Genomic DNA, 57,671 nt, shown 5'->3' on the forward strand with positions numbered 1-57,671 from the left:
CTCACATCGGCCTCTTTAAGGTTTGCTCTCGTGCATATTTCAACGCAACGCTCAGGCCACCGCCATAGTACAATGTTACTTCACAAACATGAAAGCAGCGCTACATTATGTATATCGGTATTCCGGATACAAAATTAAATATTAACTTTCAATTAATATACTCCCATATCAAATAAAACAAAAAAAGCCCGTCTTATACGCTGTTACGTACAAGAAAGGCTTCTTGGTTACGCCAATAAACATGAGTACAAGGTCTTATTTTCCGAATACAAGTGTCGTATTGGAGGAACCTGCATACTTGGTGACGAACTCACGCGCGTAGCTGGCACTCTCTACCTGATAACTGTAATTGGAGCTTGGTCTCCAATTCGTTTTAGGAGAAGTCGGACTATTCAGCGCTGGTGTACTACCGCTATCCGTGAACTCCCCTTTTCCTTTGTCATCCAGGATGCCACCCTTTTCAGCGCCAGCACCAAAGTAGTTGTTTTCGGAATAAATCCGTGCTTTTTCACCAATTGTGATGGCCTGATTAAAGTTGTTTGCATAGTTGTTTTTGAGATGGAAGTAACCATATCTTAAAAGCCCAGGACCACGTACATATAAATTTTCGAAGTAATTATTGGACATCGTCACATGAGGTACGCCATTGTAACTGCTGTTACCATCATTCGGATGACCGAGGATGACGCCATACTTATGGTTCGCAAATTTGGAATTGCTAATCGTAATATAGTCGGCGCGATCACCAATATACAGAAGTTTGTCCAGATCACTACCGCCAGAGCTGTAGCTGTGACCAGCAAACGTCACATGATCAATCCAGTAATTGGAGCCTGAAGTGATATACATCTGGATATCATCATTGGCATTAATATTGGAAGCGTGTTCAAAAGTCAGATTCTGAAAAATCACATTGCTTGAACTGCTTGTGGATCTGAAATGAATATTCGTTAATGTATGTTTGCCAAAGGAACCTACAAGTGTCTTGTTCGCTCCGAATTCAACCTTTTGCAGCGTGGAGGAAGAAATATTCTGTTCAACGACGACAATTTTGGCTGTAGAGCCCGCCATATGTGTTCTCAGGTCATTGAGATTACTAACGTAAACTACCTGACCGTTCTTGCCACCTGTCGTAGCTGCCTTGGATACACCATTTTCATTCTTGGCACTGCCTGCAAAACCAGTCAACCCATTCGTACCTGTGTTTGGATAACTAGCCGCACCATATGTAGACGGGGCTGTGGAGACAGTTAGCAACAATAGAGTTACAGCGAGTAAAAGCATCGAAAATTTCTTCAAAATTTCACCATCCTTTATAATATTATCCTCAAAGACAACTCGATTATATCGTGTAACTCTGGCTGTGACAACACAAAAATTGCAAAAAGACAACAATATTATCTTTTTCGCAACAGCAGATCAGATATAGTGAAAAAACGTAAAACCAGCCATTCGTTCACACAAAATAGAGCCGCTAATTAGCGGCTCTATTAACGAATACTATGTGATACAACTAGGAACCGATCCGCCCTCGGATCAGATCCTAAAGCCTCTGACGAAAAACCATTCGCTTGCGAATAATAATATGTCACGACTTCTGATAGCTGCGGCGGAACGCGCCAGGTGTAAGTCGTTCCAGCTTCTTGAAGATGGCTCCATAATAGCTGGTCGATTCGAAACCGACTTGACGAGCAATATCCTCCATACCCCGTTGCACATTATCGAGCAGCAGTTCCTTACTCTTGTTGACTCTTACCTGATTAACATAACTGATGGGACGAATACCTGTCGTTTTCTTAAACAAATGACAGAAATATTCTGGTGTGACACAGATCAATCCAGCCAGCGTTGGCAAAGTGATCTCTTCAGCATAATGCTGTTCAATATAGTCCAGAACCGGTTTTAATCGCTCATACTGCTGCCCGACCGTATCGCTGCCCTCAACAGATACGCGTTGAATAATCTCTGTCAATAAGGTATAGAGAATGGCGGAGCAGGCGTAATTGCTTAATGTCTGCTCTTGTGGCGTTAAGGCAGCTTGCAGCAACTCCCGCATTCGGGATAGAAGGTATTCAGGTTGTGCAAGCGTGTATACGCATGTATCGACAATGCCCACGGTTTCAAATAAGTTTGCTGACCCGTTGCCATCGAAAATGATCCAGTCGACTTCCCAACTGTCGGATAGCGCATAGTATTCGTGCTTCTGTCCAGGGAATAACAGCATGCCCATACCTGGCTTGACGATATGTTCCGTTTCACTGAGCTTGAGCATACCCACACCGCTGCGACATTGTATCCACTGATAATCCTCAATGCCTTGGTCTCGGCGGATATGCTCCTGTTCATGATGCAGGCCGATGCCAAGTAAATAAAAAGGGAGCAGCTTGTCTCGGGCAGATAACACCGGAAAATTACGATTGGGATGAGGCATACGACTAACTCTCCTGATCTTAATATTGTTATATCATATTAATTATTTAAGATATTCACTCGAATTAATATAACATATAATCGCAATATATTGATAAATAAAGGAGATCACAGGATGACAATTAAGATCGGAATTGATTATTATCCAGAGCAATGGACCCCGGAGTTATGGGAGAAAGATGCCATACTTATGCAACAGACAGGGGTTGCAGTTGTGCGAATGGCGGAGTTCGCCTGGAGCCGAATCGAACCGACTGAGGGTAATTATCAGTTTGAATGGCTGGATGCGGCTATAGAAGTATTCGCTTCGCGTGGTATGGAAATTGTGTTATGCACTCCCACCAATACCCCGCCAAACTGGATGACAACCCGTTATCCGGATGTGCTGCCCATGGATGAACAACGCCACATCATTCGGCCAGGTGTGCGTGGACATCGCTGCAACAACAGCCCTTCCTTGAGAATGCTGGGCTCCAAATTTGTGGAAGCGATATCACAGCGCTATGGTAAGCATCCCGCCGTCATAGGCTGGCAAATAGATAACGAGATGCACTACCAGGAATGCCATTGTGATACATGTAATCGTTCGTTTGTTGCTTGGCTGCAAAAGCGTTATTCCAATCTGGAGGAGTTGAACCGGGAGTGGGGTACGGTCGTCTGGAGTGGTGAGTACAGTAGCTGGGCTGAGGTAACAACACCACTCGGACCCAGCAAACCGATGAATCCTTCCTATCTTCTGGAGTACAAGCGATTTTGTTCTGACAGCGTAGGCTATCTGCTGGGATGGCAGCTTGAGATTTTACGCCGTAACTGTCCAGGCCAATTTGTGACGCATAACATGTGGCAATATCCGAATAGCCTGGACTATTATGATATGCACAACGAATTGGACTTCGTCTCTGTCGATTATTATCCGAATGAGCTGTATCGCGATTATGGCGATCGGTTTCCGAGAAACGGAGCGCTTACGCTGGACTTGGTTCGTGGCATCAAACGCCGGAATTTCTGGGTAATGGAACAGCTCAGCGGAGCGCAGGGCGCCTGGATGCCGATTCAGCGCACCCCGTATCCTGGACTGATCCGAGCTCGCTCCTGGCAGACAATCGCCCGCGGTGCGGATATGGTCGTGCATTTCCGCTGGCGGAGTGCTACCGTGGGAGCGGAACAGTTCTGGCATGGACTGATCGACCACAGCAATGTTCCTGGACGCAGGTTCAGGGAGTTCGCGGAGCTTACTCGCGAGGTGAACCAGTTAGGAGAAATGCTGGCCGACTCGACCATTGTTACCCAAGTTGCGATTCTGCATTCGCATGATCAGCACACGGCGCTTTCCCTTCAGCCGCAGGCGGAAGGGGGAATGCACTATATAGACAACTTGTCCTCTATGCATAATGCATTTCTGAAAATGGGCATCGGTACAGACGTTATCAACTGGACTGAGGAGCTCGATGGGTACAAGCTGGTCATTGTCCCTTCCCTCTTCCTGTTAAGCGAAGAAGTAGCACAGCGGCTGGAGCGATTCGCAACCAAGGGTGGTACGGTTGTCCTCACAAATCGGACTGGCGTGAAGAACATGAGGAATGTATGTGAGATGCTGCCTCTGCCGGGGCTACTGGGTGAAGCGGCGGGTGTTGTCGTAAGTGAATATGATGCCATCGGCAACAGTGAGCATCGGATACGGAACGCGGAGGGCAAGACTTTCGCTGCGAAGCAATGGTGTGATCTACTGGAACTGCGAGGTGCAGAGCCGATCGCCTGGTATGACAACGACTTTTACGAGGGTGTACCGGCGGTTACTGTCAATAAGTTTGGTGAAGGTGAAGTGTATTATGTCGGCACTTGGCCGGAGCCATCGTATTTCTATAAGTTGTTTGAAGGCATATTGAAGGAAAAGGATTTGGCGCCCAAAATCCAGTTGCCGGAAGGTGTCGAGCTGTCGATTCGAACGAAGGGGGAGCAAAACTTCCTGTTTCTGATCAATTTGACGAATGAGCAACGAGAGATTACGCTGGACGTTCCTTATCGCAGCTTGTTGACCAACGAGAGGTTGGATCAAAAGTTGATTCTTCCAGCTCTGGGAGTAGATATTTTAACTGTATAAGATCAGCAGCTTTTCTTATTTAAGAAGGGATATCTCACAAGGCTTACGACCTTGAGGGACATCCCTTCTCTGCTTTCATCTTATTTGATTTTGATTTCCAGTTCATCCTTCTTGGCTTCTTGTAAATCATCATAGACCTTATCTGGTTTACCACGAAGTTTTAATACCATCGATTCCGGATTGTCCAGCAGATTGCTGCTGAAAGTATACATCATTCCGTCTTCCGTTCCACTCCCAAATATCGTAGATAAGTTGGTCTGCTTCCCGCCTTTAGAGGTAGTTACAATCTCGATAGGCTGAACGACCTCACTGATCAACAACTTCGTTTTGTAATCGATCTCTTGATCCGGCTCATAAACAAGCCTGACCCGAGTAACAAGCGGTGATAATTCCACTTCTGACAACATAACTTCATAACGCCCAACGGTAAACGTACGATTAACGTTGAGGATTTCCGTTTTGGGGATAGAGAATTTAGGATTCAGCGCAAAAGAAAGATTCATTTTTTTGGAATATTGATACTTCCGTTCCTCTTCCCCGTTTTCTGAATATTCCACCACATCTGGAACAACGGAAGAAAGCTGGAACTGAAGATTCACTTGCTCAGGCAGCGGTTTATTTCGATTACGCTCAATTGTTTTCCGGCCATAAATGGTATGTTTATCATTCGAGAAATGCCCCCCTCCTATATTTCCGTTATCAAGGACATAACCTGTTCTTGCATCCGTCATCTTGGTATTGACTATCGAATAAATCTCTTGCGAAGCATCCGTTCTGGCGGTATACAATACGGTTATCCTGTTCTCATCAGCCATAACCGCGTTCACGGTAAACTGATATATTCCTGATGTAACCGTCCGATCCACGAGTTGCACATAACCATTATTGAGCGTTGAAGTAATCGTGGCACGGTCCATATCCGAAGTTAACAGGTCACGGAAGGGCTCAAGTACTCCCCAATGGATTACAGGCTCAGAATATGTTGCCGGTTGTCGCCCATAGTTTCCAAGCGGGCCCATAAGAAACCAACCCGTAGCCAGGGCTGTGACCAGCATTGCCGTGATCCATTTGATACGAACGGTCCTACCTGATTGTCTTGTTCTAGCCATCGCGAGACCGCGTTGAATTGCCGCAGTCGTGTCCGCCGGATTCCAGTGCTGTTTCTCTCTTTTCACCTGATATGCATCTGCAAGAAGTGCTTTCTCCTCCGGGTTAGTGGTCATGCCAATCCCTCCTGTTCTTCATCAACTTGCGCAACTGCTGGAGTCCCTTGTGCTGCCAGGTCTTGATCGTACCTTCTGGTTTGCCAAGGATCGAGGCAATATCCGTCAGTGTCATGTCGTTATAATATTTCAGCACTATTACATGGCGATATTTTGGTTTCACCTTTTGCAAAAGAGATTCCATAGCGATTCGATTATCATCAACGCTAATCATCCAAGATGCCGGAATGCTGTCCTCCAGATTCTCCTTGGCCAGAGGTGTCGCCCGCTTGCGGCGCCTCTGTTCATCGATGCAGATATAGATCAGAATCCGAATGATCCACGACTTGAACGCCTTCTCATTATTCAGCGTACGACGTTTGATCCAAGCCCGGCACGTCATCTCCTGCACAGCTTCCAGCGCATCTTGCCGATTACGCAGGTAACTGTAGGCGATGGAAATGAGCGTATCTTGATGTTCCATAATGGATTGCACAAATGCCGTCTCGTCTTCGGTCTGTACATATATCCTCTGGTTCATCTCTGCTTTTGTTTCCACCCCGCATCCCTCCTTCTCTCTCTTTCTGTGGTATAAGACGGGTGAGTGAAGCAAACGGTTTTTAATATTTGTTCATCAAAAAAGCTCCGCCATCATTATGAGGGAGCTTGATTACATAACAATTCGGCCGCCGGTATACTGAATTACGTACACGAATGAACAATCCAAGATCAACTAACTTACAAATTGCCGGTGACTTCGATCCCGTCGGCCAATTGCAGATGGTTTTTCACCCAAGCTGTAAACTGATTCAAAAAGTTCCGTAATTCAGGCTCTGCAACCACCTGTTGATCCAGCTCTGATAAAATCCCCACCCACACATCCTTCGTAATCGGATTCTCCCAGCAGGAATCAAGAGCCTTCATCTCTTCTCCAGTTCGCGGGTCAATTAAGGGAAATGTGCGATCCAATGCAGGACGAATATAGTCAAAGTCTTCATTATATATGAACAGCATGTCTTCCATCTCTACTTCAACCGATTCTTCTATGTATAAAGCGGATAAAACAAAACCCACATTCCGCTGTGGACCTTGATACTGATATATGAGCGCAGGAATTGTTCTCTTTGATTTTTTAGCCATATATGTTCCTCCTGTTTCAGGCAAATCTTCTACCGATCAGAGTTCAAACCAGATTAAACCACCATCAGCCTGGCTGGTTTCTCGCTCCATCTGATCCATCCAGCTCCGTACCTCTTCACCCCAGATATGAAACAAACAGTAGATATACGAATCCCCATCCACAATCTCTTCTAACCCGGAAGCCTCTTCTATCCACACTTCAAGGGCTCTAGGCCAGGAAGGATCTTCACGTTTCAATACAAAGCCGTTGGCTTGCTGTTCCAAACTATACACTTCGGTAAATTTTAATGAACTTGCCAAACGCTTCACAACTTCAGGTAAAATCGCAGGCTCCGTTGTTCTGATCCCATATTCCCAGCCCATATGTACAACCTCCTCCTTCAGACTTCGTTCGCTCCAGATTGTTGCTTTTGTTCGTGGATTTGATAGATTGAATGATCCAACCATAATTCGTACCAGTCCAGAAAATGTAGTCGATTCGTATTGCCCCAATACTGATCAGGATATATTCCATTGCGGTTGGCCCGGTCATCAACCCATATTTCTCCGTAGCAGGCTCCCTTAACAATCAGATTCATGGATATGCCACAACCAAAATCACTGATGCGCAGCATGCCTGCCGACCATTTTGGATCAAGATATTCATGTTCCAACGCTTCCCATTCCTCTTCTTCCTTGCTGTCTTCGAACCAGTCATAGTTCCAGTTCCATGATTCTGTGAATTGAAAAGGGTCCGAGATTGCATTCAGCTCATCATCATAACCAAGCACAGCGTATACGCCGTCATCCGGGTTTTCCAGACCATAATAAGGTCCTGCACCACCCGTTCCCATATGAAGAAGCCATGCCTTATACTCCTCCGGCAACTCAATTCGCCATTTCTGTTCAAATTGCGTGATATCCTCCTGCGTCCACACAGGCTCCATTTCATATTCATGGTTTTCTGCGCCAAACAGGTCCAGATCCGGGTCCAGACTTCGGAGAGTGATCAACTTTTCACGCATCCGCTCCAGTTGTACAGTGTACATAATCTACCTTTCCTCCCTTCGCTACTCTATTACGTTTGTTCCACGGCGTACCCGCGTTGCTGTAACTCATCCAGTGCTGCTGCAACATCTCGCTCAGGACACAACTGCTTAATCAGGCTGGCGGTCACTGGTTTTTCTTCATATATTTCAGCTACGGCTTCCAACGGAAGATCCTGCAAGTCATAGTACCCTTTGGCCCAGTCAACGTAATCTTCCATGTTCTTCTCCAAATATCCCAGTAAAAATTCTGCGCCACCTCTGGCATCCACTTCGTCTTCCTCGGTCATCGCCAGCTGAATCCAGTTACCAACCTTCCATGACAAGTCGTTCCCTTCCTGCCATAGGCAAAAGGTCACATCTTCCATATCCAATGTTTCCTCATGATCTCGCAGAACAGTCATCAAGGCATCTGGTACTTCATCGTACATGCCCGGGTAGATCTCACCATCCTCACGAGCATGCGGGCTTAAAGGTGACTCATGATCAAATCCTTTGATCAACGTGCCTGAGTTCGTAAACAAGACATGCAGATGATCACCTGCGCCGTTATTGATGTTTCCCCATGCCACACCTGGCTGAAGTTTATCTTCATAATGATGAACGCGTAGCCATTCTTCCTCCGAAAAGATGATATCCAAAGCAGCGAGTATTCTCATTCGTTTACGCAGTGCATCTGCATTCATCATCGTTATCTCGTTCCAATCCTGCATATCAATCCCTCCTGTTCGTATATGTACACTATATCCGGATTAATTCATCCAGCGTGTTATTTCCCTGAATACTTGGTGTCATGACAATGGTGATCCGACTGGCTTCTCTGGAGACGATACACGCATAATTTCCCGGCTTTAACTGAAACAGAACCCCTTCACACGTCTCATCCGGCTCCAATTCACCCCCAGTGACATCATCAGCCGCTCCCAGATAGACGTGCCCAGACGGAACTTGCAGATGATACACCTTTTCCCGTTCCGCTCCGTGATCTGGATCTGAATCCTCCTCTACATCCTCCAAGCTCCATTCCACCTCATACACTCCATCCGCACCCAGATTCAAGAACAGACAATGACCTGCATTCACCTCAGCCAGCTCATCCACTGGAATGGACCACCAGTCCGAAGTATCCTCAAGCCGATGTTTTAACGCTGCCAGATCATACAGGCACAATGTTGCCGTATCTGTAACCATTTGAAATGTTCCTCTCATATTCACCCGTCCCTTCTGCCTGATCCAGGTCTGACCTCAGAAATATATTCCATCATTATATCAAGCCTGATACACGTGTAAAAGGAACCCATGGACCATCTCTGCTTGCGCAACTCTTCATTTCTCGCTCCAAATGGTCGATATAAGCATAACTGACTTTTTTTGAACCTGATGGAGGAAGCCAAGCCATGTCAATTAACAATAGAAAAGAACCCTTTCGCTACACATTGAAGGAACCGATCCACTTTGAGATCTATATTCTCAGCATCAACGGGGTTAACGCACCAGCCAAACCCATTCAGGCCGAACTCTGCGATATCAGTCGATCCGGCTGTCAGCTGTCATTTCCGCTGTCCCTTCCTGTAGAGAATAACGATATTCGGATTGGAATGAATATGCTGCTCTTTGAAGACCCTCTATATATGGAAGGCACTCTCCGCTGGGGTCGAGAAAAAAATACCTCATGGCATTATGGTGTTCAACTCGAAATGCAGGATGGGAACCAGGACCGTCTTTCCCGAGAGATGCGAATGCTTGCAGGACAAGGTAAAATCATCGTGAAATAGTGAACTAGCCATATAACCTGATAACAAAAAGAACAACAAAAAAACAGCCCAATCAAATTGGACTGTCGCAAGATGAAACTCTTTAAGCTGCTTTACTAACTGTCACTGGTTGTTCCATTTTGGACCAGTTCACGGTTTTTTCGAGAACGAGTGAGACCAATACCCCAATGACTAGACCGTTGCTTATGATTGGAATAAGATACATGGGCAAGGTTTGAAAGGCCTCAGCAGGAATATTCATGACCGCAACTCCCGTGAGGACCGGCAGCGCTACACGATAGATCGTTTTAGAATTAAACGTCGTACCTTCAAGCGTTCTAAGTGCCGTGCCGAACATCTGAAGATAAGCCACGAACAGAACAGCACTGCCGACGCTTGGTGGTATTTGTGCAAAAAATGCTGTTACTGAAGGTGTAAGACCTATCACACATAATATCCCCGCTCCAATAATCAAGGCAGCACGACGCAGAATGCGAGTACTCTCCAGGAACCCGATCGATGATGCAAATAAACCAAAGGGCAGCACACCTACACAGGCTGACAACATCGTGAACAGACCCGTTAGTGCATAGGAATGCCTATACTGACGGCTTGTTGTTTCTGTCCGGTATAGTTTCTCAACTGTGCTTAATGTGGTGATCGAATTCGTCATGTTCACCAGCCCTACGAAGAAAGCAGTAATGACAATGCCCGGTTCCCATCTGGGTGCTCCCCATGGAAACAGCGTTAGGCCTGTTGTTGTCTGATTCGGCTGTCCGCTATGCTGTCCAGGGAACAATAGACTATACGCGATCCAGCCTGCCACAATCCCAATCAAGATTGCGTAGTTCCCCAGTTTCCCCCTGCCCTTCAATTGAATCCATGCCACCAAAAATGCAATGACAACGGACAATGCGGCAACAGGCAGATCAAAGCGGCCAAACTCCGTATATCCAATCATACCTTTGAAAAAATTCATGGTTAATTGAATCGTCATTAGGAACAACATGGCACTCTTCACCATAGGTGTGAACAGCTTTTGCAGCACTTGCGCTGCTCCCAGCCAACCCAGAATCACCATCGTTAGTCCCGCTAATAGAAAACCTGCAGCCAACCCACCGCCAATACGCTCCAGACTCATACCGGCCGATGAAGCAGATACCGTCAAACTTAGGGTCAATCCCCACCATAACCCTGACGGACCATCCATAATCGCATATCGATGACCAAATACGGCTTGAAGAATACACACTGCTCCGGTAAGGATAAATGCGTGCTGCATGGAGGCAGCGATCGCATCCGGGGACAGATGAAAATTATGTCCAATCGATAACGGAACAACAACGGTATTGGTAAACAGGAAGAAAAACCACTGTATGCCCGCCAAAATCAGTGAAGATACGTCCTTCATATTCTTTTGTGAAAACTGCTCTAGATGTCTGTTCATTCGTTAGGAATATCCTTTCACTGTTCTGTATCATAAATGTATAAGTCGCTTCAGACTTGGGTTAATAATCGTTCCATTTCGGTATATTGATTCTTGCGCGCATGTGCAAGCGGTGTAATCCCGTCCCGATCCGCGATCTTTGGATCTGCACCATATTGCAAAAGCAAGGCAACAATCTGTTGGTGACGCGGCCCACCATCTCCCAAAATGACCGCTTCCAGCAAGGCTGTCCACCCCAGGTTGTTGATATGGTTCACATCCACATCACTGCGTGTCAGCAGAAGCTCCACAATGTCCACATGGCCCCGATCCGCTGCTGGGATAAGGGCTGTGCCGCCAAAACGATTTGTTAACCTCGTATCTGCACCTGCTGTAATCGCCAATTCAACCATGTCATACATACCCTCAGCACTCGCGTATAACAGCAGGTTGTCCAATCGTGCATCCCGAAGATTAATGTCGGCTCCGGCGTCCACTAACATCCTTGCCGTGTCTATCTTGTTACCGTGCACCGCAGCCAGCAGAGGTGTCCGCCCCAATGCATCACGTTCGTTCAACCGGCTACCCTGTTGTGTAATAAATCGAATGACCTCATCGGTATGGCCCGCTTGAGCAGCATCATGTATTGTTCTAACCACGTTGTTTTATCCTCCAATTCAAGGTCTTTCTCATACAGTAATATTCATATAGAAACCAAACCCTGTTAGTCAGGTATGCAAATCTAATGTATGGTAACATAAGATCGTAGTATATTAAAAATACATGTTTTGTTGCCTTTCCATACGAATTACATATACATTGCAGGCGAAGGAGAACAACCACTTGGATATCAAACAATGTCGCTATTTCATTGCCATTGCTGAGGAGAAACAGATTACAGCCGCAGCCCGAAGACTTCACATGGCTCAGCCACCCTTAAGTCAGCAGCTTAAGTTAATGGAGGAAGAACTTGGCGTAGTCTTGTTTGAACGCAAAGGGCGTATGATGGAACTAACGCAAGCGGGTCGCAGCTTCTATGATTATGCGGTTACCTTGACCAAATATATGGAGGAAGCTGTAATGGAGATGCAAAGTTTCCGTCACGGCATAAGGGGCAAACTCGCCATCGGCATCAATACCATATCGGATCGCCTGATCCCGCAAGCACTGCAACAGTTTCGCACCACCCACCCAAAGGTTACCTATAAAATTCAACAAAATGAATCTGCGCAATTATGCCGATTGCTGGAAGATGGCAAAATCGAACTCGCTTGTGTACGCATGCCTGTCCAGACTGAACGTTATGAGGTGCTGCATCTGCCACAGGAGCCCCTTTTCTATATTTCTTCAACACCGCTGGATAGCCCAACGGAGATGGGACCAGGAGCGGAGATGGGGACTTATTTTGAGCAGCTTACAGGAATCCCTCTACTGCTTCCAAGTACAGAAGGACTTGGTATGTTCGAGCTAATTTTGGACAAGTTCCGGGAGCATCAGGTTACCCCCTCCATCATGGGTGAGTGCTCAGACATTAATATGTTGCTGGAACTGGTCCGACTCGGCTTCGCCAGTTCCATCGTGCCTCACACGGTACTACAGCTATATCACGAGCACCCATTCCACGTATATCGCATCCAGGATCAGCATTCAACGGTTGGCTCGGCGCTGGTCTGGCTACAGAACCGTTATTTGTCCAAGCCTGCACAACACTTTATAAAATTGGTTCAGGATATGATTCCTGTGGTGTAGAACTTGATAAGAAAAAAAGCAGCAGCTTTACCGGAATGTAATCCGGTAAAGCTGCTGCTTCATTTTTATGGTTAAGCTTTAGCTGTGAACAACAAGTCTTTTTCTTTGATCGTAGTGCGACCAGCAGACTCGATGGACTCATACTGATGCATGTTTGTAATAATGACTGGTGTAATCGTTGTGTAACCGGCTTTTTCGATCTGTTCCCGGTCGAACTCCATCAGTACATCACCTACGGCAACCTTCGCACCTGCTTGAACTTTAGGAGAGAAGAATTGACCTTTCAGCTTCACGGTATCAATTCCGATATGAATCAACATCTCTGCGCCTGTATCACTTACCAGACCAATAGCATGTCCGCTCTTCGATAACGAGAACACAGTACCGTTAATTGGAGAAACCACACGTCCTTCAGATGGTTGAATCGCAAATCCTTTACCCATAATCTCTTCAGAGAACGCAGGGTCCGGCACTTCGCTCAGCGGTTTAACTTCACCTGTGATTGGGCTGAAGATTTGCTCATCTTGTGCTTTTGCTTCTTCAGTTACAACAGCAGAAGTTGTTGTTGCTGCTGGTGCAGGCTCTGCTGCTGGTGCTACCGGTTGGGATTCACTTTCTTCCTGGAAGCCCAAGATATACGTAATGATTGCCGCAACTACGATGGCAATCAAACCGCCGGCCAACGCATAGAGCAATGTGCTAATTGCCGGACTGATAAATGCTGCCACACTCGGCAGACCTGCAAGTCCTGTAATAACGTACGATTTAACATTGAAGATACCCATGAACCCACCGGCAACCGCTCCCCCGATAAGGGCTGCAATAAACGGTTTTTTGAACTTCATGTTGATACCGTACATCGCTGGTTCTGTAATCCCCATGATAGCTGTAAGACCTGTGGAATAAGCAAGGGATTTAGTTTTGCCATTTCTCGATCTAAGACCTACACCAAATGCCGCGCCACCTTGAGCCAAGTTAGCTGCAAACATCAATGGAATGATAAAGTCGTAACCCAGTGTTGTCATTGAACCAACAACGATTGGCAGCAACGCATAGTGCATACCTGTAATGATTAGCAGTGACATCGTACCACCAATCAGAATACTTGCGAAGATGGACATGTTATCGAACAACCATGAAATACCACCGGACAAACCATTACCAAGAACTGTACCCAATGGACCTACTGTCATCAATGTCAGTGGAACCATAATTAACAGTGTTACTGTTGGAACAACCAAGAGTTTAAGTGAAGCATGTGTTACACGATCAACGGCTTTCTCTACATAAGAAGCAATCCAGATGGCGAGAATGATCGGAATTACTGTGGAGGAATACGTTGCGGCAATGACTTTAATGCCTGCGAATGTCGAATCCCCTTCCGCAAGTAACGCGGTAATCGTTGGATGCATAATACCCGCGGCGAGTGCTGCCCCAATGTACATATTGCTACCCAGTTTACGTGCAGCACTGATCGCCAGAATGATTGGCAGGAAGTAGAATGCACCGTCACCGATTGCTGACAAAATAATGTAGGTCGAGCTGGTATCGGACAACCATCCCAGTGCTACCAGGATAGCCACGATCCCTTTGATCATACCAGCACCTGTAATCGCTGGCAGAATCGGCGTAAATATACCTGAAATGAAATCGAATAACGCACTTACCGGATTTCTCTTTTTCTTCTCCCCAGTTGAAGCGCTTGAGGTTGCATTATCTGCGTTTGGTGATTTGGACATGTTGCCAACAAGTGCGTTATACACGATAGGCACATCGTTACCGATGATAACCTGGAACTGTCCACCATTCTCCATAACGCCCATAACGCCTGGTGTATTTTTCAGCGTCGCTTTGTCCGCTTTTTGGTTGTCATTCAGGTTAAATCTGAGTCTTGTCATACAGTGTGTGACTTGATCGATATTCTCTTCGCCACCAACAAGCTTCAAAATATCCTTGGACAATTGTTGTTTATCCATTGTGTTTTGCTCCTTTTATGTGTAATGAAGGTTAAAAAAAAACCTAAACACTGAATAATGACAAAGCAGAAAAGCTTATCATTATTCAACGTTTAGGTTTTGCCTTTTTAGCAGTAACAATCCCAACTTTATTCAATTGTTTGTTCATTTCTGACAATTCGTTCAATATGAATGGTCAGATACAGTATTTCTTCCTTGGACAACACCCGATTATAGATCTTACGCGTATAGTCACTGATCCTTACTGCACATGCATGTGCCTCCGGATACTGCTTGCTCACCAAGTCATGAAGCGGATTATCTACTTCTTTATCTTCAATCGCCGTTCCTTGCAACACACGTTGGGCAAAGAACTTCAGATGAGTTAAAAATCGATAATAACTCAATGAATCTTCATCAAGTTCAATCACAAAGCTACGTCTTACGATGTTAAGTATGTCCTTAACGATGTTCGTAATACTGATCGTTTCCCTCATCTCACCGTTCATCTGGGCATTAACCAGATGCATTGCAATGAATGCGCATTCGTCTTCGGGTAGCAGGACACCTAATGTTTCCTCAATAATCTGTAGCGCCTTGAGTCCAATGGCATATTCCTTCCGGTACATGCGCTTGATCTCCCAGAACAATGCGTTACGGATCTGCAATCCTTGACGATGTCGATCAATGGCAAAATGAATATGATCCGTCAGTGAAATGTAGATGCTCTCATGCAGCTTCTCACCTAACACCGTCTCGGCATAACGGATAATCTCATCCGAGCACTCGACATATTCAACCGGGATATCAGACAGAAGTGTTTTAAGTTTCTGTGATACTTCCTTACTTTCAAGCGAGAATATTTTTTCGACGAGACTCTCGTCAATCGATTCACCAGTATGCTTTTTGAAGGCAATTCCACGTCCCATAACGACCAGTTCGTTTCCTCCCGGATCAATTACGGTAACTACGTTGTTGTTCAGCACCTTCTCAATTTTCATTTCTTCACATCACCTTGCACCGTCAAAGTAGTAAAAGGCAAAACCAAAGCAGGTCACGAAATATGCCCCGCTTCTGGTTTTGCCTGATTGAACAGTAACAATCCAGTATTCATTAGCCTTAGGCCCATCTTACCATATAATTATCCATATGACAATGTTTTTGTGAAAGCGGTTAATGTGCGTTAATGTGACATCAGAAGGTGCTTGCACAACTATGCTTATAGAACTAGTATTTACTCGTTGTTGTTCTTAAGACTTGCGCCATTTGTACCAATAACTTCCTTGTACCAATGGAATGATTTTTTCTTGTAACGATCCAATGTTCCTGATCCGTCATTGTTGCGGTCTACATAGATGAAACCATAACGTTTCTTCATCTCTGCTGTTGAAGCACTTACCAGGTCAATACAGCCCCATGACGTATAACCCATCACTTCTACGCCATCCTCAAGAGCTTCGCCAACCTGTACCAGATGGTCATTCAAGTATTGAATACGGTAATCATCGTTCACCGTTTTATTGCCATTTTCGTCGGTAATCAGCTCATCAACTGCACCCAGACCATTTTCGACAATAAACAATGGTTTTTGATAACGGTCCCAGTATTTGTTCAAGGTTACGCGCAGTCCTTGCGGATCGATCTGCCAGCCCCACTCACTCGCTTTCAGATAAGGGTTTTGCACACCTGCGAACAGGTTTCCTTTGCCTTCGATACGTTTCTCGGGATCACCAGTCTCACAGATACTTACATAATAACTGAACGAGATAAAGTCTACGGTATGCTTCAGAATTTCAGCATCGCCATCTTCAAACTTGATATTGATATTATTTGCTTTGAAATAACGATTAATGTATTTCGGATAATAACCACGTGCATGGATATCAGCAAAGATATCATTGCGCTGTTCCGCATGCATCGCTGCAACCACATCATCCGGGTTCGGAGTCAACGGATAGGTAGGCATGCTCAGTACCATACAGCCGATTTTGGCTTCAGGCATAATTTCATGACCCAGTTTTACAGCTAACGCACTGGCTACCAATTCATGATGGATCGCTTGGTACAGATCCTGTTTGGACAGTTCTGCTTTTGGCGTATAGATGCCGCCGCTCATGAATGGTTCCTCCAGGATGGAGTTAATCTCATTGAATGTCAGCCAATATTTTACTTTGCCTTTGAAACGGTTAAACAGCACTGTTACATAACGCTCGTAGAACTCGATCATTTTACGGTTAACCCAGCCATCATACGTTTTGGACAAATGCAGCGGTGTCTCATAGTGAGAGATCGTTACGAGTGGTTCAATGCCATATTTGTGGCACTCATCGAACAGGTCATCATAGAATTGCAGACCTTTCTCGTTTGGCTCCAGTTCATCACCTTTTGGGAAGATACGGGACCAAGCGATAGATGTACGGAATACTTTGAAGCCCATTTCAGCAAACAATTTAACATCCTCTTTGTAGCGGTTGTAGAAATCGATACCGATCAGTTTCAGGTTATCTTCTGTAGGTGCTTCCGTTCTAGGCGTTGTAATCCCGTGTGGCATTACATCTTGAACAGACAGACCTTTGCCATCTGTATTATAAGCTCCTTCAAGTTGGTTGGCTGCTACAGCGCCGCCCCATAGGAAGTCTTTCGGAAATGGTGTTGTCATGTCAATCATTCCTCTCTAATTAACGGTGTTTTCATTCTTTGTATAAATGCAATACTCTATCCTTTGCCAACAGGAAAAAGCGGACAATCTCCAACTAAAAGGGCCACCGGGAACATTAGGTTCCTTGATGCCAACTTTCGTGTTAGGTTTTGCCCGCTTTTTATGCGGTAACAATCCTGGGAACGAGAGAACTACAGTTGCTCACCATTGCTGGAGATTACGTTTTTGTACCAGTCAAATGAATCCTTTTTGGAACGTTTGAGTGTTCCGTTACCTTCGTCATCCAGATCCACGTAGATGAAACCATAACGTTTGGACATTTCGGAAGTGGACATGCTCACAAGGTCAATCGGGCCCCATGCTGTAAATCCAATCAGATCGACGCCATCTTTGATGGCTTCTTTCATTTGTTCAATGTGTTTTTTCAGGTAATCCACACGATAGGAGTCATGGATCGAACCATCTTCTTCAACACGGTCATATGCACCCAGACCATTTTCTACGATGAACAATGGTTTCTGATAACGGTCCCAGAAGTTGTTCAAGGTTACGCGCAGACCGATCGGATCGATCTCCCAGCCCCAGTCGGATGCTTCCAGATAAGGGTTTTTCACGCCGCCAGTCAGGTTACCCGATGTTTCTTCCTTGTCTGCGGATGCAGATTTGGTTACGGACATGTAGTAGCTGAAGGAGATGAAATCAACGGTATTGTTCAGCAAGATCTCGTCATCGCCTGCTTCTTTTTGGATCACGATGTCGTTTTCTTCAAAATAACGAGCCATGTAGTTCGGGTACTTACCACGAGCATGCATGTCCGTGAAGAAGAGGTTGATCTGATTCTCGTGTTGAGCCAGACGAACATCTACCGGATTACATGTTGCTGCATAAGTTTCCATACGAGCAAGCATACAACCCACTTGGGAACCAGGGATAATTTCGTGTGCAAGCTTCGTTACCAATGCACTTGCTACAAATTGGTGATGCAGCGCTTGATAAGTGGTTTGCAGCTTGTTGTCCACTTTATCGATCAGAATGCCGCCGCCAGTGTACGGGCTGAACAGCATGACGTTAATTTCATTAAACGTCAGCCAGTATTTCACTTTATTTTTATAACGGTTGAACACCGTTTCTGCATACCGAACATAGTGCTGGATTACTTCACGGCCAGCCCAGCCGTTATATTTTTGCGTCAAGCCAAGCGGTGTCTCATAGTGAGACAATGTAACGAGCGGCTCGATGCCATATTTCAACAATTCGTCGAATACTTCATCATAGAATTTCAAGCCTGCTTCATTTGGCTCTTGATCATAACCGTTCGGGAAAATACGTGCCCAGTGAATGGACAAACGGAATACTTTGAAGCCCATTTCAGCGAACAATGCAATATCTTCTCTAAAGTGATGGTAGAAATCGATACCAAAACGTTTCGGGAAACGTTCTTCGATTTTGCCGGAGAGGATCTCTTCAATTCGGGAAGAGGAGATTTCCATGGCATGTCCGCCTGTACGCTTCTCTTTAGGAACATGAGCGATCATGTCCGCTGTGGAGAGGCCTTTGCCGTCCTTATCGAATGCACCCTCCAATTGATTGGCAGCTGTAGCGCCACCCCATAGGAAGTTTTCGGGGAATCCTTTTTTTGCCGTGGTCATGAATAACAACCTCTTTTCGAAATTTATTTTGGTTTTTCCAGGTAAAAAACTGTAATTTAGAGCAGAAAACAAGAAAAACCTAAACTCAAGGTAAAATAGCACCAAAAAAAGGAGCTTTCATTTCACCATCAGTTTAGGTTTTGCCTGTCTTCACAGTTACAATCCATCAAAAGATGTTATTGCATATTCTGTTGTGTTTGCTCTTGTAATGTAAGCGTAACATATCTATTTTGCAAAATCAACTTCACTGGATCATGTGATCGCTCGCACACTCTCACCATCGAAAAAATTAACGTGGCATACGCATAATCGCTGCCCTTAATGCCTGAGCTCCCTCCTCCGTTTCCAGGTAAACAGCGGGACTTTGGTCCCCTAAAGCCGGGATATCTTTCGCCATCCATTCAAAAGCGTACTCCCCCATTTCACACAAAAGCACCCGACTTATATCCGCCGGAATCCCTTGTAATCGCGCTCGTTCTACCCACGCGGGGTCCATCTTTTGTCCAAGTTCTTCGAACAATTTGGAAAATGAGTCCCAGCTTGCCTGATTAAACTCCTTTAAATAGATACCTTTCATACTCATGTAATTTCACTCCCCATATCGCCATTTGTAACCCTGTGGTCCTATCTGACACAATTCATCCTTAAGCCGCTTGAATCCGTTTCTGTAACAGGTAGACTTAATTTTAAATGTTTTTCGGGGGAAAGAACAGTCAAGGAGGATTAAATAATGACTCAGGAAGAAAACATATCCGGTTGGGATGCGATTGATCAATCCATGCGTGAATTGTATGGGGAACAAGAGCCAAAACACTACGGCACTGCCCTTCCATATATGCTCGGAGGTCCCGATCCACTCGATGGCATTAGCGTTTATGAGGTGAACACACCTATGCCTCACTGGCATTTTGTTACCTACGGTTTCTCTGAATTATATGAAAAAGAGATGCAGGATGCATCCAAAAGCGGGTATGGATTTGAAATCACATTTCGTCTTACACGTACTGAAGCAGAGACTGAACCGCCAGCCTGGGCGCTGAATCTGTTACAGAATGTAGGACGATACGTGTTTAACAGCGGAAATATCTTTCAGCCAGGAGATTACATGGACGCCAATGGCCCCATCTGTCTGGAATCCGATACTTTGCTGACAGCTCTCTCGTTTATTGAAGACCCGGATCTACACGCGATCTCTACGCCTAATGGTTCAGTGCAATTTATTCAGATGGTTGGCATTACAGGTCGGGAACTGGAAATGATTCAAAGCTGGAATGCTCGTGGTTTCCTGTCTGCCTCCTCCATGTTCATGCCCAAATATGTGACGGATCTGATGAGAAATTCGTACGCAGATATCCCTTCGGTTATACAAGCGGTTGAGCATGGAATAGAACAGGACGGGTCCAGCACAGCGTTTTTATTCATACAACAACTGGCTTGGGAGTCTCCTCGCAAAAAATTGCTGCAAAAATCGGTTCCGGCCAAACTCCAGCTTGGAGCCAAACAAGCCGTATTAGTTGGTACCATCCTTCGTAGCCGAATTTCGAAAGGTGCCTCTCTATCCTTGATCGGACCGGAGACTAATATTCTGTTCGAAGCAGGTGAACAGCCAGCCGTATTGGAATCGGACAGACAAGTTACCCTGACGGTGAACAAACAAATTGTTAATGAGCTGGCAGAGAACCTTCGTCCGGTTGAAGGGACATTCGAGATAACTTCATTGAATCATATTCTCGTTCAGATTGTTAGAACAGAAATCAAGGACCAGGAAGGACACGTCATTCAAACGATTGGATGAGAACTGTGCAGCAAGGAGGAAACAACATGCCTGCCATCACATTTGCCTCACGACACGAAGAGTCTCCAACTTGCTCGCATGCAGCAGGAACGGCTCCGTTCGACTATTTACCAAAATCCAGTCTGGACAGGCTTCATAAAATCAATCATTTCCTGATTCATGCATTCCAGAACAGTATCTCGGTTATCCAAGAGAATTTAACGGGCACTTATCTTTTTCTACTCGCCGATACCAACGGTGTGCTCCTCTCTATGAATTACAGTTCAGATCTTAAAACTGTAGTAGAACATTCCCCCATTCGTCCGGGCATGTTCTTCACTGCACAGAGCTGTGGAGTTAACGCCATATCTGTAACGATGGACAGCAACGAGCCTGTAGTGCTGCTGCCCGAGCAGCATGAAAGTCCTTATTTTCAAAGCTGGCATTGTTACGCCGCACCTCTGTTCATGGGATCGCAACATGTAGGTTATCTGGATGTGTCCACCATTAATGCAGATATGCAAGGTGAACTAATTGCCATTGCCAAGCTAATTCCAGCGTACATGCAGAACTGTTATCAGAGTCAACAGACAGCTGAACTGTGCGACAAACCAACGGTAGAGTTCACCGAGCGTCAGTTAACCATTCTGGAGATGATAGCCGGAGGCCTCACGGTAAAAGCCATTGCTTTGAAATTAAAGATCAAGGAATGCACCGTGAATCATCACAAAAAAGTGATTTTTAACAAATTAGGTGTGCAATCCAGCACAGAAGCTGTTTCAATTGCCAGCCGAATGTCTTATGTATAGAAGACCCCTATAGATTCCTATAGGTAGTATATGGGAACGTTTGTGCTACAATTTAGGAAGCAGGCAACATGTAGAGAGAGAAAAACAAACACACACACATTTCAGGAGGGTAATATGACAATTCCAAAAAAAGCTTCTTTATTCGCCATGCTCATTATGATTATGCTGGTTGCCGCCGCTTGTGGTGACAAGGCAGATAACACAACTGCAACAGAAGAACCTGCCGCGACAGAAACAACGACTGGCACTGATTCCGAAACAGCAAATACGGAAGAGACAGATAACACAGAACCAGCAAGCGAAGAGTCCAAGGAAACGGATAATTCCCAAGACGTTGAGCTGGGGACTACGGAAAAAGGTTCTTATACCAATGACTACTTTGGCGTATCTCTGAAGTTCCCGGAAGCATGGGAGTTCCAGGATGCTGCAGGCATGAATGAGCTGACAAGTGCTTCGTCCGAAGCGATTGCTGGTGATGATGAAACGAAGAAAAAACAAATTGAACTGTCTCAGACCAAAACATTGAATCTGCTTATGGCTTCAAAGTACCCATTGGACGGCGGTCAAGTTGGCCCTTCCGCTATGGCTATTGCTGAGAAAGTGAGCTTGTTACAAGGCATCCGTACAGGTAAAGACTACCTGGAAGCAACCAAAAAATTCATGGTGGATAGCCAGTTCCCTTACGATTATAAGGAAATGACAACGGAAACCATCGGTGGTAAAGAGATGGATCTGATGCAAATCACGATGGATCCAGGTGACGGTTCAACCGTTACTCAAGATTACTATAGTACAATTATTGAAGGATATGCTTTCAACTTCATCTTCACTTACATGGATGATAAGACCAAAGCCGAGATTGATACCATCAAAAAATCGGTTCAATTCAAATAATCGCTTTTGATTACTACCATTATACGAAGAACATATAACTCAACCCCGATAACGATCTAAGGAGATCATCGTCGGGGTTCTTTTGTCGTTGAAAAAAACTATATGTTGCACTATCTAACTAGATATGGCTACCCAGTGCCCTTCCGTGACTTCTACCCACTTGGAATGTTCCAGATTATAACGGTCCTCTACTTCAACATTTTCTCTAGCTGTTTCTTTGACAACATGTCTCTTTTTCTTCGCTTCTACCGCCGGATCAGGCACAGGAATAGCAGACAGTAATGCCTTGGTATAGGCATGTTGCGGGTTGGAATAGAGTTCTTCACTCTCAGCCAACTCCACAATTTTCCCGTTATACATGACAGCCACTCGGTCACTGATATGTTTGACCATGGACAAGTCATGCGCGATGAAGAGATACGTCAAACCTAATCGTTGCTGCAACTCTTCAAGTAGCTGTACGATCTGAGCCTGTATCGATACATCCAGTGCTGACAATGGCTCATCACATACGATGAATTCAGGTTCCACAGCCAGAGCTCGTGCAATACCGATCCGCTGTCTCTGTCCACCCGAGAATTCATGTGGATAACGCTGAGCATGGGTAGGGTCAAGACCCACCATCTCCAGTAGTTCCTCCACCCTCTTCTCCCGCTGAGATGCTGTACCTGCAAGTTGATGAATATCAAGGGCTTCTCCAATGATATCCATAATCCTCATTTTGGGATTCAGAGATGCATAGGGGTCTTGGAAGATGATCTGCATATGTCTGCGCATCGTTTTCATCTCAGAAGCTGACAAGCGATTGAGCGGGACTCCTTTAAACAGTACATCTCCACCTGTTGGCTCATGCAACCGCAGAATGGCACGGCCCGTGGTTGATTTTCCGCTACCGGATTCCCCTACAACGCCAAGCGTCTCTCCTTGACGAATATGAAAACTGATATCATTAACAGCCTTTAAGGTGTTACCTTTGCCCAGATTAAAATGTTGTCTGAGTGATTTCACCTCAAGCAACGGCTGATCGTCTTCCAGATCTCTCGGGACCAACGATACCGGTTTTGGCTTTTTCTTCTGATCCAGACGTGGTAATGCATTCAGAAGTCTGATCGTATACGGGTGTTTGGGATTAGCAAAAATCTCTGTTGTAGTCCCGGTTTCCACAATCTGTCCTTCTTTCATAACAACAACCCGATCACACATGCCTGCTACTACGCCCAAATCATGCGTGATCAGGATAATCGATGTGCCCAGTTGGTCCTGCATATCTTTCATCAAATTAAGAATCTGTGCCTGAATGGTAACGTCCAGTGCGGTTGTCGGCTCATCGGCAATGAGCAATTCAGGACGACAAGCAAGTGCAATACCAATCATGACCCGCTGGCGCATGCCTCCGGAGAATTCGTGTGGATATTGGTTGTAGCGTATTTCACTACGAGTTATCCCCACCCGCTCCATCATGGCAATCGCCTGTTTCTTGGCTTCCCTTTTGGACACCTTCTGGTGTTTGATTAGACTTTCGGAGATCTGTTTACCCACTTTAATAGTCGGATTAAGAGAACTCATCGGGTCCTGAAAGATCATACCAATATCACGCCCACGTATGCTCTCCATCTCTTTCTGCGTTTTATTGGCCAGGTCGACCCCTTTAAATAGAATCTCTCCATTTTTCATCTGTGAAGGCGGCGATGCAAGCAGCCTCATAATGGAACGTGCGGTTACACTTTTTCCGCTGCCCGATTCGCCTACAATGCCCAGCGTCTCGCCTTTTCGCACTTCAAAACTCACTTCTCGCACTGCCTGAAACTCACTCTCTCCTGAGTGAAAAGAGACAGATAGATCATTAACTTTCAGTAAAGGTTCCATGTCATCACCAGCTCTCATCCGTTTTTTCACATTCACTCATCTCATATGTATACCATTTAATTCCTTGACAATTGTTTAGACCCTAAATAATATATACTATATCAATCGGAATAATGCAATTTAAACCTGAATGAAAGGAGGCACGCTTGGTTTGAATCTTGCAGAAGGCAGCAGACTCTCGCGGTTGGTGCACAATTTAAGTTTTATTTATGGCAAAATGCTGCTTCATCCTTCCTACCGATATGTTCTGTTCATTCTTGGATTACCGATCAATCTGGTCGTGTTTCTAATATGGCGTTCGAATCGAAAAAATGACGGCTGGGTAGCTGCCAGGCAGACGGCTGAGCAAGAACTGCTTGCTTCTTCCTACCGGAACAAGCTGAAGTTGGAAGTGGAAGAACAGCTGCGTCGCAAACACCGTTTTTTCCAGCAACAGGTCAGTGAGGAAGAATTCAGACGTCAGACAGAGGAATGGTTGGAAGAAACGGTTCAGAAAGAGTTGAAGGAGCGGACGTCTCGCATACTTCAGGAACAGGGAAGTCAACGTCTTACGATGGCCGATACATTCCATACCCTTATCGAAAAACCATGGTTTTTCGCGATATCCATTATTCCAGGCTGTCTGATGTATAGCATCCTGTTTTTGTATGGAAATCCTTATCTAAAGTACATATTTGAAAGAATACTGATGACGGTATTTGTCATTCTGGGCGTAGCCACACTCGTATTTACGATTTTGTATCTGTCTCCGTTCAACCCGGCAGCTAACATTCTCGGAGAGACAGCAACGCAGGAACAGATTGCAGCATTCAATCAGGTGTATGGCTTGGATCAGCCTTATCTTACACAGCTTTGGAACAATATTAAGGGAGTTGCTCTCTTCGATCTTGGCAAGTCTTTTGCAGGAAATGAAGATGTCACAGCAACGATTGCAAGAAAGTTTCCAATTACATTGACGCTGGCGGTCATCTCCCTGCTGTTAGCACTCGTCATTGCATTACCCATCGGTATCATCTCAGCGATTAAGCCTAATTCATGGTTCGATTATACGTTTATGTTCATCGCTCTGATTGGATTATCGATCCCAAATTTCTGGCAAGGACTTATTTTCATTCTGAACTTTTCGATCAAATTGCAGTGGCTTCCCGCCACCTTCAACCCGCAGAACTGGCTGTCGATCATTATGCCAACCATTGTGCTGGGCACGGGACTAACGGCTGCGGTGGCACGGATGACCCGGTCTTCTACACTGGAAGTCATTCATGAGGATTATGTGATGACCGCCCGCGCCAAGGGGTTAAGCGAACGTCAGGTCATGCTGAAACACGCTGTACGTAATGCATTGATTCCAATCGTAACGGTGGTTGGACTTCAATTCGGAGCCATGCTTGGCGGGGCAGCAGTGACGGAGAAAGTGTTTAATATCAGCGGTCTCGGTAGCTATATTGTGGATAAACAATTCATCCCCGATATTCCGAGTATCATGGGCGGAGTAATCTACACAGCCATTACGATCTCCATTATCAATGTAGCGGTTGATCTGCTGTACGCTTTTATTGATCCAAGAGTGCGCTCCAAGATGAAACAATATTAAAGTGTGTGTTGAACTACCTCTTAAAGCAGGTGTATTATGACAAACTCGTCCTTAACACAAGAAATGCGTTTCCGGCTTAAGTCTTCTCGAGAATACAGTCAGGCCAGCTTCGCCTGGATCACGTCCCTTCTCTTGACTGCCTTGCTGCTATTCAACAGTTATGACTGGAGCGGGCAGACGTTCAAACCATTTCTGCTAACGATACTTGGGATCTATGTATTCTTCACACTGGTCCAAAGTGTCATCACCCTTCGGATTCGAAAAGACTTGATCCGTACCGGTACGGTCTCTGCTCTGACTCGCAGGTTAGCCTGGGTTCAGCTACTTGCTATCATTTCAGGCAATATATTTATCGTAACGGCAGCCTTTCATCTGATTCGAAAAGCGAGGAATGTGGAGTATACCTTTGCGGTGTATATGCTGTTAACTCAGCTGTTCGTCATCGGTGTATCTGCGTTAAATGTTTTCAAACCCTATGTGGCTGATAACTTTCTGCCAGCCATGGCGGTGCTCATATTTATGCTGGTCATCGACCTGGTCGTACTGATTATCGTATCCCGATATAACGCGACCTCTATCCTCCCTCGCTGGATGATCGGTGTCAGTGTAATACTGATTCTGACCTCAATCACAGGTAATGTATTTGCCCTATTGCTCGGCATTTCCATTATTGGACGCATTCGCAGACAGGGGAAACAAAAATCAAACTTCTGGAATGATCTGTGGGAGCGACTTGCTCCAAATATGACTGCCATGTCCGGTTTGTTTTTTATCATTTTTCTGTTCTCGATATCGATTTGCAGCTTCTTTACCTTTGATTACAGCATGGCTGTGGAAAATAACTACTCCGCTCTGCTTCAACCCCCTTCCCTTGCGTATCCGTTGGGAACGGACGACTTCGGACGATGTTTATTTTCCCGGATTGTATTTGGTGCCCGAATCTCCTTGATCGTAGGTTGCATGTCGACCATCATTCCTGTGTTGATCGGTGGAGTCCTCGGAGCATTCTCCGGTTTCTACGGAAGGCATACGGATAACATCATCATGCGGCTGCTCGATATTCTCTATGCGATTCCAGGGATTCTGCTCGCCATTGCCATTATTGCGGCGTTTGGAGCCAATACGGTCAATCTCATTCTGGCGCTGAGTCTGGGTTCGATTCCAACGTATGCCCGTACCATGAGAGCCAGTGTGCTCTATGTATCTACTTTTGAATTTGTGGAAGCTGCACGTGCACTGGGGTACAACAATCGTACGATTATTTTCAAACACATTATTCCCAACTCCCTTGCGCCCATGATTATCAAGTCCACACTCACGATTGGTGGAGCTGTTATCGCTACCAGCAGTTTGAGTTATCTGGGACTCGGCGTGGAGCCGCATATTCCGGAATGGGGTAACATTCTGAAGCTCGGCAGTACATACCTGGAGACCCACTCTTATCTGGCGATTTATCCAGGCTTGGCTATTATTCTGCTGGTTCTTTCGTTTAACTTTCTCGGTGACGGTCTGCGTGATGCGCTTGATCCCAAGCTGGAGAAGGCCTAAATGAGTTGTTGAAATGAATGATATAGAAAAAAGAATTCACACATCACACATTCAAGATATGGAGGGTAATCCCATGAAAAAACGTACACTGATCTCATTGCTATTAATTCTCGTCATTGTGATTTCCGGCTGCAGTGTAAAAACGAAAACCGAATCCCAGGCGGAGACCGCACCAGCGGACACAACAGAAACTGCACAAAAACCGGCAGACATTGAACTGCTCGCCATGAGTTCTTCCGAAAATGATGTAAACATTGTCCGCGACCAGCTGACTAAAAACGGCTTCAATGTGAAGCTGAACCTGCAGCCGGATTACGGTAGCTTCAAATCCCAGCAGGATGCAGGGAATTATGACATTGCCTTGTCCAGCTGGACAACGGTAACGGGAAATCCCGATTATGCAGTGCGTTCCCTTTTCAAAACAGGTGGAGATTACAGTATCCTTGCAGATGGGGAACTTGATAAACTCATCGATCAGGCAGCTACTCAAACTCCAGATGAGTACAAAGACACGTACAAACAATTGGAAGATCGCTTGGTAACGGATCAGGCGTATATCGCTCCTTTGTACATTTCCCTGAAAAGTCAGGCTGTGAACAAAGACATTCTGAATGTCGACACCGTTCGTCTCTCCAAATCCCGCGCCATGGCTTGGGAACCGATTGAGTTCAAGGACAGCTCCAAAAATGCCACAGACCCGTTGATTCTGACGCAAAGTGCATCCGTACTGACTTCCCTTGATCCAATCAAAGGAAACGACGGCTCCATCAACCAGTTGAACACCAATATGTATGTACGTCTCGTTAACTTGACAGATGACGATCAGCTGACAGCAGATGGATCACTGTCCCATAACTTCAGTATTGCTGAAGGTAATTCGGACTACTACTTCATTCTCAGAGACGATATCAACTTTGCGAAGATTGATAACAAAAAAGCTGTAGATACAGGAGAACGTGTCGGTGCAGATGATGTGATCTTCTCCCTGGATCGTGCTAAAAATAAAGATTCCGTTCCGGATCACCGGACGTACAGTCTGCATGAACACATCAAAGAAGCTGAGGTTGTAACGGATCTGAGTGCATTACAATCCATCAAACAATCCAGCGGTAACGGCACAATCCTCGAAGCATTGGAACAAGGATTGGGCAGCAAAATTACAGAACTCGTGACGGACAAAACCAAAGCAGATAATAGCGCAGGTAAATATCAGGTCGTTAAACTGACAACAACTGAACCTTTCCCACAAGTACTGAACTACCTGGCTCACCAATCTGCGGGTATCGTGTCCAAAAAACAAGTGGAGAGCATCAACACATATGATGTAGCTTCCTTTGACGTCAACAAAGATATTCCTTACGGTGACCAGAACACGGTGACTGAAGGCGCAGCATACAGTAACACCCTTTATACTAGCGGACCTTACATTTTGTCTTATAAAAATGACTATGAAGGTGTATTCTTAAAAAATCCGGCTTACCGTAAAGGCACGGAAGATGAGCCCAAAATTGCTCAGGTTAACGTCCGATTCATCGCGGATGCAGACAGCGCCCTCTCTGCTCTTCGCAGCAGTGAAATTCACTTATACTACGGTGTACCTGAAACCAAGTATGACATCATCGAAAATGACAGCAAACTGAAACTGCAAAGTCTGCCGAGTAACGCTGTCTCCTATCTGTTGTTCAATACGGCCAATCGTGAAGTTGCCAAGAGCAGTGATCTGAGAAAAGCCGTGCTGTACTCCATTAATCAGGATGAGATTTTGAGCTTCTACAAGAACAACAAACTTAAAGCATACTCCACAGTAAGCCCGCTCGTTCAGACCGGGAATGAATTAAAAGCTGATCCTGCAAAAGTAAAAGAATTCTTGAGTAAATATAACGCCTCCAAGTAAACGCATAACAAAAAAAGGTTGTCATCAGGATCATCTATTTGATCCTGATGGCAGCCTTTTTTATTCTTCCAGCACACGGCAATCTGCCAGAACATCGGGATAATTTCGCATGCTGTCCGCATCAGTAATTTTGCGAATAACTTTGCACGGTACGCCTGCTGCAAAAGAATGCGGTGGAATATCACGAGTCACCACGCTACCTGCTCCAATCACACAGCCGTCTCCAATCGTTACGCCCCCGCACACTGTGACGTTTGCCGAGATCCATACATCGTTACCAATCGTGACCGGTTTGGCATAACATAGCGACTTCACATCACCGTTCTGGTCCACCATCTGTCTCCGCTCGCTGGCAATCATGGGGTGAATGGGGGTAACAATCGTAACGTTGGGTCCAAAACTGGTATAGTCCCCGATTGTCACTTGCGCGTCATCTTGTATCGTCAGATTGTAATTACCGAAGAAATGCTCGCCTATCCGGGTATGCACACCATAATGAAAAAAGATGGGACCTTGCATGAATCCACCTTCACCGATCTGCCCCAGTAACTGTTGTAATATCTGATTCCTTTCCTCAGTCTGTTCTTCAAAGGTCTGACTGTAACGCTGACTGAGATTATGGGCTCGCCTTTTGATGGCCTTTAATTCCGGATCACTTGGACTAAACAATACGCCCTTCATGATTCTCTCTTCTTCACGCATTATGAATCCTCCTTTACAAGAGTTAGCTTATAAAATAAAAGCCACAGACATGAACTGTGGGTTATAAGGCTTCTGATAGAATGCCTGACTTCAACGCCTGAAGCACCATTCCTCGTAACCCAGCATCAAAATCATGTTGGAACGAATCCTGATGTACAATCTCGGGCAACGACGGCATGGGGTGATCCTTCCCGTACTGTTTCCACGCCAAATCAAGTTCTTCTCTCTCCACACGTTCCTGATAAATGACAATCTGGTGCGGGGCAACAACGGCATTAATCGTTTGCAAGATATGACATACCTGTACTACAAAATCATCTTTGCTCATGTCGCGTTTCCAATCAGGTGAATATGGAAGATACTTGATCTCACCAAACATCCCGTTTTTCCCACGGATCATCTGTCCATTCAACATCATGCCCATACCCGGCGGGTATCGGTTCGGAAAATAAATTCCCGCTACACTCTGTTCCTTCATATCCGCATGCTGTGTACAGTATCCGCTAATCGCTGCATTAACATCATTCTCCACGAGAACGTTCAGTTGGAACTCGCTCTCGATCTCCCGTATCAGATGTGAATGGATAAGCTCTTCATGACTGCTCACCGTGATGTCCCCATCTACGGCTTGCCCCGGAATACCGATGCCGATCATATCAATGGCGGGGTACTCCGTAACGAAACGCGCGATAAGTTGCAGCACATGCTGTTTATCGAAAGCAGGCAGAATGCTCTCTTCCTTCAACACAACCTTATTCTCCAGATTCATGACCGTTGCCGAAATCAACTCCTGGCCTTTCATCTCTTTGATGTAAAGAACCAAAGCAAGCTTGAAGTTATAATTATATCGATATGCCTGAGCAGGACGACCGCCGTTAGAGGGAACCACTTTATCCTGGAACAACTCTCCGCCATCACATAATTCCTGGATCAGGGCATTAATGGTCACAACACTAAGATTGGTGAGTGATGCTAATTGCGGTTTGGTCGCCGTCTCGAGCTGCTGCATGACTTCACGCACATTATTCAGATTGATGTATTTCATCATTGTAGCATTGGCTTTTTTCATAACCCTCTCGTTTCTACTCTGGTTCAATTGAGCCAAAGCAATGGTATGGATGCATTTCACACCATATCATAACATAATGCCTTACCCGAACACATGAGTTCCATCGTGCTGGCAATGGATCGAAATCGGCAGAGCTACTTTGTTCACTCAAACAAATCATCCATCGATTTCACAGGTTTCACTTCCATCGGCTGATTTGACAAGGCCATACTTGCATAGGTACCTGCCCAAATTATAACTGCCATAATAACGTAGACCATCCATACTTACCTCCCTGTTTCATGCGGATTATGATTTTGCGATACTTACCACATGTGACTATTTCTCTAGTTAATAAATAAACTTTATAAAGTGTATTACGTAAGTATGCGAGAATAATGGTTCTTTGTCAATATGATTTAGATTTATCCGAGCCCTTTTCAGTCCAAGGAACATGTAGACAACATGACTACAACAACACGTATTATCTCGATGCTTATAAAAAATAACTGCCGAAAGAATCATTCAACGATTCTTTCGGCAGCCGTTTGTTCAATATACAAGCAGTTTATTTCGAATAGATTCGCTGTACCCCGGGCAATAAGGTCACAACTTGAATACCCACTCCCCATGCAAAATAGACCAAGTGAATGATAGAGACATCCTGAATCCAGTACACCTGCGCCATAATCCAGATGATGAGAGCAAACCCCGTGTACAAGGAAAAAGTCCAAGCCCAATAGCGGTCAGGATAGAGATTCAGTCTCTCACCCAGCCCCCAATGAACGTAGCGGATGAGCGAAATAGCAATCATTGTAGGCATCACGCCAAGAACCAGCACTAGGATGATCCCCGGGAACAAAAAACTGGAAAACGGAGAATTCTCCAATAAAGATGCGGGCAAATTCACCATACTTCCGGATGGGTCGATGATTAAAATGCCGCCTCCAACGATCGCCCCAATCCCCAGAATCCCATGCATCAACATGAGTAACCACGATCTGCCTATACGCTGCTTCATCATGAATGGCTCCTTCCGTTCTCTCGTTTCTCAACTTCATATATGGAGGACTATGCTCAAACCCTCTAGTACCATTCTCACATATGCCGCGCATTGTTCCTGTGCTTCTTTTCACTATATAGATCTCGAAAATCATTCGTAATGGAAAAACTTGATAAAAGAACGTACGTTCGGTATAATGGAATTATCCTGAATAAGCGAGAGGCAGATATGGACGACAAATTTATTAAGGAATTACGCGAGATTAGTCGGGATGACAGACGAAGATCGGAATTTATGATTCAAGGTTTGAAGGAAACACTGCAAGAACGCAAAGAAGAAGGCATACTCAAGCGCTGGATACGGCGTAAGAAAACAGAGAAAAAAATCTCTCAAAGATTTAATCAAGATCCTCACTCGGATCAAAAGTAACAACATAAAAAGGAGGCGGAATACGCCTCCCTTGCTATTTACATATATGAATTATTTAGACTTTGTTAGTTGTGACTTAACCCATAAGTTTGCTAAATTACACATTAATGCTTCCAATAGGTCAAATCCTAGCTGGACTTGGTTCCTGATAAGCTTACTTGCCTCTTGCCAGTTAGCTAAATGAAAAAAGAGCAGCCTGCCAACCTGTAGTCGGCCCCGTGCTTTATGAACTAACGTTTCCCGTTAGTTCAATGACTCTTCAAATCAACCCTTGTATAAGTTTTCTCATATGTTGTCCCGTCTTCATTGTGGAATAGAGCTGTTCTTGAGTATGGTTCAGTAATTCTTTTATATCCAAGCTTGGTTATAAGCTTTATCATTTTCGGATTCCCAATTGGATCAACACTAACGAATATTTCAGAATAGCCGAGTTTCCTTGCAAGTTTTTCACGATGTCTAATTAAACCCGAACCAATACCATTGCCACGATAATTTTCATTTACATATAAGTCACTCAATTTGGGTGATAAGTAACTATTAAGTTTCAGAAGACCGAACCCCAAAATTGTTGATCTATCCATTTCAGCAACAAGGAGATACACTTCCTTTTTTTCTTGTTGATTCAAATACGTTGTAAATAAATCCTTGTTATTTCTCACATCAAGTAAAACTCTGATATCTTCTTTTTCTGCCAAGCGTATGCTGTACTCCATACCCACCTACCTCCCCAATACTTCAGACTCTCGCCGATAATATAACTCCTACATAATACCATAATAGAACTATCCTGCCTGTTAGTTGAACTAAAGTAGCCGATCACGTTGGTCAGCTGCTTTGTTGGATTTATTGAGCTATCGTTTCCCGTTAGCGTAATGTTCTGTACTTCTACCTATGATACGGATCACCGTAATGAATCAAAACATAAAGTATCTTTTGATCACAAGATATACATATCAACATAAACAAAATCCCACTCCATGGCCGAGTGGGATCTTGAATAGAACTTCTCTTTTGTGGAACTATCGTTCCGCTAAATCAAGGAAGAGTAGTATTTGTAATATACTTCATTCCAACTCTAAGATTGATTCGCCACTAATTATCGTACCATTATTCTTACCCTCACAGATTTCTTTCATCGAACCTGGTTTATCGAAGTTAAACACATGCATTGGCAAATTGTAGTCTCTTGCCAAAATGAAAGCTGATTGGTCCATTACCTTTAAGTTGTGTTCTAAAACGTCGTTGTAATGAAGCGAACGAAATTTCTTTGCATTTTTATCAAATTTAGGGTCTGCATTAAGAATACCATCAACACCTTGCTTTGCAACTAATAAAGCGTCACAATTAACCTCGATGGCTCTTTGTACTGAAGGATAGTCTGTTGTAACGTAAGGTTGACCGTTCCCTCCTGCAAAAATTACAACATAACCTTTTTCTAGGTGGTGAATTGCTTTTAGACGGATGTATGGTTCTGCAACTGAAGTAATAGGTATAGCGGTCATTACCCGTACTTCCTTTTTGGTCTTGGCTTTAAGAACTCCACGAAGCATTAAACTATTTACTACAGTCGCAAGTGTTCCAATGTTGTCAGCTTCTGCCCTCTCTATCCCCCAGCTTTCCGCCATATTACCTCGAAAAATATTACCCCCACCAATAACTAATGATACTTCAACTCCTAAGTTTACTATTGACATAATTTCATCAGAGATTTGGTCCAATCTTTCCGGCTCAAAACCAAATTCAGAGTTTCCGGCTACTGCTCCGCCACTTAGCTTAACGAGAACTCTTTTATACCTTGACAATTAATACACCCCCATAAAATAAAAACACTAAAGCAATAAATGCTTTAGTGTCCTAATGGAATGGAAATATGAAATTACACAAGCCGACTGAATATAAGTCTTACTTTTCCACCTCATACCCCCACCCCTTCCATGTTTTTCCGTTAAGTAATTTTACATTACGTGAGGCTAAATTGCAATTACCATCAATATTAAATCTGCAAGCAATTTCAAAAAGTTATAGAATGATTTACGATGAGCCGTATCAAAGAGCTACCTTGCCACTATCCTGCCCGTTAGCTTAACTGAAAACAGCCGGCTATTTAGCCGCTGTCTACTTGAGTATCATTCTGAGTTCTGTGCCTGATTTATCTATTTCAGCTTTTGATCTACCCCGTTTTACGGCAAAATGGCAAAAGACCGGACTGGAAAACCAGAAGCTTTCTCCGCTTTGGGTACAATATTGAAAATAACAGCGCCCTTGGCTGGCACCTGATCCAGGTTTGTTAACAGCTCAACTTGATATGTATCCTGGGCAAGTACATAATATTCTGCCAGAAGTGCTCCATTCTTCTGATAATCCACGGCCGAATCCGTGTCAAAGGTTTCATGCCCTATGGCTTGTACCTTTCTTTCCTCAAATAAAAACATTAGCGCACTAACGGACCATCCAGGCGCATGACTGTTGCCCTCCGCATCCTTGTTATCAAATGCTTCATGGTTAGGCCAGCGTTTGCTCCAATCGGTACGTAAGGCTACGAAACTTCCCGCTTCAATCACGCCATGCTCTCTTTCAAATGCAAGAATATGCTCCACATCCAGTGTGAAATCCGGATTGTTCTCTACTTCGGCGGACTGGTCAATGACCACAAGCGGGAGCACAAGCTCTTTCAAGCCCAGCTCATCCAGATACCGGGTATCCCGAACGAAGTGGATCGGCGCATCAAGATGTGTCCCGTATTGACCCGGGAACTTGAAGCTCTGGGCAAAGAAACCTTGATCGTGATCAAACAGGGTATCGAATTGTGCTGCCTCAAAAGCTGAAAAATGTGGAGAGCCTGGACCAAACGTATGGGTCAGATCCACCCATTTCTTTTCTTTTAACAATTGAATGGCTTGAATGAGTTCGTTGGACATCCTAATCACCTCATGCACAAAATGGAATAAATTTCTCCTATTATATCTTATTCCACTACAATTGGGGAGCAGTCCCTATATTGGTTCTTAAGGCTGTTAATTTTCAAATTTAAAAACTTCACTGACCGTAGATGTCAGTGAAGTTAATTTATAATACAAGAGTAATCCATTCAATCATGAAAACAAAAGGAGCATGTATGATGCAAACGAAGAACGTATATCTATATGTATTTGATACGATGGCAGATTGGGAGGTAGGATATCTAACTGCTGAATTGAACTCGGGAAGGTATTTCAGGAAAGAGATCCAGCCTTTACAGGTCGTAACCGTAGGCGTGGATAAACATCCGGTAACTACCATGGGCGGATTGAACATCCTTCCTCATATTTCTATTGATGAATGTACATTGAAAGGTGACGATCTCATCATTCTTCCAGGAGGAAACACCTGGATGGACACCATCCATGATCCCCTATTGAAAAAAGTTGCTGCCTCTATAGAAGAGGGTACGGTTATTGCGGCGATTTGCGGTGCGACAGTTGCACTTGCAAAAATAGGAATACTGGATTCCAGACAGCATACAAGCAATGATTTAGAATACCTGAAGATGATATGCCCAGATTATACTGGAGAAACCTATTATGTAACGGAGCCTGCAGTAACCGATGGAAATCTAGTTACTGCATCTGGAATAGCTCCGTTAGAATTTACGATGCATGTGTTGAAGCTGTTGAATGTCTTTGCACCAGAAACCTTACAAGCCTGGTACAATCTATATCAGACTCATGAGTCCAAATACTTCTACGAGTTAATGAATTCTATTGCACCTGAATAACCAGTTTCCCGCGGGTATGATGGGTTTCACTCTTCTCATGTGCTTCCCTTACTCCCTGTTGAGTTAGCGGGTACGTTCCTTCAATAATCGATTTTAGCTTGCCTTCCGCAGCCAGTTCAGCCAGCTGATCCAGTTGATCCCCTTTGGGCTCCATCATGAAGACGTTGGCCGTTACTCCGGCTTCCCTGGCAAGCTTCTCATCCGGTTGTTCCACCAAGGATACCAGATGCCCGCCAGACTTTAACACCTTGAAGCTATCGCGTTGAATATCACCGCCCATGGTGTCCAGCACAACATCATAATCGGAGAGAATCTCCGAGAAATCTTCTTTTTTATAATTGATAAAATGATCCACACCCAACGAACGAAGCAACGCTTCGTTTGATTCACTTGCCGTGGAAGCCACTTCAGCGCCGAGGGACTTGGCAATCTGAATGGCATACGTTCCCACACCACCTGCACCCGCATGAATAAGTACCTTCTGTCCTTTGTGTCCTTTGCCTAAACGTCCGTGATCCACAAGTGCCTGCCATGCCGTCATCGCCGCTAGCGGGATCGCTGCTGCTTCCTCGAAACTCAGTTGCTCCGGTATACGGGCAATAATATCCGCATCAACAGCAACATATTCTGCATAGGTTCCGAATTGACGCGGACGCGCAAATACCCGATCACCTTCTCTGAACCTCGTGACATTTGAACCTGCTTCAGCCACAATACCGGCAACATCGCCGCCCAGAATCAACGGAAAATTCTCCGCTGCTTCTTTCATATCACCTTGTCTGATTTTGAAGTCTACCGGATTCACCGACGTGGCATACGTTTGGATTAATACCTGATTCACTCCACATGTTGGCTTGGCTACTTCCTGTTCCTTCAATTGTTCCGCTCCACCAAATTCCTCAATCACAATTGCTTTCATTAGAAATCCCAGCCTTTCCATTGATTATCGTTATACTCTCTCTACCTTCATTACCCTTTCCCAGCGATCACTTGACCTATTCATTCAAAATTGACAGCAATCTGGGATTCACAAGCCCGTTCAACAATCGTGATATAATTCGATTATCGATTACGTTAAATCTTAACCCAATAACTGAACAAGCGAGGTAACACGATGGAAGTAGAAGTAAGTACATTACATGCATTTTCGGACAAGGCTCATGGCGGAAACCCCGCAGGTGTTGTTTTACAAGCAGCGCATTTGTCTGAAACCCAGATGCAGGAGATTGCCAGACAAGTCGGTTTTTCAGAGACTGCGTTTGTCATGCCGTCGGATCAGGCTGATTTCAAAGTGCGTTATTTCACCCCAAGTGATGAAGTCGATCTATGTGGACATGCCACAATTGCTTTATTTTATCTAATGAAGACACAACATCTCGTTGATGTTGGTACATATACACTGGAGACACTGGCCGGAATTCTTAAAGTCGTTATCGAAGTCAATGGAGAAGTCTATCTGTCACAGACGTTGCCGGAGTTTGGGGAGATCGTGGACCGTCAGCAGATTGCTGACTCATTACGCATTTCTATGGAGGATTTACATTCCGAACTACCTGTACAGATTGTGTCTACCGGGTTACCCGATATCATGATAGCTGTTAGAGATGTTGATGTTCTGACCAAAATCGACCCTGACTTCCAGCGTATCGCTGAAATAAGCAAGACTCATTCTGCCATAGGTTATCACGTGTTTACACTCGAATCAGATGTTATGGACGTTCTGGCAGAATGCCGTAATTTTGCACCGCTTTATGATATACCGGAAGAGAGCGCGACAGGCACATCCAATGGTGCCATGCTCTGTTATTTATACAAGTACAACCAACTCACAGATCCTCATCATCACACGTACACGATCAGACAAGGGTATACCATGAACTGCCCCTCTGAGATCCGAGCCAGATTAACTTTGGACAATTCCAATGAAATCACACAGATTCAGGTTGGCGGTAGCGCAGTTCATATCGAGAACATTAAAATACACCTCCCTTAATGGGAGGTGTTGTCCGTACTACGAATATGAGAATTATGTACTTGAAGCAATATCATGACCTTAAATCATTGAATTTGTTGTAAAAATCGTAGTACTGCTACCTCCAACTGGTTCAGTCCTGGCTGCTCTATAGGAAAATGGCCTGCCCCTTCCAAGATCACACATTCCTTGTCCACCATCAGACGATCAAAAAAAGATTGGCTGAACCTGATCGGTGTCATGGGGTCCAGTTCAGGGTGAACCAACAGGACCGGACACTGATTGAACTGTTCCGGGCTTACCTCCGGTTTTTTATTAAGAAATGTTCTTAATAATTCCAACGGAATACGTGTAGCTGCCGCTTGCGGATCATCCATAATAAGCCGGGTTAAGTCCTTGTTATTGGTAATCAGTTGCATTCGGGATACCTGTTTGACCGAAATATGTGCATGATCCAGCAGACCAGGGAACAGATCCATCATCCGTTTTCCCGCCCGGCTCACCAGACGATTCGGCGCAAGCTGGTCTCGCATTTCCTGATTACTCGTGTCTACAAATGTAGTTGCGATCAAACCCTTAACACGCTTGCTGCGTGCACTGGTGTGATAGGCAAGCATACCTCCGATGCTACTTCCCAATACAACGATTGGCTTGCCGTCATTTTTGTATTCCCGTTCGATGAGTGAAACAAGTAGCTCTATCCAAAGTTCGTATTTAATACGTGTACCAGACATTGCGTAACTTAGCCCATACGGCGGAAGATCTGGCGATACCACCTCGTATCCATGTCGCTGCAACATGCGGGCATACGGAGCGAGCAACCTGCCATTGCCCCCCGCACCATGAATGAACAGAATTTTGATTGAAGACTCCGGCGCAGGTAAACGATCGATATGCAGATGAACCCCACTTGACTCCCACCATTCTTCCTCAGGAACTGTATGCTCCCCTAACCTCACTTCTTCCGGGAAAAAGGCCTGATACTGTTTCCAATAGGGATGTGTTGTCTGATATGAAGGCAAACTTTTTTTCATACGTTACTTTCTCCTCTTTTCGTATACAAAAAAAGCCGTACAGTGTACGACTTTTCGTTAAGAATACGTCTATGACCATACTTCTTTTTATAACACCTTCGTATATCTGTCAATCGGGGAACTGTACATTGCCCGGTACGATATATGCACCACCTGACCCATCATTAGGCAGAGCCGGGATCGTGTCATTTAATACCTGACCGCGAATATCGGTAATACGAACGTTTAGTTTTTCTTTGCCCAGTCCAGTTCCGAGGAAATGATTATAGTCTTGCTTTTCAAGATTGAGCCACGTACCATCCTTCTGTTTCACTTCGAACTTCAGCACCGGATATTTGTGATTACGAACCTGAATGGCTGCCCACCACTGACTGCTGCCTTCCTTGATCCGATAAGAGACGTTGCCTTGAATTGGAGCTTTGACCACTTTCCAGCTGATATCGATTTTACCTGCCTTTGGGTCACCGATCAGGTTAAAGGCATTCGGTGAGAGATCCAGCGCTCCGCTGGCGCCTTCTGGATAGAGGTCTGTTACATAGACGGTTGTTTTGCCTTTAGGACCCTGCACCTCGAGATAGGCTCCCGCTAAAGCGGCTTTGACACCGTTATAATTGAGTTGGAACGGATTAAGTGCAGTAATCTTCATGTCCGCCGGGATGGGATCAAGCAACACTGCACCTCCCGAGTAACCTGAGCCTGTATACGTCGCGTAACCCTGATATGTATCGTTCCATGCAGCAGATGCAGGCAGAGCAAATAATACGAGACTGAGCAACATCCCTGTACCGGCCCATTTTAACCGTTGAAATCTACTTTTCTTGTTCATGAGCTATTCCTCCTCGTCCGTTCTCGTGTAAATGATCCTTTCAACTGCTAGATTTGAATATAACATTATTTTACATAATAACTTTTTATTTTCAATCCCTCTCTATCAAATCACATCTATAGTCCTGCCTCTGGACTTCCACATTCACGACCACGCACAAGATATGGATACATACCATAATTTGGTGGAATGAGCATAATTACAAGCCGACATTGGGACGATTCCCAGTAATAAAAAAACGCCACACCCCGGAGTAATTCGCTCTCCAAATGGTGTGACGCCTATTAAACACTCCGATCAGAATACCCGGTCTGTCCAAGGACAGCCAGCGTTTGACTCAACCCGTTTCCCTTCGTTTCATCCGCTTCCTTAGTCGCTCATACGATGCGTAAATCCGCGGAGATTCTTTTGTCAGGATAGGCCCCAGCACAGCCAGAATTAACACATACAACACGGCAAACGATTGGATGGATGCCATCAGCCCTCCGGCCTTGCCGATGTTCGCCATGATAATCGAGAATTCGCCCCGCGAGACCAGGGTAAAGCCCACATTCAATGATGCTTTAGGGCTCATTCCAGCCAGTCTGCCAGCGATCATACCTGCACCATAGTTACTAGCAATCGTCAGAATAACGGCAATAATCGTCATCCCAACAGCTCCGCCAAGTGAAGCCGGCTCGATGGTCAGGCCAAAACTGAAGAAGAAAATTGCACCAAAAAAATCTTTGAAAGGCATGATCTGATGTTCAATCCGACTCACATGTCTTGATTCGCCCAACACAAGCCCCATCATCAATGCTCCAATGGCTTCTGCTACATGCAGTGTCTCTGAGAAACCAGCCACCAGGAAGAGCAGTGTCATGACGGTAAGCAGAAACAACTCTGATGACTTGATATTCAGTGCCTTATCAATATATTTGATGCTTTTCCTGCCAATAATCAGGAACAGCACAATAAACAGCAGGGCAGACAGCGATACTAGCAGAACACTTAAGAATGAAGTTGCCCCGCTGAGCACAAGCCCAGTCAGGATAGAGATATGAATCGCGATGAACAAGTCATCAAACATGATCATGCCCATAATAATCTCTGTTTCAGGGTTTGCCGTGCGTTTCAGATCAACGAGCACTTTGGCTACAATCGCTGTAGAAGAGCTAGTCATGATCCCGCAGACAACAAGTGTCTCCTGAAGGGGCAGATCCATGAACCACCCCAACAGCAATCCAGAGACAAAATTCAGACCAACATAGAACATGCCCCCGGTCAGAATGGCTTTACCAGACTTTAATAAACGGGAGACCGAAAACTCCAGACCCAAATAAAATAACAAAAACAAAATGCCAAGCCTGCCCATAAATTCAATAAAGGTCGAACTTTCGATAAAACGTAAATCCACTATGCCGATCTGTGGTGCATGTGGTCCAACAGCCATACCAATCAGGATATAGAAAGGAATGACCGAAAATCGTAATCGTGAAGATATCAGCCCAGTAAGTGTAATCAGCGCAACGGCAATTCCCACTTCGAATATGAGCATATCCATAGGCTAAGTCCGTCCATCAGTCAACAATTGTTTGAGATGTTTGATCTGATTCCGTTCACCGGCAACTACAATTGTAGCTCCAGCGGTAAAAGCATAATCCGGGCCTGGATTAAAATGCTTCTCCTTATCCTTGGTCACAACAGCGAGAATTACGGCGCCCGTAGCCTGACGGATATCCAGTTCACCAATCGTCATGCCTACGCTTGCGGCGTGAGGCTCAATTCGCAGCCATTCAATTAACAGCCCTTCAAGCATCACTTCACGCTCATCCTGAAACTTCGGTTTATAGGTCATACCACCAACGATGGCGGCTACCGCCCGGGCTTCATCATCGTCCAGGGTGACAAGAGATACCATATCACCCACCTCTTCAGGCGTATCCCCTGACTCCATATGGAACAAGTCACGTCGCTCGTCGTTATGAATCACAATGACCAAGTGCTCACCACTACGGGTATGCAGCCAGTATTTACGTCCAATCCCTGGTAAGTCTGTCTCTTTAAAGTGCATGATCTGCACCCCCTAGGGCCGGCTCGTTCAAGGTTTCGCTCCTCAGCTCAATCCCCGTAATGCGTATTCTCATGGAACCTGATGGTGTATGAACAGACCTAATTTCCCCTACACTGCCAAGCAGTAATTGACTTCCTACGGGAGAGAGGAAGGAAATACGGCCCTCATCCGGATCCGTATCTTCTGGCATGACAATCATGAACGAATCAGACGTATGAAAATCGATATATTCAAAATCAATATGACTACCGATCAGTACCGCCGAGTCCAGATCTTCATCCGGGCCCAGGAGCAGTTTCTCCACAAACTCCTTATATGCCGACAATTGTTTTTCCAATTGTATCCGCTCTGGATCGCGCACGTCGAAATAGGCGTCGAGAAATGTTCTTTTCTCTTCACCGAATGTAAATAGCTGGCTCACCAGCTTCTCTCTGCAATTATGGCGGGAAGTCCTATGGTTCATAATAGATTTCACCCCCTATACAAGCCTTGTTCTCCATGTTGATTGGCATGTTTCTCTTCATCATCTTGTTTTCCTCCTTCTTTATTATAAAAAGACCCCGGGATACGAGACCTTCTTACCATCTTACCAAAACTAATATTTTAATCCAGTATATTCGTCTAACTTGCTTTTTTATTATCATTTGTGGTCATATCTTCCATTTAATAACTTAATTCTTCACATCATATGATAGATCCATAGAACATTTTAATTACTGCATAAAAAACATTTTATGAATTTTCATCTCGTATTTTTATTTGCTTTCCTGTATATTTAACTACAAACTTTTATTCAATTTATGCAAATAAGCCTCTACAGACTTTAACACAATAAAGGAGTGCATCGAAAAAGTGTCCACGATAACAAAAGAAACTACAGAGTCCGTTCAAGTTACTGCCGCAGAATATGTTCATTCCGTTTATGAGTCGGTTGTCGCCAGAAATCCGCACGAAGATGAGTTCCATCAGGCTGTCAAAGAAATTCTGGATTCCCTTATTCCTGTTATTGAAGCACATCCCAAGTATAAGAACCATAGTCTGTTGGAACAGCTTGTTGAACCCGAACGTGTAATCACATTCCGTGTCCCATGGGTAGATGATCAGGGCAAAGTTCAGGTTAACCGTGGATTCCGGGTGCAATTCAACAGTGCCATTGGCCCTTACAAAGGCGGACTTCGCTTCCATCCTTCTGTATACTCGGGCATCATCAAGTTCCTTGGCTTCGAACAGATCTTCAAAAATGCTTTGACCGGTCTGCCTATTGGCGGTGGTAAAGGCGGTTCTGACTTCGATCCCAAAGGAAAATCGGATCTGGAAGTCATGCGTTTCACACAAAGCTTCATGACAGAGCTGTACAAATATATCGGTTCCGATACGGATGTACCGGCAGGTGACATTGGTGTAGGCGCAAGGGAAATCGGTTACATGTTCGGCCAATACAAACGTATCCATGGCGGGCATGAAGCAGGCGTGTTGACAGGTAAAGGACTGCTGTACGGAGGAAGCTTGGCACGTAAGGAAGCGACTGGCTTCGGCTGTGTGTACTTCGTGAAGGAGATGCTGCAATCCAAGGGGCTGAGCTTCCAAGACAGCACAGTCGTTGTCTCTGGCTCTGGTAATGTGTCCATCTATGCCATTCAGAAGGCACAGGAGCTTGGAGCTACAGTCGTGGCGTGTAGTGACTCAGGTGGCTACATACACGATCCACAAGGCATCAACCTGGATACCGTGAAACGTCTGAAAGAGGTTGATCGTCTTCGCATCAGCGAATACATCAAAGAACACCCGCATGCTACATATACCGAAGGCTGTGAAGGCATCTGGTCTATCCCTTGTGATATTGCTCTTCCATGTGCAACGCAAAATGAGATCGATGAAGAAGCTGCGGCCCTGCTGGTTAAAGGTGGCGTGAAGGCCATTGGCGAAGGCGCGAATATGCCTTCCACCCTGGCTGCCATTGACGTCTTCCACGGTGCAGGCGTGCTGTTCGGTCCAGCCAAAGCGGCTAATGCCGGAGGTGTAGCCGTGTCTGCTCTTGAAATGTCACAGAACAGCATGCGGTTGTCCTGGTCATTTGAAGAAGTAGACGCCAAGCTGCATGACATCATGAAGAACATCTACACCAGCTGTGTAGAAGCTGCAGAAGAGTATGGCTGTGAAGGCAACCTCGTAGCCGGAGCGAATATCGCCGGTTTCCTCAAGGTAGCGGATTCCATGATTGCTCAAGGTGTAGTTTAATTTAAATACGTGATTCTCCACGATCAAAGGGCGTTCCCATCTTTTTGGGTAACTGCCCTTTTTTCCTTGTCAATTGCTCTAATCGCAAGGCAATGGTAAAGTGGTACTGACGTAATTCCATCTATTTGTACTATTATAAGGAAGTGTTTACATTGTCTAACCAACCATTTGCCAGCACTGCGAGTCCTCATCTTAGCGCAGACTGTGAGCAATGTTTTGGCCTGTGCTGTGTTGCCTTGCCCTATGGCAAGTCATCTGACTTTGCTTTTGATAAAGCCAGCGGCACACCCTGTCCCAATCTGCGCACGGACAATCGCTGCGGTATCCATACCCAGCTTCGGCAGAAAGGGTTCAAAGGTTGCACGGTATACGACTGTTTCGGAGCTGGACAGAAGCTGTCCCAAGTGACCTACGCGGGCAAAGATTGGCGTGATCATCCAGAGTCTGCAAACGAGATGTTCGATTGTCTGCCTGCCTTGCGACAACTTCACGAGTTGCTCAGTTATATGAAGGAAATGATGATGAGACCGGAGACGTCATCCCTTCACTCGGCATTTGGTGAGTTATATGAGGAGATTGAGCGCTTGAGCAATCTGGAGCCTGCGGCACTTCTCCGTCTCGACATCGCCAATTATCGGTCCAGTGTGAATCAACTCTTGGTCCAGGCAAGTGAGATGGTACGCGCGAATGTGCCACCCACCGCTCATGGACAAGGGAAGTCGAAGAAGAGTAAAAAACGTACCGGAAGTGACTTTTTTGGTGCCAATTTAAAAGGAGCTGACCTGCGGGGCGCAAGCTTCCGAGGGGCTTTAATGATTGCAGCCGATCTCCGAAATGCAGATACACGAAATGCGGATTGGATTGGCGCGGACTTGCGGGATACGGATCTGGGCGATGCAGACCTGAGAGGTGGCATCTTCCTGACGCAATCCCAGATTAATGCAGCCAAAGGTAATGTGAATACCAAGTTGCCGGATCATCTTAACATTCCCTCACACTGGGTGTAGGGTGCCATTTCCGCAAGAGCATAAGCAGGGATACAGGCAATATAGTACCTGCCAATTCATATGAATCTATGAATCGTATACAGCAACAGCCAAAAAAAACAGCTCGTCCTATACATCCAAGGACGAGCTGTTTGTTATAGTAATCACTGGAACGAATCAGAATTATAACAAGTCGCGACGAAGATCTTCAGCCGATTTCGGAGACAAGTGACCGAGCGGAATATCAAATACCGTCTTCGCGCCCTTATGTCCTTCCACGCTCAAGCGTTGTGCGGCTCTGGCATACGCTACAAGTACGCTCGCTGTAAATTCAGGATTGCTGTCGAGTTTCAGACCAAATTCAATAATTTGCTTTTGACCGGCACCTGTAACCCCACTGCGAATTACAAATCCACCATGAGGCATACCTTCATGCTCGGATTTCAATTCTTCTTCGGTAATGAACGTTACAGTTGTATCGTAATCTGCAAAGTAGTTAGGCATCGACACAATCGTTTCACGAATCTCATCCTGATTAGCACCATCTTCTGCTACCACATAACATTGACGCAGATGTTTCTCGCGTGTAGACAGCTCTGGTGTCTCCCCTGCACGAATACGGTTGATTACCTCTTCAACAGGTACAGTATACTGTACACCCGCCTTAACGCCTGGAACACGACGAATAGCATCCGAGTGGCCTTGGCTCACACCTTTGCCCCAGAACGTGTACTCTTTTCCTTCTGGCAGGATGGACTGTGCAAGCAGACGGTTCATGGAGAACAAGCCTGGGTCCCAACCTGTGGAAATGACACTTACGTGACCGCCTTGCTCTGCCGCAGCATTAACTTCTTTGTAGAATTCAGGAATCTTCGCATGTGTATCGAAGCTATCTACCGTATTGAACAACTTGGCGATGGCTGGTGTCTGCTCTGGAAGGTCGGTTGCAGAACCACCACAGAGGATCATAACATCAATCTTGCCTATGTATTGCTCCGCTGCAGAGATATGCTCAAAACGTACTTCTGTGCTTTCAGCGACCATCTGCTCCGGATTACGACGTGTAAACACAGCAATCAGTTCCAGATCCTCGTTCTGGGAAATGGCTTTCTCTACACCTTTACCCAAGTTACCGTAACCAACAATACCCACTCTAATCATGTTCAATCCTCTCCTGTCTTCTTCTATAGTTGTCTATTACTCTGTTTATAATGATATAACATACCATGTAACCTGTCAGGTTTCCAGTTCGAAATAAAAATACCTTGCAGCGGTGCAGCAATAATGCGGCTCCGTATGCAAGGTATTATGGCGTTCATTCGTTATTTCAGGAAGAAAGAAAGCAGAAAAGAACAATAGCCAATATCTTATGCTTCTGCTTCTGTCCAGGTCAACGTCAGTTCAATGACGCCTTCCTGCCCTGCCAATGTTCCTCCAATCAAGGACCAGACATCCTGCGTATCCGGGTCAGTTCCCTGAATAATAATATTTTTGTCATCGATCGTCTGACCTGCATCCGTCAACTTTTTGGCGTTGAAGTAATCTTTATACAGCTGGGATACGGTTTTCATATCTTGTTCAGTGGAGAAAATCACCATGGCCGATTGCTTGCCTTCGTTCTCACCAGAATTGGCTAAACGAATCGTTGCATCTTCCGGTAATGGGAAATCACTTGGCAAGTTCTCTGGCAACTCATTGGTTCCAGCAGCGGCTTCCTCACTATTATCCGAGTCCGAGTCGGTTGGTGCAGTCGTACCCTCCGTTTCGGTCACTGCACTTGTTGTTGCTTCGCTTGCACCTTCATCAGTCGCTTGTTCACCAGTTCCAGAGGAAACTTCAGTATCCACCTTCTCAGTATCACTCGGTTCATCTGCCGCGCTGCTGCAAGCACTCAAGGCCACCATCATCGCCAGTGCCGCACAGGCTAATACATATTTCCTTCTCTTCACCATCCATTACCACTCCTTCCTCTTCGTTTTATGTGCTAATCACGTTCAAACGACTGGATTACAGGCACGGCATGAACGTTATTCTTAACCCATATCACAGATACAGATAATACACTTAAAGACAATAGACAACTGGCTACGAGAATGGACAAGAAGCGGGTGATCACTCTAAACTTTTTCATCCATCCCTCCTCCTCATCCTGTTCATCATGTGTTTGTGGGATCATGTTACTCATAGGTCACTGGACGGTGTCACTAATTTCATGATCTCGGCAGCGACAATATCCGGTTGACTGTTGTGGATACTGTGTGTCGCTTGTGGAACCGTCAGCTGTGTTCCGTGTCTTGACCATGAAGCAAAATTCACTTGGTCGGCCTGCCATGCATGACTGTCCTCATCCGACTCCTCCGAACCGGCTGTCAGGATCGTCAGGGGAAAGCCAAACTTCGTTTTGTTCTCAAGCACACACGCTGCATTTGTTCTGGAATTCCGAACCTCTTCCATGACATTGTCATTGTACGCATGTCTCAGCGTGGATATCGTGACGGCTTTTTTCATCGGTTCCGTTACCAGATTTGGGTCAATGACCAGAGATGCCATCATGCGATCCGATTGCAACAACGTTCGTGCGATGCCTGTTTTCACGAGAAAACGGGACCAATCCATCATCCATTCCGGTGTATCCAGCTCCGCACGACTGTAATACTCCGGGCTTCCGCCATCGATCATGACCATGCCAGCCACCTCATCAGGATACCTTTGCGCAAACCGCAGTGTCTCCAGCGCACCCAGGGAGTGACCGACCATGATGTAAGGTGGACGTTGACCGGATGTTCGCAGCAATTGGTGAATCTCTTCCGAGATGGTATCGACATCACGGGGTTCATCCGTATAGTCGCTATATCCATACCCGAACCGGTCATATACCGCAATTTTCACCTGTGATTTCAATTTGTCATATAGCGGACTGAAATCCACATACGGATTGGGTGTACCCCAGCCTGAGGCAAACACCACGGTTACCTCTCCTTTGCCAGCGGTGTAGAGGTGCATGTTGCGACCACTCACTTCATAATACTTGCCTGGCGGGGGATAGGACTTCATATCCTGCGTGGATTGATACGCTTCATACGCTGTACCTGCCAGCAGCAAAAGTCCTGTGGCAAGCATGATGCCTCCCAGCACTTTTAACCCTCTCCGTAACCCCTTCTTCATCTTCTCTACCCCTTACCCCAAAGGTTCATCTATATATGTATGCTTCAATCGTACCCAAGAAATAGCGCGATTGAAACAATCCCGAGTCCAGTTCTTTCCCCAACCAAAGTCCAGTGTCCCTCCCCTACCTGTAACGCAAAAAAAACTGCAAATCTCCCATTCAGGAAACTTGCAGTTCATCTATACTTGTTTTCTAAAACTCTTACCTCAATCTATCTCACGATGATCCTTACCTATAGTTGCAACGTAAGACCCACCGGGCAATGATCACTGCCCATCACGTGGCAGTCGATATGCGCATCTGCCACCTTAGGTGCCAATTGATTGGATACTAGAAAATAATCAATGCGCCAGCCCACGTTCCGTTCTCTAACCTTCGGCATATAAGACCACCAGCTGTATACATCCGTACGATCCGGATACAGATGACGGAAGCTGTCTACATACCCGGAAGCAAGCAAATCAGTCATCTTGCCACGCTCTTCAAGGGTAAATCCGGAATTGCCCAGATTGGGCTTCGGATTCTTCAGGTCAATCTCCTGATGAGCCACATTCAGGTCACCACAGACGATAACCGGCTTAGTCTGCTCCAATTGCAGAATGTACCCCCGGAATCGATCCTCCCATTCCAGACGATAAGGCAGCCGGGTCAGATCCCGCTTCGCGTTAGGGGTATAGACGTTCACCAGATAAAACTCATCATACTCCAGTGTAATCATCCGTCCTTCCGGCTCGCTGTCCTCCTCCATCCCGTAACGAACGGATATAGGCTTGATTCGGCTAAATACAGCCGTACCGGAATATCCTTTTTTGATCGCATAATTCCAATATTGATAAACATCTTCCCCCAGGTCCATCTCAATCTGTCCGGCTTGCAATTTGGTCTCCTGAAGGCAGAAAATGTCCGCCTGACTCTCCTGATAATAATCCATGAATCCTTTGGTCACACATGCCCTTAAGCCATTCACATTCCAGGACACCAGCTTCATATCCTCATCTCCTCACATCTCTCCAATATAGCATGGGCTCATTCAGAGGGACAAGCCTTAAGGCTCTGGAATGAGATGGAGTCATTGGAATCCTTATGGGGCGAGTTTGCCTATATTTCGCTTCGTAACTTAGAGAACATCGCAAGGTCAATATATCTGCCTTTCTCAAACTCATGCTGCCGCAGTACACCTTCCTGTTGAAAATCAAGCTTATTTAACAGGCGAATCGACGCCTCGTTCTCCGGTTCAACCTTTGCTTCGATCTTGTTGAGCTGCATGCTTGTGAATCCAAAATGTAACACAGCACGGGCCACTTCAGTCATAACACCGCGGCCCCAGAAAGAGGAACGCAAGTCGTATCCAATCTCTGCACGGTTATGTACATCTTCATAGTTCAGGAACCCACAGGTTCCGATCACTTTACGAGTTTCACGGTCTTCAATCATCCAGCGTAAACCCGTGTGTTCCTTGAAAATCTTCGTATACCAGTTCATCTCACCCTGTGCATCCTCCACGGATTCAAAGGGAGTGAATGGCATATATTGAACCACAGCTTCATCGGAATATAACGCGAGCAGATCATGGCTGTCCCCAGCCTCTGCTGACCGGAGAATGAATCGTTCTGTCTGAATTAATGGAAATAGATCAAACGTAAATTGCTCACTCATACGAGGTCTCCTTTGCAACATTCATTGTAGAAGTCCATTTTACTACACTTGCCTTCATCAAGCTTTTACTATTAATATGTTCTATTAAGGCATTACTGTAGAAAAGATACATAGGAGAGGACGTGCTATTATCACACAATCATATGACGTTATTATCGTTGGAGCCGGCTCCATGGGCATGAGTGCAGGTTATTATCTATCGCGCAGTGGATGCAAAACTTTATTAATTGATGCCTTTGATCCTCCGCATACGGAAGGAAGTCATCATGGGGATACCAGACTGATGCGCCATGTGTACAGTGGTGGGCCTGACTATATTGCCATGGCATTACTTGCACAGAAGTTATGGCACGAGCTGGAGGAAACGACTGGAGACCAACTTTTTGTTCCATCCGGTGTATTGAATGTAGTCGATCCGGAGATTCACTCCTTCCACAACCGATTGAGCCATGCAGATGATGCAGGCATTCGGTATGAAACGTTGCACGCAGCCGAGGTAATGAAACGCTGGCCAGGTATTACAGTACCTGAACATTACGAGGGCATGTATGAGCCTGATGCGGGTTATTTGTACAGTGAACCCTGTATTCGTGCCTTTCGCAAGGCAGCCGAGGCTCATGGTGCCACCTTGTTAACACACACACGGGTGAAGCATATCGAATACGAACCACATTCCGTGGCAGTTCAGACTTCAGGTGGCGAGACATACCACGCGAATAAAATCATCCTGAGCGCTGGCGCCTGGTTTCAGACATTAAAACCTTTCGTGGATCTCCCCATTCAGGCAGTGCGTAAAACGGTTGGATGGTTTGATGCACCAGAAGCCTTATACGGCGAGGCAAACTTCCCTGGTTTTACACTGGCGGGAAAAGAAGGTACATATTATGGATTTCCAAGCATTGGCGGATCAGGTCTGAAGATGGGTCGTCATGATACGGGTCAGGTGTGGACACCAGGAAGTACAATGGCTCCTTTTGGTACGGAAGAAACGGACGAGGGGGATCTGCGCAGGCTGCTCGAACTTCATATGCCTCAGGCAGCAGGAGAATTGAAGCGTGGTAGTGTATGCAAGTATGAATTCACTTCGGATGAAGATTTTATTATCGACCGACACCCTGCCCATGAACGTGTGTGGCTCGCAGGCGGTTTCTCCGGTCATGGCTTCAAGTTTGCAAGTGCAATTGGGCAGATTCTATCCGACTTGGTGCAAACGGGGCACACGGATCAGGATATTAGCAGGTTCGCCCTATCCCGTTTTCGTTAAGTGCCAGTCGGGTGGATGAACATATGTATTTCTAAAATAGCTACTTTCTTAGAGGGTGCAGTGTTGTTGCTTAGAGCACTGCACCTCCAAGAAAAAAGGACACGTAATAACGTTTAATTCATGCGTACTCATACTAATTAACTTTGACTAGGCTCCATTGCTGATTGGCTCCGCCATTGTCGGCCCACTGAATCGTGGAGGCACCTGCGGTTAGAGAACCTTGATTGATGTCAACCGTCAGGCCACTATTTCGATTCGCAAGTACCACATATCCTCCCACATCAATTGGCAGCCATTGCTGATTGTTGCCCCCGTTATCCTGCCACTGAATCAGAGCGGCTCCGCCTTGTGTGGAACCCGAATTCACATCCAGCAAAAGCCCACTGCCTACATTGCGAATGTTGTAATATCCGTTACCTGCCGACTCCAGCTTCCATTGCTGATTAGCTGCTCCATTATCATTCCACTGAATGATTGTTGCCCCACCCGTAGAAGAAGCACCGTTAACATCGAGTGCAAGTCCACTGTTGCGGTTGATTAATTTGTAGATGGCCCCGGATTCATATCCTGTACCGCCATTATAAGTTGCACCGGAAATGACGTAGGTTGTGACCGAATTGGCCTTGGCCGTAGCGGTAAAGGTTTTGTTTTGCACCGAAATATTGGTCAGTTGCTGCAACTTCTCCGTTGAAGAGGTCCGATATACTTGAGCAGACGTGCCTGTGTTAGTAAACCGACTGAGATCATAGGTTACCGTTGTATCCGTCGATTCCGAATTGGTTGTAACCAGCACTACTTTGCCGGAAGCTGCATCATAAGCTGCAAGGGTATTGGCATCACTCATGCCGATAATCTTGTATCCAGGACGAATAAATTTACTGTAATTGCCCATGACATAATATTTTTGGTTCACGGTGTAACTGGTCGTTTGCGTATTGTTCAACACGTTCTTGAAGAATCCCCATCCTTCTGCACTATCCACGGCTTGCCAATACACCCATCCACTTGCGCCCATATTGCGAATATCCTTGAGGATGGTCCGTGACATCGTAAGTCCACTTGCATCTCCATCTCCATATTCAGAGGTCCACAGATGTTTGCCCGCAGACGTCGCTGTGTTACGCAAAGCAGTACGATTGCTTCCGCCATACGTATGGGTGTTGATCTGAGTGATTGCTGATTTAACCGCATTGCTGTAGCTGTTGAACGACACATTCGTATCATCGATACTGTATTCTTCCGGTGCGCTCAGCTTTGTGGACAGGCCCTTTGCATTCAACGAAGCTTGTACCTGACTCAGAATCGTGTTCTGATCCGCCCGGTCAAAGTGCATGCCCTCTTGGTCATTGCCCTGCTTCCACCACGTTGAGATCGGTTCATTCAGCGGAGTTACGCTATCAAATGTGATCCCCCAGTTATCCCGAAAATGCTTCACAACCTCAGTTAAGTAATCGGCAAAATCATCGTAGTAATCGGGCTTGAGGTTGTTACCACCATTGGCCGAACCGGACACATTGCCACTGATCGTCATCCAGTAAGGTGCGGAATTCGCAAAAGCTTCGATGATATTCACGCCTTGAGCTTTGGCAGCTTGCAGCATATATCGTTGGTTTGCATCTGCATTCCAGTCATACACGCCGGGAGAAGGCTGGTAACCAGGAACGGCTTTACGATATTCAAGGATATTGGACGATGGATTATCCCCGCCTCCAATATTGTACCGCAGGATGTTCAGCCCCAGTCCGGTATTCGCGTTGAACATTTTCTCCACATACTCATCCCGATTGGAATATTCTCCAACCACTTTGCCCCACCACGCGAGAGATGTTCCCCATCCTTCCATCGTCTGATATTGCTTCGATGGATCGGCAACAGCCGTATACGCTCCCGCAGCAGATACCTCTGTGCCCAGACCTAAACTGCTTGTTAGCAGACTTCCTGCCAGCAGCAGCGAGCTCATTCGTTTTAACCACTTCATCCGCTTCACTCCTTATGAATTTACACTTGCACTCCGATGTCAGAACAACTTTCCGATCGCTGTTATCCCCAGATTTTTTTAATTATTCTTAAAAAGGGGAAAATCCGGGGATAGCATATGCTTCCGATGCAGCTTTCTTTCAGAAAGCTTTTAGGCGCACGCTTCGCTTCTTCAAGTTATTTCTGACCTCTCTGTTATCGTGTAAACGTATAGTTTAAATTGTTTGTATTTTTAGAAAACAAACACCTATTATTGTGCAACCTCTCGGAAAGTCGCGTCTGACTTATCGAGTGCAGTAACAACAGCTTCCAATTTCAGCACATTATTGTAATGTCTCAGATACAGGTTCGGGTTACTAAACGAGGTATACGATGTCCAACTAGCGTTAGCAAGTCCATTTACACGTTTGAACGTGGCGTCATTTCGGAATGTAGTACTGCCGTCATTTTTCACAAGTGTGATGCTGCCATTATTATTGCGCAGGAAATAACCCGGATAATTCATGGACTCAAACGAAATGCCTGTTACATTCGACAGCCCAGGAACGATACGGAATTGTGCATCATCCGCTGGACTGACACTCGCATCAATCCGTGCCTGATAGTTGTAATGGCGAATGAAGCTACCAGGCACATTGAAGGACTCCAGCTTGCGGATATCCCCCGGTTGTCCGGACTCTTTCATTACGGTCATATGCCGGACGAGGCCGGTAAGACCCGCAATCTCTTGTTTGGCACCCCAAGTCTGGAAGTTGTCAGCAGAGTCGCTGTAATAATATTTTTGTGTCGCATAGCCGTCAAAGTAGATTCGCCATGAACCATTATCCAGCTGAACAAGCGCCGGACCTTCCACCCAAGAACCCCAACCTGCCCAATCCCCTGTGCCTTTAAAGGTATAAGGACCCGTTAGCGAAGTGGATGTCGCATATTCAATGTATTTGGTGGTCTCGTTTTTGGTAAAAGCATAATAGGTTGAGCCTGTCTTCACGATAAAAGTGTCGATATAATTGGGAGCAATGCCTGCCAGTTCAGTAGGTGCAGACCATGAGGTAGATGTTAGATTGCTACCTGAAGCTGTGAGTACATAAGGTTTGAAATTCTGATAGTTGCCTGGTGAGAGGGACACGATAATGTTCAGACTGCCGTTGCTGTCTTTGAACCATTCTGGTGCCCAGGTGTGTGCAATTGTGGTAGGTGTGGATAATGTAATGTTACGGACAAATGTCCAGTTTACCTTATCCGGACTGGAGGCGATGCCGATGGTGTTACCCGACCAGTTCGTGGTGTAGACGACGTAATATAGACCATCTGTGTGCTTCATGATGCTGGGATCGCGGATCAGATTGGCCGGAGGTGTATAGGCTGGCCCTTTTAGCAAACCATAGTGGGTTGCATTATACGATTCATAGATGTACATATTGGACTCACTTGTGTTCGTAAAAGCGGATATCGTATATACACTTGTCGCTGCTCTGGCTGTATTGGGGAATAACATCGTTAATAGAAGTAATGTTCCGAGCAGCAGAATCATTCCGGCCTTGAAACCTTTGGACTTTCCTACTCCTACTCCTATTCCCTCTTCCTTCTTCGTCAACATTGGGTCATCTCCTTATCCATAAGTGATGAACAGAGGAATACCTTACTGTATTACCAAAGAAAAAGCGTACCTGGGACTGCCTCTGAAGATCAACACCTCACGACTACCTGTTCAAATTCCAATTACATGAAGCATCACTCCCTTCACAGATCATGGATGAACACTTTTTATTTATGTAAACGGTTACAAATAATGATGCTACAAGTGTTACAGTTGCCCATTCTACAGACCTGATCACCACAGTTCACCCATTCCCTTAGCCCAATTTACGCACAAGACTGAATCCGAAGATTCACAAGCTTGGGTTATTTGACTAAGAAAATGAGGTAGTGTGACTGTGTTAAAAGGTGAAATGTTGCGTGCGACTCGAACTATCTCGATCCAGTTCTTGTTCTCAACCATAGTTGAATCGGTAAGACAGCTAACGATCCATACATGAACTATTCAACCACAACCCACGGATAACGGGATAACGCATCCAACAGGAATCGTACACGTTCTGGCGTTCTGCCTTCTTCATCGAACAAAAGTAATTCATTCTCTTCCTGTAGCCATGCTACTGGAATTTTGTAATCCTCTTGCGGACCAATCTGCCAGTAACGGCCCAGATGATGTCCGTTCAGGTGAATCGTTCCTTTGCTCATCCCGGTCAGGCGAAGCATCAGATTCACTTTATGATGCTCCGAAACCGCAGGCTTCGCGAAACCCCAGCGGTACCAGACCGGCTGACCATACGATCCTCGGACTGGAGTATGATTGGATACAGGGTGAGACTTCTCACTCAATGTAGCACTATTGACCGATTCATTCGTGGTGTCGGGCACCAGATTGGCAGTACAATTGCCACCTGCGGCGATACCAGGCTGTCCTGCAGGCTGGATTGACCCCTGTGCTCCAGGATGGATCGATTCCGGTCCTACCTCGTATCTCTCCCATTGTTGCGGAAGCAATGCATCCGTCCCTGCCATACGCCAATCCTTCAGTTCTCCCTGACTCGGATATGTGATTAGTTCCAGTCGATTCAGCGAAGAGCAACTATACGGCATTTCCAGTGTATTTGTCTCTCCGGGCTTGATATACAAGGAGATGTCTAACGTCTGGAAGGCAAACCAATCCTGATATCCTTCCATCGGAACTTCGATACCATTGATACGAAGACCTTTGCTCAAGGCACCCACAAGAATCGCGCGATCCATGCCATCCAGCTTAAAGCTCCTGCTGATACGTGGCGCCCCATGTATAGCGTTCACCTCATCGAGATGCACAAGTCCACTCTCCATATGCCAATCCCGACGAATATCCTGAACTTGGCCATTCAGATACACAGCACCAGCCAGACCTTTGCTCTCACCCAGATACGGGGAGAAGTTCAATCTGCCCATATGCTGCACCAGAATCTGAAGTGTATTCTTCCCTTTGGCCACCTGCAACTGCACTCCAGCGGCACCTACCTGACGCACTAATGCCTGCTGAACACCATTAACGATGATTCTGGCGGTATCCTGGATATCCGGCAAAATGAGACTCGTAATTCCTTCGGTTGGACTTTCGAAATCGCATTCGTACAATAGATAACCAAAATCTTGTCCATACCGGGAGAAGTCTTCCGGTTGTCCACTCGCCGAGCGTTGCTTTGCAGTTAACGTAATACGTGACAGCTCAGGAGAATCAGATAACGTCGGTGCAATTGGCGATGTCCATGGAAGCTGCTGCTGTTTGCCTGCAATAGGCTTCTCGCTGGCATAGAACTCGTGACCTGTTAACGTCCGTTCTCCATCGGTCCAGTCACCAAGCAACGTAATTGTGCGATCTGGGTCAGTAATCATGCCCTTGACCTGACCGGATGGTAATACGTCTACGTCATCGAAGCCGATCGCATAACGAAGTCCCTTCTGGTCTGTTGCTTCCAATCGCCATGTTCGATTCATCGTTTCTTGATCCAAAATGATGAATCGGATCGGTGTGCCGTTTGCTTCCAGCTGGATCGTTCCCGGCTCTTGGAAATGGAACAAATCGAAGCGGTATACGTTCCTGGCTGAATCATGTTCGACCAGCACTTGCACTGTGCTGCCCGTGACGTTCAATGCCCCTGCTTCCAGTTCAAGAACAGAACGCTGCCCGGCAGCGGCCACGATGAACAGGTTCAATTCTCCGTTTATCATTTCATTGCCCGTAATCATCGTACCCGCAGTCAGGTATACGTGTTCAGCAATCTGTACTCGATCCAGCAACGGAACAATCTGACACGGATTCACCGATACGGGAAGAGTACGGCCTTCCTCCAGCGTAATGTGCATCGTCTCCCGTTCATCCTTGTGACTCTCCAAGAACCAAATCTTCTGGTTGTCAGCCTGTCTGCCTCGTACAGATATGCCCTCAGGATGACGTACAACGATCTGTTCTTCTGGAATTTCCTCTGTTTCCATCAGAAGGGCCCCGAAAGCATGGACGAAATAGGACAAATTCTTGGTTACTGCATATTTTGGTGTCACCCGTC

General features: G+C 45.6%; 53 protein-coding genes (1 of these 53 cut by a window edge). 15 read left to right on the forward strand and 38 right to left on the reverse strand.

The window, feature by feature from the left end; all coding sequences use genetic code 11:
- Positions 1 to 255 precede the first annotated feature (255 nt).
- Entirely contained in the window at positions 256 to 1,299 is a 1,044-nt protein-coding gene (locus tag MHI12_RS22155; RefSeq protein ID WP_405170339.1) for a polysaccharide lyase family 1 protein, read from the reverse strand.
- A 289-nt stretch (positions 1,300 to 1,588) separates the two neighbouring features.
- Positions 1,589 to 2,431 carry a helix-turn-helix domain-containing protein gene (locus tag MHI12_RS22160; protein ID WP_405170340.1) on the reverse strand — a complete coding sequence of 281 codons (843 nt, stop codon included), beginning with the start codon at positions 2,429 to 2,431 and terminating at the stop codon, positions 1,589 to 1,591.
- 114 nt (positions 2,432 to 2,545) lie between these two features.
- Between MHI12_RS22160 and MHI12_RS22165 the strand changes: the two genes are divergently transcribed.
- Positions 2,546 to 4,531, forward strand: a complete 1,986-nt coding sequence (locus tag MHI12_RS22165) for a beta-galactosidase (protein ID WP_405170341.1) — start codon at positions 2,546 to 2,548, stop codon at positions 4,529 to 4,531.
- 80 nt (positions 4,532 to 4,611) lie between these two features.
- Here MHI12_RS22165 and MHI12_RS22170 read toward each other — a convergent pair whose 3' ends face one another.
- The 7 genes from MHI12_RS22170 to MHI12_RS22200 all read right to left on the reverse strand — a co-directional run bounded on the left by MHI12_RS22170 (position 4,612) and on the right by MHI12_RS22200 (position 9,107).
- The gene (locus tag MHI12_RS22170; RefSeq protein ID WP_405170342.1) at positions 4,612 to 5,754 is read right to left on the reverse strand and encodes a DUF4179 domain-containing protein; all 1,143 of its coding nucleotides are present in this window, start codon (positions 5,752 to 5,754) and stop codon (positions 4,612 to 4,614) included.
- Positions 5,744 to 6,292 carry a sigma-70 family RNA polymerase sigma factor gene (locus tag MHI12_RS22175; protein ID WP_405170343.1) on the reverse strand — a complete coding sequence of 183 codons (549 nt, stop codon included), beginning with the start codon at positions 6,290 to 6,292 and terminating at the stop codon, positions 5,744 to 5,746. Before MHI12_RS22175 ends, MHI12_RS22170 begins: the two co-directional genes overlap by 11 nt.
- Positions 6,293 to 6,471: 179 nt before the next feature.
- Entirely contained in the window at positions 6,472 to 6,873 is a 402-nt protein-coding gene (locus MHI12_RS22180) for a hypothetical protein (protein WP_405170344.1), read from the reverse strand.
- A gap of 36 nt (positions 6,874 to 6,909) precedes the next feature.
- Positions 6,910 to 7,236, reverse strand: a complete 327-nt coding sequence (locus MHI12_RS22185) for a hypothetical protein (protein ID WP_405170345.1) — start codon at positions 7,234 to 7,236, stop codon at positions 6,910 to 6,912.
- 17 nt (positions 7,237 to 7,253) lie between these two features.
- Positions 7,254 to 7,901, reverse strand: a complete 648-nt coding sequence (locus MHI12_RS22190) for an SMI1/KNR4 family protein (protein ID WP_405170346.1) — start codon at positions 7,899 to 7,901, stop codon at positions 7,254 to 7,256.
- Positions 7,902 to 7,930: 29 nt separating this feature from the next.
- Complete coding sequence (locus MHI12_RS22195) at positions 7,931 to 8,611, reverse strand: hypothetical protein (protein WP_405170347.1); 681 nt, start codon at positions 8,609 to 8,611, stop codon at positions 7,931 to 7,933.
- Positions 8,612 to 8,639: 28 nt separating this feature from the next.
- Positions 8,640 to 9,107 (reverse strand): DUF6386 family protein, encoded by a 468-nt coding sequence (locus tag MHI12_RS22200; protein WP_405170348.1) that lies wholly within the window; start codon positions 9,105 to 9,107, stop codon positions 8,640 to 8,642.
- Positions 9,108 to 9,295: 188 nt separating this feature from the next.
- Here MHI12_RS22200 and MHI12_RS22205 point away from each other — a divergent pair, with 188 nt between their 5' ends.
- The gene (locus MHI12_RS22205; protein WP_341008391.1) at positions 9,296 to 9,673 is read left to right on the forward strand and encodes a PilZ domain-containing protein; all 378 of its coding nucleotides are present in this window, start codon (positions 9,296 to 9,298) and stop codon (positions 9,671 to 9,673) included.
- An 82-nt stretch (positions 9,674 to 9,755) separates the two neighbouring features.
- On the opposite strand, the gene MHI12_RS22210 is transcribed toward MHI12_RS22205, so the two are convergent.
- On the reverse strand, positions 9,756 to 11,099 hold the full coding sequence (locus MHI12_RS22210; protein WP_405170349.1) for a uracil/xanthine transporter: 1,344 nt from the start codon (positions 11,097 to 11,099) through the stop codon (positions 9,756 to 9,758).
- Between the two features lie 50 nt (positions 11,100 to 11,149).
- Positions 11,150 to 11,737 carry an ankyrin repeat domain-containing protein gene (locus tag MHI12_RS22215; protein ID WP_405170350.1) on the reverse strand — a complete coding sequence of 196 codons (588 nt, stop codon included), beginning with the start codon at positions 11,735 to 11,737 and terminating at the stop codon, positions 11,150 to 11,152.
- Between the two features lie 184 nt (positions 11,738 to 11,921).
- Here MHI12_RS22215 and MHI12_RS22220 point away from each other — a divergent pair, with 184 nt between their 5' ends.
- On the forward strand, positions 11,922 to 12,827 hold the full coding sequence (locus tag MHI12_RS22220) for a LysR family transcriptional regulator (protein WP_405170351.1): 906 nt from the start codon (positions 11,922 to 11,924) through the stop codon (positions 12,825 to 12,827).
- Between the two features lie 71 nt (positions 12,828 to 12,898).
- Here MHI12_RS22220 and MHI12_RS22225 read toward each other — a convergent pair whose 3' ends face one another.
- The 5 genes from MHI12_RS22225 to MHI12_RS22245 form a co-directional block, all read right to left on the reverse strand.
- Positions 12,899 to 14,803 carry a beta-glucoside-specific PTS transporter subunit IIABC gene (locus MHI12_RS22225; protein ID WP_341008397.1) on the reverse strand — a complete coding sequence of 635 codons (1,905 nt, stop codon included), beginning with the start codon at positions 14,801 to 14,803 and terminating at the stop codon, positions 12,899 to 12,901.
- A 128-nt stretch (positions 14,804 to 14,931) separates the two neighbouring features.
- Entirely contained in the window at positions 14,932 to 15,783 is an 852-nt protein-coding gene (gene licT, locus MHI12_RS22230) for a BglG family transcription antiterminator LicT (RefSeq protein WP_036617363.1), read from the reverse strand.
- Positions 15,784 to 16,016: 233 nt separating this feature from the next.
- The gene (locus MHI12_RS22235; RefSeq protein WP_062835706.1) at positions 16,017 to 17,441 is read right to left on the reverse strand and encodes a glycoside hydrolase family 1 protein; all 1,425 of its coding nucleotides are present in this window, start codon (positions 17,439 to 17,441) and stop codon (positions 16,017 to 16,019) included.
- A gap of 191 nt (positions 17,442 to 17,632) precedes the next feature.
- Positions 17,633 to 19,090 carry a glycoside hydrolase family 1 protein gene (locus MHI12_RS22240; protein WP_074096040.1) on the reverse strand — a complete coding sequence of 486 codons (1,458 nt, stop codon included), beginning with the start codon at positions 19,088 to 19,090 and terminating at the stop codon, positions 17,633 to 17,635.
- Positions 19,091 to 19,379: 289 nt separating this feature from the next.
- The gene (locus tag MHI12_RS22245; protein WP_405170352.1) at positions 19,380 to 19,673 is read right to left on the reverse strand and encodes an antitoxin Xre/MbcA/ParS toxin-binding domain-containing protein; all 294 of its coding nucleotides are present in this window, start codon (positions 19,671 to 19,673) and stop codon (positions 19,380 to 19,382) included.
- 147 nt (positions 19,674 to 19,820) lie between these two features.
- Here MHI12_RS22245 and MHI12_RS22250 point away from each other — a divergent pair, with 147 nt between their 5' ends.
- The 3 genes from MHI12_RS22250 to MHI12_RS22260 all read left to right on the forward strand — a co-directional run bounded on the left by MHI12_RS22250 (position 19,821) and on the right by MHI12_RS22260 (position 22,567).
- Positions 19,821 to 20,885, forward strand: a complete 1,065-nt coding sequence (locus MHI12_RS22250; RefSeq protein WP_405170353.1) for a suppressor of fused domain protein — start codon at positions 19,821 to 19,823, stop codon at positions 20,883 to 20,885.
- Positions 20,886 to 20,911: 26 nt separating this feature from the next.
- Positions 20,912 to 21,673, forward strand: a complete 762-nt coding sequence (locus MHI12_RS22255; RefSeq protein WP_405170354.1) for a LuxR C-terminal-related transcriptional regulator — start codon at positions 20,912 to 20,914, stop codon at positions 21,671 to 21,673.
- Between the two features lie 114 nt (positions 21,674 to 21,787).
- Positions 21,788 to 22,567 carry a hypothetical protein gene (locus tag MHI12_RS22260; protein ID WP_405170355.1) on the forward strand — a complete coding sequence of 260 codons (780 nt, stop codon included), beginning with the start codon at positions 21,788 to 21,790 and terminating at the stop codon, positions 22,565 to 22,567.
- A 114-nt stretch (positions 22,568 to 22,681) separates the two neighbouring features.
- Here MHI12_RS22260 and MHI12_RS22265 read toward each other — a convergent pair whose 3' ends face one another.
- A complete protein-coding gene (locus MHI12_RS22265; RefSeq protein WP_405173034.1) occupies positions 22,682 to 24,433 on the reverse strand; it encodes a dipeptide ABC transporter ATP-binding protein in 1,752 nt (583 codons plus the stop codon).
- Positions 24,434 to 24,584: 151 nt separating this feature from the next.
- Between MHI12_RS22265 and MHI12_RS22270 the strand changes: the two genes are divergently transcribed.
- The 3 genes from MHI12_RS22270 to MHI12_RS22280 all read left to right on the forward strand — a co-directional run bounded on the left by MHI12_RS22270 (position 24,585) and on the right by MHI12_RS22280 (position 29,469).
- Entirely contained in the window at positions 24,585 to 26,027 is a 1,443-nt protein-coding gene (locus MHI12_RS22270) for an ABC transporter permease subunit (RefSeq protein ID WP_405170356.1), read from the forward strand.
- Positions 26,028 to 26,063: 36 nt separating this feature from the next.
- On the forward strand, positions 26,064 to 27,575 hold the full coding sequence (locus MHI12_RS22275) for an ABC transporter permease (protein ID WP_405170357.1): 1,512 nt from the start codon (positions 26,064 to 26,066) through the stop codon (positions 27,573 to 27,575).
- 73 nt (positions 27,576 to 27,648) lie between these two features.
- Positions 27,649 to 29,469, forward strand: a complete 1,821-nt coding sequence (locus MHI12_RS22280) for an ABC transporter substrate-binding protein (RefSeq protein WP_405170358.1) — start codon at positions 27,649 to 27,651, stop codon at positions 29,467 to 29,469.
- A 60-nt stretch (positions 29,470 to 29,529) separates the two neighbouring features.
- On the opposite strand, the gene MHI12_RS22285 is transcribed toward MHI12_RS22280, so the two are convergent.
- The 3 genes from MHI12_RS22285 to MHI12_RS22295 all read right to left on the reverse strand — a co-directional run bounded on the left by MHI12_RS22285 (position 29,530) and on the right by MHI12_RS22295 (position 32,243).
- Positions 29,530 to 30,171 carry a sugar O-acetyltransferase gene (locus MHI12_RS22285; protein ID WP_405170359.1) on the reverse strand — a complete coding sequence of 214 codons (642 nt, stop codon included), beginning with the start codon at positions 30,169 to 30,171 and terminating at the stop codon, positions 29,530 to 29,532.
- 61 nt (positions 30,172 to 30,232) lie between these two features.
- A complete protein-coding gene (locus tag MHI12_RS22290) occupies positions 30,233 to 31,240 on the reverse strand; it encodes an ROK family protein (RefSeq protein WP_341008408.1) in 1,008 nt (335 codons plus the stop codon).
- Between the two features lie 547 nt (positions 31,241 to 31,787).
- Positions 31,788 to 32,243, reverse strand: a complete 456-nt coding sequence (locus MHI12_RS22295) for a hypothetical protein (protein WP_405170360.1) — start codon at positions 32,241 to 32,243, stop codon at positions 31,788 to 31,790.
- A gap of 207 nt (positions 32,244 to 32,450) precedes the next feature.
- Here MHI12_RS22295 and MHI12_RS22300 point away from each other — a divergent pair, with 207 nt between their 5' ends.
- Entirely contained in the window at positions 32,451 to 32,651 is a 201-nt protein-coding gene (locus tag MHI12_RS22300; RefSeq protein ID WP_026080945.1) for a hypothetical protein, read from the forward strand.
- 248 nt (positions 32,652 to 32,899) lie between these two features.
- Here MHI12_RS22300 and MHI12_RS22305 read toward each other — a convergent pair whose 3' ends face one another.
- The 3 genes from MHI12_RS22305 to MHI12_RS22315 all read right to left on the reverse strand — a co-directional run bounded on the left by MHI12_RS22305 (position 32,900) and on the right by MHI12_RS22315 (position 35,569).
- Positions 32,900 to 33,364: a GNAT family N-acetyltransferase gene (locus tag MHI12_RS22305; protein ID WP_405170361.1), complete on the reverse strand. Its 465-nt coding sequence runs from the start codon at positions 33,362 to 33,364 to the stop codon at positions 32,900 to 32,902.
- Positions 33,365 to 33,715: 351 nt separating this feature from the next.
- Positions 33,716 to 34,453: a UMP kinase gene (gene pyrH / locus MHI12_RS22310; protein ID WP_405170362.1), complete on the reverse strand. Its 738-nt coding sequence runs from the start codon at positions 34,451 to 34,453 to the stop codon at positions 33,716 to 33,718.
- A 378-nt stretch (positions 34,454 to 34,831) separates the two neighbouring features.
- Entirely contained in the window at positions 34,832 to 35,569 is a 738-nt protein-coding gene (locus MHI12_RS22315) for a cyclase family protein (RefSeq protein ID WP_405170363.1), read from the reverse strand.
- A gap of 200 nt (positions 35,570 to 35,769) precedes the next feature.
- On the opposite strand from MHI12_RS22315, the gene MHI12_RS22320 reads away from it, so the two are divergent.
- On the forward strand, positions 35,770 to 36,405 hold the full coding sequence (locus MHI12_RS22320; RefSeq protein WP_405173035.1) for a type 1 glutamine amidotransferase family protein: 636 nt from the start codon (positions 35,770 to 35,772) through the stop codon (positions 36,403 to 36,405).
- On the opposite strand, the gene MHI12_RS22325 is transcribed toward MHI12_RS22320, so the two are convergent.
- Positions 36,389 to 37,324 (reverse strand): NADP-dependent oxidoreductase, encoded by a 936-nt coding sequence (locus MHI12_RS22325; RefSeq protein ID WP_405170364.1) that lies wholly within the window; start codon positions 37,322 to 37,324, stop codon positions 36,389 to 36,391. The genes MHI12_RS22320 and MHI12_RS22325 overlap by 17 nt on opposite strands.
- A gap of 195 nt (positions 37,325 to 37,519) precedes the next feature.
- Here MHI12_RS22325 and MHI12_RS22330 point away from each other — a divergent pair, with 195 nt between their 5' ends.
- Complete coding sequence (locus MHI12_RS22330) at positions 37,520 to 38,398, forward strand: PhzF family phenazine biosynthesis protein (protein ID WP_405170365.1); 879 nt, start codon at positions 37,520 to 37,522, stop codon at positions 38,396 to 38,398.
- 65 nt (positions 38,399 to 38,463) lie between these two features.
- Here MHI12_RS22330 and MHI12_RS22335 read toward each other — a convergent pair whose 3' ends face one another.
- The 5 genes from MHI12_RS22335 to MHI12_RS22355 all read right to left on the reverse strand — a co-directional run bounded on the left by MHI12_RS22335 (position 38,464) and on the right by MHI12_RS22355 (position 42,753).
- Positions 38,464 to 39,411, reverse strand: a complete 948-nt coding sequence (locus tag MHI12_RS22335; protein ID WP_405170366.1) for an alpha/beta hydrolase — start codon at positions 39,409 to 39,411, stop codon at positions 38,464 to 38,466.
- A 109-nt stretch (positions 39,412 to 39,520) separates the two neighbouring features.
- Positions 39,521 to 40,237, reverse strand: a complete 717-nt coding sequence (locus tag MHI12_RS22340) for an expansin EXLX1 family cellulose-binding protein (protein ID WP_036668609.1) — start codon at positions 40,235 to 40,237, stop codon at positions 39,521 to 39,523.
- Between the two features lie 337 nt (positions 40,238 to 40,574).
- A complete protein-coding gene (locus MHI12_RS22345; protein WP_076216431.1) occupies positions 40,575 to 41,780 on the reverse strand; it encodes a cation:proton antiporter in 1,206 nt (401 codons plus the stop codon).
- 3 nt (positions 41,781 to 41,783) lie between these two features.
- A complete protein-coding gene (locus MHI12_RS22350; protein WP_036617317.1) occupies positions 41,784 to 42,290 on the reverse strand; it encodes a cation:proton antiporter regulatory subunit in 507 nt (168 codons plus the stop codon).
- Positions 42,280 to 42,753, reverse strand: a complete 474-nt coding sequence (locus MHI12_RS22355) for a GreA/GreB family elongation factor (RefSeq protein WP_341008418.1) — start codon at positions 42,751 to 42,753, stop codon at positions 42,280 to 42,282. The genes MHI12_RS22350 and MHI12_RS22355 overlap by 11 nt, the downstream gene beginning before the upstream one ends.
- 389 nt (positions 42,754 to 43,142) lie before the next feature.
- Here MHI12_RS22355 and gdhA point away from each other — a divergent pair, with 389 nt between their 5' ends.
- Both gdhA and MHI12_RS22365 read left to right on the forward strand, forming a co-directional pair.
- A complete protein-coding gene (gdhA, locus tag MHI12_RS22360) occupies positions 43,143 to 44,528 on the forward strand; it encodes an NADP-specific glutamate dehydrogenase (protein WP_210436950.1) in 1,386 nt (461 codons plus the stop codon).
- Positions 44,529 to 44,680: 152 nt separating this feature from the next.
- Positions 44,681 to 45,535, forward strand: a complete 855-nt coding sequence (locus tag MHI12_RS22365; protein ID WP_100529198.1) for a pentapeptide repeat-containing protein — start codon at positions 44,681 to 44,683, stop codon at positions 45,533 to 45,535.
- A 162-nt stretch (positions 45,536 to 45,697) separates the two neighbouring features.
- On the opposite strand, the gene MHI12_RS22370 is transcribed toward MHI12_RS22365, so the two are convergent.
- The 6 genes from MHI12_RS22370 to MHI12_RS22395 all read right to left on the reverse strand — a co-directional run bounded on the left by MHI12_RS22370 (position 45,698) and on the right by MHI12_RS22395 (position 50,336).
- Positions 45,698 to 46,675, reverse strand: coding sequence for a diaminopimelate dehydrogenase (locus MHI12_RS22370; RefSeq protein WP_405170367.1), 978 nt, complete (start codon positions 46,673 to 46,675; stop codon positions 45,698 to 45,700).
- Positions 46,676 to 46,881: 206 nt separating this feature from the next.
- Positions 46,882 to 47,466 (reverse strand): hypothetical protein, encoded by a 585-nt coding sequence (locus MHI12_RS22375; RefSeq protein WP_405170368.1) that lies wholly within the window; start codon positions 47,464 to 47,466, stop codon positions 46,882 to 46,884.
- 32 nt (positions 47,467 to 47,498) lie between these two features.
- Complete coding sequence (locus MHI12_RS22380) at positions 47,499 to 47,645, reverse strand: hypothetical protein (protein WP_165980244.1); 147 nt, start codon at positions 47,643 to 47,645, stop codon at positions 47,499 to 47,501.
- A gap of 50 nt (positions 47,646 to 47,695) precedes the next feature.
- Complete coding sequence (locus MHI12_RS22385) at positions 47,696 to 48,679, reverse strand: alpha/beta fold hydrolase (protein WP_405170369.1); 984 nt, start codon at positions 48,677 to 48,679, stop codon at positions 47,696 to 47,698.
- 233 nt (positions 48,680 to 48,912) lie between these two features.
- Entirely contained in the window at positions 48,913 to 49,668 is a 756-nt protein-coding gene (locus MHI12_RS22390; protein ID WP_315370838.1) for an exodeoxyribonuclease III, read from the reverse strand.
- Between the two features lie 110 nt (positions 49,669 to 49,778).
- Positions 49,779 to 50,336 carry a GNAT family N-acetyltransferase gene (locus tag MHI12_RS22395; protein WP_405170370.1) on the reverse strand — a complete coding sequence of 186 codons (558 nt, stop codon included), beginning with the start codon at positions 50,334 to 50,336 and terminating at the stop codon, positions 49,779 to 49,781.
- A gap of 130 nt (positions 50,337 to 50,466) precedes the next feature.
- On the opposite strand from MHI12_RS22395, the gene solA reads away from it, so the two are divergent.
- Positions 50,467 to 51,600 (forward strand): N-methyl-L-tryptophan oxidase, encoded by a 1,134-nt coding sequence (gene solA, locus MHI12_RS22400; RefSeq protein WP_405173036.1) that lies wholly within the window; start codon positions 50,467 to 50,469, stop codon positions 51,598 to 51,600.
- Positions 51,601 to 51,733: 133 nt separating this feature from the next.
- Here the strand turns inward: solA and MHI12_RS22405 are convergent, their stop codons facing one another.
- The 3 genes from MHI12_RS22405 to MHI12_RS22415 all read right to left on the reverse strand — a co-directional run.
- Complete coding sequence (locus MHI12_RS22405) at positions 51,734 to 53,578, reverse strand: RICIN domain-containing protein (RefSeq protein ID WP_405170371.1); 1,845 nt, start codon at positions 53,576 to 53,578, stop codon at positions 51,734 to 51,736.
- Positions 53,579 to 53,827: 249 nt separating this feature from the next.
- Positions 53,828 to 55,174 (reverse strand): AbfB domain-containing protein, encoded by a 1,347-nt coding sequence (locus MHI12_RS22410; protein ID WP_405170372.1) that lies wholly within the window; start codon positions 55,172 to 55,174, stop codon positions 53,828 to 53,830.
- A gap of 440 nt (positions 55,175 to 55,614) precedes the next feature.
- A protein-coding gene (locus tag MHI12_RS22415) for a beta-galactosidase (RefSeq protein ID WP_405170373.1) crosses the window boundary here: on the reverse strand, positions 55,615 to 57,671 show its 3' portion. It continues 982 nt past the right edge of the window; 2,057 of the gene's 3,039 nt are visible here — the last part of the coding sequence; its start codon lies off the right edge, out of view — the gene reads right to left on this strand; it ends in the stop codon at positions 55,615 to 55,617.

The sequence above is a fragment of the Paenibacillus sp. FSL H8-0280 genome, assembly GCF_045040665.1.
GTDB classification, from domain to species: Bacteria; Bacillota; Bacilli; order Paenibacillales; family Paenibacillaceae; genus Paenibacillus; species Paenibacillus xylanexedens_A.

Coding starts and splice junctions, on each gene's coding strand:
- MHI12_RS22370 (WP_405170367.1), bottom strand. CDS start 46,675: ATGATTAGAGTGGGTATTGTTGGTTACGGTAACTTGGGTAAAGGTGTA.
- MHI12_RS22275 (WP_405170357.1), top strand. CDS start 26,064: ATGACAAACTCGTCCTTAACACAAGAAATGCGTTTCCGGCTTAAGTCT.
- MHI12_RS22375 (WP_405170368.1), bottom strand. CDS start 47,466: ATGGTGAAGAGAAGGAAATATGTATTAGCCTGTGCGGCACTGGCGATG.
- MHI12_RS22355 (WP_341008418.1), bottom strand. CDS start 42,753: ATGAACCATAGGACTTCCCGCCATAATTGCAGAGAGAAGCTGGTGAGC.
- licT (WP_036617363.1), bottom strand. CDS start 15,783: ATGAAAATTGAGAAGGTGCTGAACAACAACGTAGTTACCGTAATTGAT.
- MHI12_RS22160 (WP_405170340.1), bottom strand. CDS start 2,431: ATGCCTCATCCCAATCGTAATTTTCCGGTGTTATCTGCCCGAGACAAG.
- MHI12_RS22255 (WP_405170354.1), top strand. CDS start 20,912: ATGCCTGCCATCACATTTGCCTCACGACACGAAGAGTCTCCAACTTGC.
- MHI12_RS22170 (WP_405170342.1), bottom strand. CDS start 5,754: ATGACCACTAACCCGGAGGAGAAAGCACTTCTTGCAGATGCATATCAG.
- MHI12_RS22210 (WP_405170349.1), bottom strand. CDS start 11,099: ATGAACAGACATCTAGAGCAGTTTTCACAAAAGAATATGAAGGACGTA.
- MHI12_RS22165 (WP_405170341.1), top strand. CDS start 2,546: ATGACAATTAAGATCGGAATTGATTATTATCCAGAGCAATGGACCCCG.
- MHI12_RS22325 (WP_405170364.1), bottom strand. CDS start 37,324: ATGAAAGCAATTGTGATTGAGGAATTTGGTGGAGCGGAACAATTGAAG.
- MHI12_RS22265 (WP_405173034.1), bottom strand. CDS start 24,433: ATGGAACCTTTACTGAAAGTTAATGATCTATCTGTCTCTTTTCACTCA.
- MHI12_RS22235 (WP_062835706.1), bottom strand. CDS start 17,441: ATGACAACACCATTTCCGAAAGACTTCCTATGGGGCGGCGCTGTAGCA.
- MHI12_RS22295 (WP_405170360.1), bottom strand. CDS start 32,243: ATGATGAAGCAGCGTATAGGCAGATCGTGGTTACTCATGTTGATGCAT.
- MHI12_RS22305 (WP_405170361.1), bottom strand. CDS start 33,364: ATGGAGTACAGCATACGCTTGGCAGAAAAAGAAGATATCAGAGTTTTA.
- MHI12_RS22410 (WP_405170372.1), bottom strand. CDS start 55,174: ATGTTGACGAAGAAGGAAGAGGGAATAGGAGTAGGAGTAGGAAAGTCC.
- MHI12_RS22320 (WP_405173035.1), top strand. CDS start 35,770: ATGCAAACGAAGAACGTATATCTATATGTATTTGATACGATGGCAGAT.
- MHI12_RS22290 (WP_341008408.1), bottom strand. CDS start 31,240: ATGAAAAAAGCCAATGCTACAATGATGAAATACATCAATCTGAATAAT.
- MHI12_RS22260 (WP_405170355.1), top strand. CDS start 21,788: ATGACAATTCCAAAAAAAGCTTCTTTATTCGCCATGCTCATTATGATT.
- MHI12_RS22315 (WP_405170363.1), bottom strand. CDS start 35,569: ATGTCCAACGAACTCATTCAAGCCATTCAATTGTTAAAAGAAAAGAAA.
- MHI12_RS22405 (WP_405170371.1), bottom strand. CDS start 53,578: ATGAAGTGGTTAAAACGAATGAGCTCGCTGCTGCTGGCAGGAAGTCTG.
- MHI12_RS22345 (WP_076216431.1), bottom strand. CDS start 41,780: ATGGATATGCTCATATTCGAAGTGGGAATTGCCGTTGCGCTGATTACA.
- MHI12_RS22195 (WP_405170347.1), bottom strand. CDS start 8,611: ATGCAGGATTGGAACGAGATAACGATGATGAATGCAGATGCACTGCGT.
- MHI12_RS22340 (WP_036668609.1), bottom strand. CDS start 40,237: ATGAACAAGAAAAGTAGATTTCAACGGTTAAAATGGGCCGGTACAGGG.
- MHI12_RS22245 (WP_405170352.1), bottom strand. CDS start 19,673: ATGAGTATGAAAGGTATCTATTTAAAGGAGTTTAATCAGGCAAGCTGG.
- MHI12_RS22280 (WP_405170358.1), top strand. CDS start 27,649: ATGAAAAAACGTACACTGATCTCATTGCTATTAATTCTCGTCATTGTG.
- MHI12_RS22250 (WP_405170353.1), top strand. CDS start 19,821: ATGACTCAGGAAGAAAACATATCCGGTTGGGATGCGATTGATCAATCC.
- MHI12_RS22285 (WP_405170359.1), bottom strand. CDS start 30,171: ATGCGTGAAGAAGAGAGAATCATGAAGGGCGTATTGTTTAGTCCAAGT.
- MHI12_RS22380 (WP_165980244.1), bottom strand. CDS start 47,645: ATGAAAAAGTTTAGAGTGATCACCCGCTTCTTGTCCATTCTCGTAGCC.
- MHI12_RS22385 (WP_405170369.1), bottom strand. CDS start 48,679: ATGAAGAAGGGGTTACGGAGAGGGTTAAAAGTGCTGGGAGGCATCATG.
- MHI12_RS22335 (WP_405170366.1), bottom strand. CDS start 39,411: ATGAAAAAAAGTTTGCCTTCATATCAGACAACACATCCCTATTGGAAA.
- MHI12_RS22350 (WP_036617317.1), bottom strand. CDS start 42,290: ATGCACTTTAAAGAGACAGACTTACCAGGGATTGGACGTAAATACTGG.
- MHI12_RS22180 (WP_405170344.1), bottom strand. CDS start 6,873: ATGGCTAAAAAATCAAAGAGAACAATTCCTGCGCTCATATATCAGTAT.
- MHI12_RS22240 (WP_074096040.1), bottom strand. CDS start 19,090: ATGACCACGGCAAAAAAAGGATTCCCCGAAAACTTCCTATGGGGTGGC.
- MHI12_RS22205 (WP_341008391.1), top strand. CDS start 9,296: ATGTCAATTAACAATAGAAAAGAACCCTTTCGCTACACATTGAAGGAA.
- MHI12_RS22390 (WP_315370838.1), bottom strand. CDS start 49,668: ATGAAGCTGGTGTCCTGGAATGTGAATGGCTTAAGGGCATGTGTGACC.
- MHI12_RS22185 (WP_405170345.1), bottom strand. CDS start 7,236: ATGGGCTGGGAATATGGGATCAGAACAACGGAGCCTGCGATTTTACCT.
- MHI12_RS22395 (WP_405170370.1), bottom strand. CDS start 50,336: ATGAGTGAGCAATTTACGTTTGATCTATTTCCATTAATTCAGACAGAA.
- MHI12_RS22330 (WP_405170365.1), top strand. CDS start 37,520: ATGGAAGTAGAAGTAAGTACATTACATGCATTTTCGGACAAGGCTCAT.
- MHI12_RS22190 (WP_405170346.1), bottom strand. CDS start 7,901: ATGTACACTGTACAACTGGAGCGGATGCGTGAAAAGTTGATCACTCTC.
- MHI12_RS22200 (WP_405170348.1), bottom strand. CDS start 9,107: ATGAGAGGAACATTTCAAATGGTTACAGATACGGCAACATTGTGCCTG.
- MHI12_RS22300 (WP_026080945.1), top strand. CDS start 32,451: ATGGACGACAAATTTATTAAGGAATTACGCGAGATTAGTCGGGATGAC.
- MHI12_RS22225 (WP_341008397.1), bottom strand. CDS start 14,803: ATGGATAAACAACAATTGTCCAAGGATATTTTGAAGCTTGTTGGTGGC.